We start from the raw sequence: 56862 nt of genomic DNA on the forward strand, positions 1-56862 counted from the left end.
TCTCTACCTGACCCTTGGTATTTGGCGGCTTCTGGCGGGGTCTCTCACCTTTTGCCAGAGATGCCATCCGATCTTGCGCGTTACAAAGCGATTCCGACCCCGAAAGCCTGCGACTCGGCCATCTGGTCGCCGACACTTTCGGCGTCGAGGCCGTTGTGGAGGATATCGGGCCGACCCTGCGGGCAATGGGCTGCTATGAACGCCGCGACGCCTTCATCCGCGAAATGGTCCCGGACTATGGCAAGGGCTGGGCCTCAAAGATCGTGATCGCGAACGTGCTCGAAGGCGAGGGCTACAACATCTCCTCGCTGGTGGTGCAGGACCCGCAAGACAAGCAGACGAAACTGCGGATGCCGGTGGCGGTCTATCTCGGCATCGTTGCCGCCACCAACATGAAGCAGCGCACCCGCAAGCAGCTCGAATATTATCATGCCGACCGGCTGAACTTCGCCGTGCTCGGCACACCGAACCGGCTGGAATACGACCAGGGGTTCTTCGTCAAGAACGGCGACGGCGCCGCCGACGTCAAGCCGATCGCGCATCTCTACAAGACGCAGGTCTATGCGCTAGCCGCCTATCTCGGCATTCCGGAAGAGGTCCGCAACCGGCCGCCGACCACCGACACCTACTCGCTGGCACAGACGCAGGAAGAATTCTACTTCTCCCTGCCTTACGATCGGATGGATCTGTGTCTCTACGGCCTCAACAACGGCGTGTCCGCCGAGGTGGTAGGGCAAGCGGCGGGATTGACCGCCTCACAGATCGAACGCGTCTGGGCCGACATCGCCGCCAAGCGAAAGGCAACGCGCTATCTGCACCTGCGCCCGCAGCTCGTTGGCGGCGTGGACGAAGTCGGCTCCTGACCTGATGCATATCGAGCAAAAGTGATCCGGTTTTGCGATACGACATGCATCAAAGAAAAACTTAGAGCGCCTCGCATGAACCCGATTTCATGCGAGGCGCTCTAAGCTCTTGTTTTTACGCGATTGGGGACGGAAAACCGCGCACCCTTTCCTGGAATTGCTCTAGGCGGAACGCTTCAGGTGAAGCGGCCGCCGATCAACTGGCTCCACTGCTCGCCCGCAAGCCCGTTCAGAAAGACCTGCGCGTTCTTCATGGCATCCAGAAGCTCGGGATCGCGTGAATGCACGACGGTCGAGGCGACCGGTATGAAGGCTATGCGTCTTACAAGCATGGCCTCCAGAAGTGCGGGCTGGACGCGGCCGCGCAAGCCGGAGACACCGCGCCGGGCGGCATGCTCGACCAGGCAATCGATCACCGGCCCGGCCTGGCCGGGAAGAGCGAGGACCTGCAGCACGCGGCCGATCGCGTCCGGTCGCGCGTAATAGGCGAAAGCGCCGACATTGGCGCCGTTCGGCGATGCCACCGACACGTAGACAAGCTCTCCGAAATCCGGCTTTTGCGCCGCATCGCCCAGAATATAGTTGAGCTGACCTTCCGCCCACTGCGGACGTAGCGGAGATTGGGCGCAAAGCGGCTCCAGCAGCCCCGCAAAGCTGCCGCTGTCGATCTCGGAGGTCCGAAATGCCCCCCGGCTCGATGCGTTGGCGACGACGCCGGTCCAGCGTCGTTGACTGCCCTTCATTTTGCGAAGGTAGAGCCGGTCGACGATCCGGGCGAGCGGGTTGAACATCCAGGCGAGCTTCATGTGATTGGCAAAAAGGCTGAGCATGAAGGTCGCCGGCCGCATCACGCGAACCCAGTCAAGGCTGTATTGCGGCAGCACCACGCCGCGAAGCCGCGTCCACAGTTTCACGGACGTATCATTGGCGGTTTCGCTGAAGGAGATGTCCTGCGGACCATCGAGGAAGGCCTTCAACAGGCGGGCACCGGCCATCGGATCGGTCTCGTGATCCTCGACCATCAGCGAGCTGCAGATGGCAGCGTAGAGCTGCCGGCCGTTGAATTTCATCGGCAGCGCATGAACGCCGACGAACCCGGAAACCTGGCCGGCGTCATTGACATGGACAAGCGAACGGAGCCCGCTGCCCCAGTCGGGTGCGTCCAGATAAAACCGCCTCATGTAATCGACGAGGGAGGCCGGCGCTGGCCCCCGCTTCTTGCGCAGCATGCGTTGAAACATGCCCGCGACGGCCGCAAGGTCGGCCTGATCGAGGGCGCGGACGACGCTCACGTCGGGCTCCCGGTTCCGGGAACCCGGCCACCATGTTTGCGCGCCATGGCGACACGGGGCTGGCCGTCGGCCTTCACGGCAAAGGTTGGGGTTTCGTAGGATTTCGTTCTCGATAAAAGGGTTGCTATCTGCCGATCTTGACCTTCGCCGAACTCAAACAGCAGCCATCCGCCTGGCATGAGGAAAGCTGCGGCATCCCGGACCAGCCTTTGGAGGATCGAAATACCGTAAGGGCCGCCGTCGAAAGCTTCCCGAGGTTCGTTCTCCAACAGATGCGCGCTTTCGCTTTCGAGACGGGACGACGAAATATAGGGCGGGTTGCACACGACCATGTCGGCAGCGCCGTGGAGGCCGTCACCCTCGATCGCGGCAAATAGGTCGCCTTGCCGGACCTTGATCCTGTCCTGCAGGGCGAGGCGCACAACATTGCGGCGGGCAAGCGAAACCGTGCTGTCGGTCAGGTCCGCCGCCCATGCCCGAGCCCGAGGACATTCGCTGACGATGCCCACGGCAAGATTGCCGCTGCCGCAGCACATGTCGATCAGGATCGTTTCGTGCGCCTGTTCGCCAAGAATGGCCGCGGCCGTCCGGCCAAGCAGTTCCGTTTCGGCTCGCGGCACCAGAACGTCAGGCGCGAGTTCCAGCTCAACCCGCATGAGGCGGTGCAATCTCGGCCAATTGCGATCGTTTGCACGGCCGGCAGGAAGGCTGTGATGCTGCGGCAAGGAAATTCCCTATGCTGAGGGGATGAAACGCGGGTTCCCTGTTGTTACCAACTCTGGGTAAACTGATATTAAATATCATGATTGGATTGGGAGTAACCGGCCTATGTTGGCGGCGTCCTGTCTCATCGATGGCGAATTCCTGTGCCGCCGCAAGCCGATCCATGCGCTAATTCAGAGCAACGCCTCGTACCGGTCTCCGATCTTTTCAATTTCGAAATCCGCCGCCCTGCTTTTCAGGATCGCGGCGGTTGTCGGCTGGTCGAGCATTCCGGCCATCGCCACTGCCAGGGCCGCGGCATCGCCGACCGGCACCAGGGCGCCGAAGCGGCCGTCATCAAGTATTTCGCGCGGGCCGTGCGGCGCGTCCGTGGAGACCACCGGAATCCCCGCTGCCATGGCCTCGACGAGAACATTGCCGAAGCCCTCGCTGGTCGATGATAGGACGAACAAGTCAGCTACGGCGTAGCAGGCCGCCGGATCATTGACATAGCCCGCAAACAGAACGTCTGCGCCGATACCGGATTCTTCGGCATAGGCGCGCAACTCGTCGCCCAGCGGACCCTCGCCGAAGATGACAAGCCGAGCCCGGCGGCCGGCGCGCAGCACAGCGAAGGCCCGCAGCAACGTCCAATGATCCTTAACGGGCACTAGGCGTCCGGCGGTGATGATGACGGGGCCGTCGCCCATCGCCGCGAGCTCTGCCTGCCAGGCGTAGGAGCGTTGCTGGGATGCCGCAGCCGGCGGCAGCGGGTTGTTGATGACCACGACCTTGGATTTCGGGAAGCCTCGGGCCACAAGATCGCCGCCGACGCCCTCAGAAACCGCGATGGCCCTGTCGGCACGGGCCGCAACCAGGGCCGAAAGCCAGACCGCCATTTTCGCGCCAAGGCTGCCGGAAGGCAGTGAGGCGGCGGCGTGGAAACTCGGGAAGAACCGCGCCCTGCTTCGCGCGAGGGAAAGCGCCAGCGCCACGACCAGATTGGCGAATTCCGGGGCGCTGTAGATCGCGTCGGGAGAAAGGCGGCCAAGCAGGCCCGCGCTTCGCACGATGCCTTTCAATGTCGCCCACTTGCCATAACCCTCGCCGCGAATGGGGAGGCCGAAATCGACCAGATGCACGGCAGGCGAAAGCAGGGCGGCATTGGGCCCCTGCGCGTTCCAGGTAAAAAGCGTGACGTTGTGGCCGCGCGATGCCAGCTCGTTCGCCATCAGGACGAACACACGCTCGGCGCCGCCGCCCCTGAGGCTGGCAATGTGAAAGACAATCCGCTTCGCCATTTCAGGCGCGGCTGGCAATGACATCCGGGCGGTTCGGCGGAAGCCGCATGTCGCGCACGATACCCAGGGTAATGGCGAGCAACATGCCGAGGATCATGCCGCCAATGGCCCCCAGGCCGATCATCACGACGGTGCGCGGGGGCCATGAACGGCCCTTTGGCGGCACTGCGGTGGAAATCACCTGCACATTGGTGCTGTCGATCTGTTCGCGCTCGGTTATCTGGCGTGCCCGCGACAGGAAGCTCTCATAGATAGCCGTCTTCGACGCGGCGTCACGTTCAAGCTCACGCAAGGCGACCTCGGAATCGCTATCCGAGAACACGTTGCCCTTCAAGTCATTCATCTTGGCATTGAGGGAGGCCGACGAGGTTTTGGCGGCATCGAGATTGACCTTCGCCAGGCGCAGGGTGCGCGCGTATTCGGCGCTGAGTTGCGCGCTGACCGTGTTGTACTCCGTCTTCAGCCTGACGATCGACGGATGACGGGGGCCAAAGGTCATCGACTGCGAATCGATCTGCTGGCGCAGGCCGTTGGCCGTTGCGCGCAGCGCCACAAGCGCCTCCGACGTGGCGGGACCGGAATTGGTGCCGTTTGCGCCGGCGGCAAGCAGGGCGTCGTAACTTGCCTGCGCGGCGATAACGCGCGATTGCGTCTCCACGATCTGGCCGTTGAGCTGGGTCATGGTTTGCGAGGAAACAAGCTGCCCATTGCTGGTGGCCAGATTGTGGCTGCGCCTATAGGCCTCGACCTTCTCTTCGGCCGCCTGCACATCGCTCTTGAGCTGGCCCAGCCGCCCGTCCAGCGCGGCCGCGGCACGGCTGGCGCCGGAAGCCTCGGCGCTGGCCAGCTCTTCCTGGAAAGTCTTGACGATATCCTGCGAAATCAGGATCGCCTTAGCGGGGGTTTCCGCCGATACCATCAAGGTCGTGACAAACGACTTTTCATCCGCGATGCTGCTAACCCGTTCCGCCAGGTTCTTCAGGGCGGTAAGCTTTGGATCGGGTTTGGCGCCGTCCGTCCCTGTGCGGCTACGGTCCGCGTCGAAGAACTCCGGGTCACTGGCCAGGTCAAGATCGTCTACAACACGTGAAAGCACGCTGCCCGAGGTCAAGATTCGCTCTTTGCTGCGCGCGCTGAGCAACTGTCCATCGACCTGGGCCGATTGCGGGTAAAGATCATTCGGAACAACCTGAAGATTGGCGGGATTGATGAGGATGTCCGTGGTCACGGTGTAGCGCTGCTTGCTCAGCAGAGCGTAGGCACCGCCCACGATCCCGCCGACGATTGCCAGCAGGCATACCAGAGCGAGGCCGGCGCGCAGCCAGACAAACAGACGCCCGAAATCGAGTTCGAGAAAGGTTCCGATCTTGTTGAGCGTCACCGTCGTGACGGGCTCGGCTACAGGCGGCGCCACGGGTGCAGGCGACACAGGGGCCGACGTTACAGGGGCCGACGTTACAGCGGGTGCCGCCGCATGTGCCATGATCGGCGTGGTTTGTTGCGGCTTTGGCCGGCTGGCGCGCCGCGCATTTTCGATCCGTTCATAGGGGCTAATGCCGGCGGCGGCCGCGGTTGGAGGAGGACCGGAAGCGGCGGACATCATGCTAACCCTTTAATATTCAATACGCACAGCCTGCTTTACGGAAACATCGTTAATATTTCATTTTCCAGGCGTGTCAGGCGCGTTCTTGAACAGCGATCTATCCACCGTTGGTCGGTATTCTGCCACGCCCGTCGTAGCCTGGCAAAGCGCGCAGGCGTTTCAAATGGAAGATGCAAGAGGTCGTTGCGAGGGCATCCACAAGGAGCGGGCTTTGGCGTCATGTCGCTGTTGATGCTGGTTGGCCTTGAAGGGGCGTGCCGGTCTGGCGCCCATCCGGCTTTCGATAAGCGAGCAACAAGATGACGAGCAGCATGATATCCGGCGCCTTCGAAGAGAGGGCATTGTTTGACAATGCCGCGAGAATGGACGCGGCCGCTGCGATATGGGCGGCCCGAGGCGTATTGCGCAGGAGCTTGAAAAGGAACCGGAAGAAAGCAAACGCGAAGAGCAAGGCGATCGGCAGGCCAAACAAAAGCGTAAGAACGACCGGCGTGCTTTCGATGAAGGGGAGGTTGAGCTTTTCGTTGACGATCTTCAACAACTGGTTGGGATTCATGCCAAGCAGGATGTCCCTCCATTCAACGAACTTGAATACATCGTAGATCTTGACGCGCGCGTCGTAATTTTGATCAAAGAGCGTATTGCTGAAGCGGTTCAGCAGCCCCGCCGAAAAGAGTATCGCAATCAGTATGGCGCCACCGGCCAGCGTCAGCATCAGCACCAGGAGTTTGGCCTGGCGTTGATGTCTGGGTGACAAGTCCGGCCAAGGCAGGAACACGAGCAGGAACAGGATCTCGCCGCAAGCGAGCAGCAGGGCGGTGCGCGCGCCCGAAGCGGCCGTGCCGATGAAGAGAATGAAGATGCAAAGCGCACACACCCAGATACGCCACCGCGTCAATGCAACGAAACCTATGGCGGTGGTGCAAAGCGCGCCCAGCGCCAGCGGATGGGCCGACAGTCCGATCGGCCGAAAGTCCAGCTCAACGAGGGGATAGGGCAGGAATCGATGCTGGGTGACGGCCTCGATCGTTCCGATGATGGCGCTGAGGACAATCATGCCGACGATGACATTGCCAAGCGCCCTGCGCACATGGTCACCCAGGGCAAGCATGATCATCGCCGCGGCACAAGAGACCAGATAGGAATCGATTATGAAGCCGGCCGAGCCGGCACGGCCTATCACGAAGAGATAAGGCACCAGCCACAACAGCAGCAGCGAATATAACAATGTCGCCTTGAACAGCCTGACTTCATCGCCTTCGAGCCGAATTGGCCGGGTCGTGGCGATGACGACAAGCAGCAGAAAGATCGCATAGGTCCCGATATGCAGCTTTTCGGGAAACGACCCCCCCTCCGTCGAATAGGACATCACCATATTCATCAATTGCGGAGAGATGGTCGAGCGGAGCAGGAAAGCGAAGGCCGCGAGGAGAAAGAACAGGAGTGTGAGGGCGTCTTGGCGGCTGGCCTGCGCGGTCACGAACTGTTGCTCTGTGGGGGTGACACTCACGATTATCCGACCAGCGTTGCGGCTTGCGATTGAGATGGCAGGGGACGAACGCACCCCCGGGTACATTTTCCTGCACGAACGTAAAGGAATATGGATAACCCGATCTTAACAGTGGCGATGCCCGGCATGGGCCGCCACATGTCAGCTTTGTCGAAAAGCCGGACACCGCTCATTGAAATCTCACCAAAGTGCGCCGAGAGGGAACGAATGCACGCAATGCACTTGCGCGACATGCATCGGCAGCCGGATTTACGCTATTTCGTGAAGTCGGTAACCCACACTTAATTGGCCGGTCGTATTGATGGCGATGCTTTGCACGGCGCCCGACGCGATGCCTGTGGACCGCACAATGGCATCAGGCGCCGGCGAAGCGCAGGAGATCAAGGTGAAGAAATTCTATTCGATTCAGTATCTTCGCGCCTGCGCCGCCTTGCTGGTTCTGTTCGCACACGCTTTTTCCTATCAGATTGGCGTGGACAATCTGATTATTGTGACGGCGGGCCGCCTGGGCGTCGTTCTGTTCTTTGTCATCAGCGGTTTCATAATGGTCCATATTACGGGAGATGGTCCGTTTTCCGCTGCCACCTTCCTGAAACGCCGAGCAATCCGGATCATCCCCCTTTACTGGCTTTTCACCAGCCTCGCCGCGGTTCTGGCGGCGCTCGCGCCAAGTCTCTTCCAGAAGACCGTCTTTACATGGCCCCACTATCTTCAGTCGCTCCTCTTCATTGTTCACGAAGCGCCTGGACGGGATAGCGCCAGTCCAATTCTTTCACTCGGCTGGACGCTTAATTACGAGGTATTTTTCTATATCGCTTTTGCGGTGTTCGCATTCCTGTCCGTGACCTCGCGCGTATTTGTGCTGACGGTCTTTTTCATTGCGATGTGGATAGCCGGGCTGTGGCTGGCTCCCACCAACCCTGTTATCCAGTTCTATCTCAACCCTTCTCCGGTGGCATTCGTCATCGGTATGTGGATAGGGCGGCGCTATTTGGACGGTGATTTCACTTCCGACATACGCCATGCCTGGATAATCGGCGTAATGACCGCTGCAGGCGTGGTGCTTTCATTCGTCGATGACGGTACGCCGCTCTTGGGTCAGATCAGCTTCGCGGGACAAGCAATGTGGGCGGCGGGCCTGCTTCATCTCAGCCTCATTCTGGAGCCGAAACTCAAGCACTGGAGCCTTCTCGAGCAGTTGGGCGACGCTTCCTACGCGCTTTATCTGTCGCATATCTTCGTGATCGGCGCTGTGGCGTACCTGGCCAGACGCACCGTCGGATACGAGCATCCGACAACGGTATTGTTGGTGTCGGTGGTCAGCATCGTGGCAGCCTGCCTCGTCAGTCTGGTGATTTACGAGATGATCGAGAAGCCGATTCTTCAGACCCTGAACGGCAGAAGGAAGACGAGAAACACACCGCTTCCTCATATTGCCACGGAGAACAAATAAGCAGGCCACGCAACGGGACGCTCACGGCTTTCAGCGCTTCAGTCAGCCCGCGCTGTCCACGACCTCGACATTGCCGGCGCGGTTAAGCGTATGAATGCCCGTGCGTGCCCATGCCCGACCCGCGCCGATCGGCCGGGGCGAGGCAAAACGGACATCGGACGCGTCGAGTCGCTCAAGCCGCATCAGCCCCAGACCACCGCCATAGGCCCTCGATCCGTTCTGCACCGGCAGCACCAGGGCATCGTCGTGGCGGATAAAGGCGCCGCCCGGCCGGGTGGCCGAATGATCGACGGCAATGGGATTGAGCGGATGGGCGACCCATGGCCCGCGCAGCGAGGGTGCGCAATAGACCGCCATCGTGTCCGACGCGCTGCCGTAGCCGAACCGCTCCGTTCCAACCAGCCAGAAGCGACCGTCGGATTCGAGCAGCGTCGCGTCGTTGAAATCCCTGTCCGCCATCAGCACCGTGTCGCGGACCCAGCGGTCGGGAAACTGCGCGGCGCGATAGAGCACAAGTTCGCGAGCCGAACCACTTTCGGGGATCATGAAAATCTCGCCATCGTGTGTGAACACCTGCGGATACGACAGGTGGTGCGCTTCCTCCAATACAACCCTTGGAACACCGAAAGTGCCATCGTCACCGAGCTCGGCGACGGAAATCACGCCGCGACTCGTCGCGTAGGGGAATTCCTCGACAAACAGATAATGGCGGCGGTCGGCCTCGAAGACGAACGGGTCGGCATAGAAGCGTTGGCCATCGTCCGGCAGGACTGTGAACGGTTTGCCGTCGAGTTGCCCGGTTTCGGCGATGCCTGGTCCGTCGATCACCCGATAGGCAACCTGCCAATAGAAGGCGCGTCGTCCCCGCCTGATTTTTTGCACGGCGCGATCGATCAAAGCCCTGCCAAAAAAGGGCACATAGTGTCGAACAAAACTGTCGTTCTTCAGGACCGGCACCGGGTTGTCGCTTACCGGCACAAGCTTGCCCGCAAAGAAGCGGGCGACGGTTTGCATGATCAGCGACATGGCGCCGGCGAGCAGGTCGTTGCAACTTCGAGATAGCCAGAGCCTGTCTGTCAGCATCGGTCTAGCCTGGGCCACGACAACGCCATCGAGGCGAGCGCCAAGTTCAGGCAATTGTCCGCTCGCCAACATTGCGGCAACGGCGGCTGGAAAGCTGTTGCGACCGCAAAATTCGAGCCTCAGGACTGGCGCGCCTTGCCCCGTTGCGCTGGCAGTGAGATCTATGACGAGGTCCGGAGGGCCGCGATCGATGGGCGGCAGCGGCTCGGACCGGCCCGCCAGCGAGGGACCGAAACGCCGGCTCTCGATCGCCAAGACAGTGTCCAGCCCCCGAGCGGTTGGCGCCGCCGCCGGCGCGTGGCAACTCGAGACCACGTAACCTGCCGCATCCAACCGCATAAAAAGCTCATTTTCCCAGCGCCGGGATCCGACCGCGTGGCCGATGATTAAAATATTAGTCAACCCAAGTTATTCTCGTTAAAGCAAAAAATGGCTTGCTCTGGTATCTTTCCCCACAGTTCCTGGCAAGGGTTGCCCAAGGGGGCTGCGGACTCTAGCGTTAATCATACGTTAATTTTTTTGAATACGAAGGCGGTTCAGGGCGCTATTGTTAGGCTGAAAGCACATGTCAGCCGGGCGCCCACGCTTTCGGTGACCAGGGTCGACCATGAACGCCGTTTCACATCCGAGATTGCCCTCAAGGCGAAAACTGCTGATCGTGTTCGGCACGAGGCCGGAGGCGCTCAAATGTTTTCCGGTGGCGCGCGCCGCGCTTGCCCATCCGGGCTTTACCACGGAAATATGTGTGACGGGCCAGCATCGCGAGATGGTCGATCAGGTCATTGAACTGACGGGCCTGCCGGTGCACTACGATCTCAACATCATGCAGCCAGGTCAGACGTTGTTCGACGTGACCTCGCGCGTGCTTCTCGGAATGGCGGGGGTGCTGGAGAAGGCGAAGCCGGACATCGTCATCGTCCAGGGCGACACAACCACCGCGATGACCGCGGCTCTAGCTGCCTTCTACAAGCGCATTCCGGTTGCCCATATCGAGGCGGGATTGCGCAGCCACAACATCAACTCTCCCTTTCCGGAGGAACTGAACCGTAAGATTGCCGGCAACATCGCCACCTGGCATTTTGCGCCGACCACCGAGGCGCGCGACAATCTCATCGCCGAAGGAAAGGCTGCGAACACCATCTTCGTAACCGGCAATACCGTTATCGACACGCTGCTGCATTTCTCCAGCGAGATCGATGCCGACAAGCTGATGAACGCCAAGCTCGCCGCTCGTTTCCCCTTCATCGATCCGACCAAGAAAATGATACTCGTCACCGGTCATCGCCGTGAGAATTTCGATGGCGGCATCCAGAGAATCTGCACCGCGCTGAAGGCATTGTCGGCGCGCAGGGATGTGCAGATCATCTACCCGGTCCATCCCAACCCGAATGTGCGCTCCGTGGTCGAGGCCGAAATCGGGACGGTGCCGAACATCCACCTGATCGACCCGCAGGACTATTTGCCGTTCCTGTACCTGCAGAAACAGAGCTACCTGGTGTTGACCGACAGCGGCGGCGTGCAGGAAGAGGCGCCTTCACTCGGCAAGCCGGTGCTGGTGATGCGGGAAAACACGGAGCGACCCGAAGGGATCGCCGCTGGTACTGCCCGGCTGGTCGGCACCGATATCGAAAAAATTCTGGCCAATGCCAATAGCCTGCTCGATGATGAGAGCGTCTATCGCGGCATGGCGGAGAGGCACAATCCATACGGCAATGGCCAAGCTGCGAGCCGGATCGTTGAGGAATTGCTGAATCATGGCTGAAATCAAAACCGTTTCCGTTATCGGCATGGGCTATATCGGCCTGCCGACCTGTGCCATTTTTGCCAGCCGCGGACTCGATGTCATCGGTGTCGATATCAACGAGGCGGTGGTCGCGAAGGTCAACCGCGGCGAAATCCACATCATCGAACCGGACCTGGATGGTTTGATCCAGAAAGTCGTCGCCAATGGCAAGCTCAAGGCATTCAGTACGCCTCAGCCGGCCGATGCCTATATTATCGCCGTTCCAACTCCGATCACCCCGGACCGCAAGCCGGATGTCAGCTACGTGCTTGCGGCAGCGCGAAGCATCGCTCCGGTGCTAAAACGGGACGACCTGGTGGTGCTGGAATCAACATCGCCGGTCGGTACGACGCGTGTCATGACAGCGCTGCTCGCGGAACTGCGACCCGATCTCAAATTTCCCGTCGCACATGGCGAGGAAGCTGACGTCCTGGTCGCCTACTCTCCCGAGCGCGTGCTGCCGGGAAAGGTGCTGACCGAACTGATCAACAATGATCGCTCGATCGGCGGGCTGTCCCGAAAGTCTTCGGAGCGGACAGCGGCACTCTATTCAAGCTTCGTCGCCGGCGACCTGTTCATAACCCAGGCCGAAAGCGCGGAACTGGTTAAGCTGACCGAAAATGCGTTCCGCGATGTCAATATCGCCTTCGCCAATGAGCTTGCGGCGGTGTGCCAGGATCTGTCGCTCAACGTCTGGGAGGTAATCGATCTCGCCAACCGGCATCCTCGCGTGAACATCCTGCAGCCGAGCCCGGGCGTGGGCGGCCACTGCATTGCGATCGATCCGTATTTTATCATCGACGCCGCACCGAACAATACGCGGCTGATCAGTTCGGCACGGCGCATCAATTCCGAGCGACCCTTGTCGGTGGTCAGGGACATCGAGGCATTGCTCGACCCGACCCGCAAGCAGACGATCGCCTGTCTTGGCCTCAGCTTCAAACCCAATATCGACGATATGCGCGAGAGCCCGGCTGTCGAGGTCGTTAAGCTTCTGTCCAAGATTCCCAATATCAAGATCGTCGCTGCCGAGCCCAATGCGCGTCAGTTGCCACACGAGCTCGAGGGCAGCGGCGTCATGTTCACCGATGCACTTTCCGCTATTGACCAATCCGATATCGTCGTCCTGCTGGTCGACCATCGACAATTCAATCTGATCGATCCCGAAGCGCTCAAGGACAAGAAGCTCGTCGACACACGGGGCCTGTGGACCTGGCGCAAGGCGCGCAAGCCCGACGCCCGCATCGAAGGCAAGAAATCCGAAATGGAACGCTCGCAGTCTCTCGCTCGCACCGGAGAAGCGGCATGAACTCGCATGACCCGGCATGGGCGCAACACTCTCTATTGGCATCACGCCGCCGCGAGTTTCTCGGCGCGACCATCCATGCGCTGACCATGGCCGAGACGCTGGCCATCGCAGACGAGGCGATGGCGACGCGGCGGCCGCTTCATCATGTTGTCGTGAACGTCGCCAAGCTTGTGAACATGCGCAAGAATGCCGAACTGCGCGAGGATGTCGTCGGGGCGGATATGGTCAATGTCGACGGCAAAGGCGTGCTTTGGGGCGCGCGGCTCTGCGGCGTCGAGTTGCCGGAGCGTGTGACCGGCGTCGACGTCATGATCAACCTGCTTGCGCTGTGCGCCAGGCGTGGCTATCGCCCCTACCTTCTGGGCGCTGAACAGCACATTCTCGACGCAGTTGAAAGCCGACTTGCCAGAGATCATCCGAGCCTGGCCATTGCCGGCAGGCGCAATGGGTATTTCAAGGCGGACGAAGAGGCCGCGATCGTCGAGGCCATCAACGCTTCAGGTGCCGACTGCCTGTTTGTGGCGATGCCGACGCCGAGCAAGGAGCGCTTTCTCAAGCGCTATCGCGACGTACTCGCTCCGAGTTTCGTCATGGGCGTGGGCGGCAGCTTCGACGTCTATGGTGGAAAGGTCGCCCGGGCACCGAAACTGGTTCAGGCGGCCGGCCTGGAGTGGCTGTTCCGTGTGGCACAGGAGCCGCGACGCTTGTGGCGCCGCTACTACGATACCAACACCGCCTATGCACTGCTGCTGTGGCGTGAGTTCTGGTCTCGCCGGGGACGCCGAAACGTCAATCCGTAGGCTCGCGACTTTCAGACAAGCATGCCTCATTGCGCGGGATTTATGCGATCCGGAGCCGTGCCCTTAGCTTGCCGATGAACTGCGTCACGGCCGCGGGGTGAAACAACCAGGTCAGTCCCAGGAAAGCCGCAGCGCCGGCGACACCGCCCGCCGCGAGCGGAAAGATCGCCGGCATATTGCCCAGCGCAGTGCTGGCAAGGCTGGCGGCCAGTCCGGTGCAGATAGAAATGATGGCCGAGACAGCGATGTCGCGCCAGGGAACCGGCACCGGCGTGAGCCTCTCGGCGATGACGATGCAGGCTGCAAGACCTGCCAGCGATCCGCCCGCCAACGCCAACGCCGCGCCAACCTCCGCCATGGTGGGAATCAACAGAAAAGACAGTGAAATCGTTGCCACCGAGCCGAAGGAATTGGCGATGATCAGCAACCACGGCCGCTTATGTGCGTGCACCACGACGCCATAAACGAAGCTTGTGAGATTGGCACAAAGAACGCTGAAGGCGATGATCGGAAACAGCAGACCGAAGCGACCATGATATTCCGCGGGCAGCAGGAGTCGCGTGATGTCGCCGCTGAGCGCGATAAGCGTTGCTGCGACCGGCAGGCAAAGGCGTATCATCAAGGCCATGAGTTGCGACAACAACCGCCCGGACGCCTCGGATCCCTCTTCGTCGAAGCGGCTGACCACTTCTGGAAATGCGCCCATGTTGATTGCGTTGGCGACCATATCGATCGGCTGCCGAGCCAATGCGTAGGCGGCTGCGAAGACAGCCACCGCGCCGGCATCGTAGTAGAGCTTGAGGAAGACGCGTTCAGCGCTGTTGAGACCGAAACCGACCAGCGCCATGATGACGAGGGGCACGCCGAGGGCAAAAAACTCCTTGTGGGTGAAGCGCGGCGGGCCGCCAATAACGCGCCCGGATGCCACCACGCACGCCACGATGCCGGCAATCAGCACGGCGAGGCTCGAGCCGAGCGATACCGTCAGAAACGAGCGTTGGAAGATAAGGATGGCGGCGATCGGCAAGGCGAGTTGCAGCAGGCCGCGCAGATATTCAAGCATCGAATAGAGGGAATGACGCTGCTGCATTTGCAGCACCGTCAACGCGAACCGGCTGATGGAGCCGGCAATCAGATAGCTGCAGACGGCGATTGCAAATTCGATCCAGCGCTCCGGCACGATCACCGCCGAGGCGATCACGGATATGATCAGGGCCAGCACCGTGGTGACAAGCAATACCTGTCCGGCAAGCATCAGGCTGCCACGGCTGACGTCGCCTTTTCCGCCAAGCCGCAGCAAGGCTATGCGCAGCCAGTTGGTAACGGCAACATCCGTCATTTCGCCCACGGTGACCACCAGGGTCAGCAGGCCATACTCGGTCTGGTCGATCAGCCGCGTCATGACGACCAGCAGGAGCAGAGCGGAAACCCGCGTCAGCAGAATAGCTGGGCCATAGATGAGTGTGGAACGGAGCAGCAAAGGGTTGTTCCCGGAAAATTTGCCGTCGATTAATCGTTGACCGACGGGAATTCCAGCATGATGACGGCAAAGGGTGAACGGATACAGTTTGAACCAAAAGATTTGTCGTAAATCTTTTTTGGAACCTTTGCTTTACGGTCACCCGGCATCCGCAATCCAAATGGTGTCATGTTGCAGCGTCTCGCCCACAATAGAAAAATACATGTCCTGGTCGCAACGCCCTCGGGCGTTTCGGGACAAGGCGGCATCGACCGGATCATGGGGGCGCTGAAGCAGGAGTTCGAACGGCAAGAGATCGCCGACATCGATCTGCGCTTTCTTTCCAGCCGTGGCCCGGGACATGTCGGGCTTTCGATCTTCTACATGCTTGGTTTTTGCGCGCGGATGCTTGCGGCCCGCCTCGACAGACGCGCCGACGTCATTCACATCAATATATCGGTCTCCGGCAGCACCTATCGCAAGATGATGATCGCCGCCTGCGCCAGGCTGTTGTCGATACCATATGTCCTTCATCTGCATGGGGCGCAGTATCAGACATTCTGGAAAGATGATCATAGTTTCATGAGCCGCCGTATCAGGGCTCTGTTCGAGCATGCCGGCCGGGTGATTGTCCTGGGGGGGCTTTGGCGCGATTTCGTCGCCAGCCGGGCACCGGCGAACGGCGGCAATATTGTCATCGTTCCCAACGCCACGGCAGTTCCTTCCCTGGCGCATGTCGGCGGAGGCGATCACGTGCACATCCTGTTCCTCGGCCGCATCGGCGAGCGAAAGGGCGTGCCGCAGTTGGGCGAGGCGCTGGAGCGGATGAAACATCTCAGGGGTTGGCGTGCCACGATCGCCGGCGATGGTGAGGTCGAGCCGGCACGAGCGAGGTCGGTCGCTCTAGGGATTGCCGACCGTATTGCTTTTCCGGGCTGGGTGGGACCTGACGAGGTCGCATCACTGATCGCTTCGGCCGATATTCTGGTGCTCCCCTCGTTCGCCGAAAATCTGCCAATGTCGGTGATCGAAGGCATGGCGGCCGGCCTGGCTGTCGTGGCCACCCCGGTTGGCGCGGTCGAGGACATCATCACCCACGAACAATCCGGTCTGTTGGTGCCGCCCGGCGATGTGGCGGCGTTGACCGAGGCGTTAACTCGGCTGGTCGAGGATACGGCGCTGCGCGCGCGGCTTGGCGCCGCCGCCATGGCGGTGCACCGGGAAAGGCTTGAGCTTGCACCGTTTGTCGACGCGATCTGCGATGTCTGGAGATCGGTCGCGTCCGAGGCGCGATCGGTCAAGCGCTGACGCTGTCCTTCATTGTCGTCACTGCGGCGGGCCAAGCGCGAATTCGCGGTGGAATATCTCCAGGTTCAAAAGCGCCCATATCAGTTTTTCGTGGTCCGCGGCGCGCTCGGCGTGCTCCGTGACAATCTGGTCCAGCTTCTTGGCGCTCAAATAGCTACGGATGACCGAATGGGACGAACACAGATGGTCTCGTACATAATCGCTCATCGACCCGCGGAACCATTCGGCGACGGGCACCTTGAAGCCGATCTTTGGCCGGTTGAGGGCCTCGTCGGGAACCATGCCGGCCATGCAGTCGCGCAGGATCTGTTTGCTGCCCAGGAGACCGAGCCTGTAACGATCGGGCAGCTGGCTGACGAAGGAAACCAGATCGCGATCAAGGAATGGCATTCGCCCCTCGATTGAACCGGCCATCATCGTCCGGTCGCCCCGTTCCAAGAGGTTGTCGGGCAACCACGATGTCTGATCAAAAAACAACACACGGCGCAGATGGGATTCCGTCACACTCGAAGAGAACGGGAAATCGTTGCGGTCATGGCCGCAAGTGGCCAACCCACCGAGGAGCGAATCGCGTTCCCGCGCCGTCATGGCTCCAAACCAGGAGATCATCCGGGTTGCAAAGTCCCGTTCACCCGCGCTTCGGGCAAATATGTCGAACTTGGCCGATGCGCCGGGCAATGCGCGCATCAAAGGGGCGAGGAGATTGTTGTGAAGCGACGCTGGAACAAGTGACCGGTAGACACCCGCCAGAGACTCTGCGCGATGTTTGGGGTAGCCGCCGAGAATCTCGTCCGCCCCTTCGCCCGTAAGCACCATCTTGACGTCCCGCGAGGCTCGAACCGACATCAGGTAAATTGGAATGTCCGTACTTTGTGAAACAGGTGCCCCCCGATGGCGGACCATCTTAGGCAGATGATTCATCAGGTCATCCGCCTGGATGACGATTTCGCAATGATCGGTCTTGAAATGATCGGCGACGCGCCGGGCGAATGGAAGCTCGCTGTAAGCCTGTTCGCTGAAACCGACCGAAAACGTACGAATCGGGTTGTCGCTGTGCCTGGTCATCAGGGCAACGATTGCCGACGAGTCGAGCCCCCCGGATAGAAAGGCGCCAAACGGCGCATCACTGCGCATCCTGATCTCGACAGAACGGTCGAGCAATTCCAGAAATCGTCGCTTGGCGGTTCCTGGATCGATATCCGCTGTCAGATCGGTCTGATCCGGGGGCGCATAATAGCGCGTTTCCGTTACTTCCCCTTGCGACCACACAGCGTAGCTTCCCGGGTTGAGCTTGCGGATCTGTTTGAAAAGCGTCCGCGGTCCAGGCACGTAACGCCAGGTCAGATACTCGCGCACTCCATCCAGATCGAGTTGCTGGCCATCTGGCTGCGCAGACAACAACGCGCTGATCTCCGAGGCAAACGACAGCAAATTTCTGCCTTGCATGAGGTAAAGGGGTTTTTTTCCAAAGGGGTCGCGAGCGAGGATCAATTCGCGCCGTTGAGCGTCCCACAGCGCAAAAGCGAACATCCCGCTCAATCGGTCGAACATGGCCAGGCGCCACTGGTCATAAGCCCTGAGCAGCACTTCCGTGTCGGAGCGTGTGCGAAAACGGTGGCCGAGACCGATCAACTCCTCACGCAGCTCGATGTAGTTGTATATTTCGCCGTTGAAAATAATCCGGAGCCGTCCGTCCTCGGTCTGCATCGGCTGATTTGAATCGGCGTTTAAGTCAATAATCGCCAGGCGGCGATGCACCAATGCCAACTGGTCCTCGCCTGTATTCAGGTCCAGGAGTTCGATGCCTTCGGCATCGGGACCACGATGCTGCAAGGCATTCGACATCCCGACGGCCCGATCTTGTGGCTTCTCGACCCTGCGCCCAATCCAGCCGGCAATTCCGCACATTCTTTCCCTTGGCCCTCTTTCCCTTGTTTGCGTATGATCGAGGACACCAATCTACAGCGAATATATTAAATAGCTGCTCGGTGGAGTGATTTTAAAACTGAGCCTGATTTGGTTCGATCAGGCCCTCTCGGCTGCAACTGGAGACGACAGTCCTTGGGTTTCCACGCGATTGATCGCCAGCAACCAGGCAGACCGCTCGAACCGATCCTGACCCGATGACGAGTTATCGCAGGCCCAGTGCCCGCAACATCTCCCGGTCCGGGATCGCAGGCCCCTTGGGTTGGATAACACTCATTCCGTAAGGATTGGAGAATTCCCAGGCCGACCACGGCATCGCGAAACGTTCCGCCTCTCTGCGCACTGCCATGAGATAGCGCAGGCGATCAGCATCGAAAGCTCCCATGCGGCCATCCGCAGACATCAGGATAACGCCGAATTCGCCCACGAACAGGCGTCGGCTCGCTATGCCATGGGCTTCAGCCCAGTCGACCGCCTGACGGAAACCCGCTTCGAGCTGGCTCTGCCCCCAATTCTGCTCAAAGTATCGGGCGATCGTTTCACGCGCCGAGGCCATGTTCATCACCTCTTCGATCTGGCTCAAGCCGGCGGCGTCCATCTGCGCCTTGAGGGTTTCGGCGACCACTTCGGGCGTGCTGGCGTCGGCAGGCCAGGGAAGGCCGGAGGAGAAAGCGTTCTTGTCATCGGCCCGCTGGTGCGTGAAGCTGTGCGGATCATACATGTGGAAGCTGTAATAGACGTTGGGGTCGTCGAAGTTGGGGTCCAGGTTGACCAGTCCGGCGATGCTCCCGCCGCAGGCGCCGGTCGCGACGATGGTGAGTTCGCTGCTGACGGCGCGAATATCGCGAACCGTGCCTGCCATGATCCGCTGCCAGTCATCGCTGCCGCTTGAATCGCAAGGGTAGTAGGCGGGCTCGTTATAGGGCTCGAGGGCGACCTTGTCGGCGCCAATTTTGATCAGCATGGCAGCCACCGCCACTACCATTTTGCGATAGCGGGCAACACCCTCGCTGTCGGCCCTGCCATAGATCATTTCCATGCTGTAAGCCGGAACCTGGCTGACGCCATGCAGATCGAAAACCACCTTGAGCCCGCTTGAAACGACCCGCTGCACCGCAGCGGCAAGCATGTCCAGCGCCTGTTGTCGTTTGGCGCCCTCGCTGGCAAGCAGAGGGCCAGGGTCGACACTCAGCCGGACAAAGTCGAAGCCCATGGATCGAATGCGATCAAACTGGTCGCCGTCCGGCCAATCGGTGAGCGGCCTGCCGCCCGCAAGCCATTCCTTCTCGCTGCGATAGGGCGGCCATTTGTAGGAACCATCTTTCTCCACCGGCGACCAGTTGAGCCATTCATGGACGCCGACGCCGCGCTCAAGCGGGATCGGCGCCGCCTCGGCTGACATAGCCATGCCAAGCGCGCACGCTATGACGTAGACAACTTTTCTCATCGCAAAACTCCGCGTCATGGCCGAAGATATTAACCGCGGGAACGGAAAAGAGGATGCCGCCACACGCTTTTTCGACGGGATGGTGTATGAGGATCAAAATCTTGGCGGAGCGCGGATGAGGGTCGGGTGGTATTTCAACCGATTGCGCAGCATGGAGTTGGCCGAGATATTGCATCGGTTGGACGAGCAGCGCCGGAGGACCGTTTCGCGCCGCCGCGACAACGGCTGGCAGCGCTATGCGTCGCCGCAGTTGCACCCGGTGCTGCACGGATTGCGGAATGCTGTGCCGGCCGCTGCGACACCAGCCCAGCGGCAAGCTATCGAGGCGGCTGCGCAAAACACTCTTCGAGGCCAGTTTTCAGCACTTGGGCAGACCTGGCCACAGCGAGACCCCTATACTCTCTTTCCACCCGAGCTCTGGCGCCTTGATCCGGTGACCGGCCGGCTTTGGCCGGGCCCCAAGACCCATACTTTCGATATCGATTTTCGCCATGCCACCGGCCGTGGCGATGTAAAATATGTTTGGGAAATCAACCGGCTGCAGCAACTGCCGCCACTGGCTGCCCATCTGCTTCTCACCGGCGATGATCAATCCCGTGCGGCCATCGAGGCGGCGATCGAGAGCTGGCATTTCGCCAACCCACCATTTCGGGGCGTTGGCTGGGCCTCGGGCATCGAGGTCGCGCTACGAGCCATCAGCCTGATTGTCACGCTCGACCTCGTCGGCGACCGGCTTGGCGCGGCGACGCGAGAAAAAGTCGGTGAAATACTGGCGGCAAGCGCCTATTGGCTGCCGCGGTTTCCCTCCCGTTTTTCGTCCGCCAACAACCATCTCGTCGCGGAACTGGCTGGCGAATATCTGATCGGTCTGGCTTTCGGGGCCGAGGTGGCTCGCGAGTCGCTCCTGGCTGAGGTGCTCAAACAGATCCTGGCCGATGGCGCCGGGGCCGAGCAGACCCCGACCTACGCCGCCTTCAGTGCCGAGCTTTTCCTGCTGTGCGCTGCGGCGGCGCGCCAGGCCGGACTGCCTTTTCCCCAGCCCGTCGAAGCGCGTTTGGCCGCTTTCGCCAATTTCGCAGGCTGGCTCCCGCCGAAAGCCAGCGGCTTCGGCGACAATGATGAAGGCCGCGTGATCACGGTGGGGGGCGAAACCGATTATGTCGGATCGGTCGCGGCCGCCATCAATGGTTTTCTACGGATGCCGGGCAGCGCACCGGAGCCTGGCGATTTTCGCGCGCTTTTCTTCGGCGCGCCACCGCGGCCGGCGCCGGTGCCGGATGGATTGCATACGTTCACGCAAGGCGGGCTCTCCGTCTGGCGCGGCGAGATGAATGGTCGCAACGTCCATCTGACATACGACCACGGCCCGCTGGGCTACCTTTCGATAGCGGCGCACGGTCATGCCGACGCGCTGTCGCTCACCCTGTGCATTGACGGCGATCCGGTGCTGGTCGACCCCGGCACATGGCTCTATGGTTCGGGGGGAGGCTGGCGCGACTGGTTCCGCTCGACGCCGGCGCACAACACGCTGAACCTAGAGGGTAAAAGCCAAAGCATCATCTCCGGGGCGTTCAACTGGTCGCACAAGGCGGTTGCGACATTGGTGGAGAGCGAGCCGGGGCCGCACTGGAGGCTGTGTGCCCGACATGACGGGTACAAAGGCCGCTTCGGCGTTGTGCATCAACGCGCCGTGACACGCGATGGCGACGGCATCCTCGTGACCGACCAACTGCTCGGCGGCAGCCGCGTCGCTGAGATCGTCTTCCAACTCGCCGCCGACCTCCACGCCAACAGGGATGGAAACATTGTCACGGTATTGCGCGGCGCTGAACCTTTGATGACTATCCACTTTCCAGACGCAGCGATCCACATCCGTTCCGGCGGCGACACACCGGGCCAGGGCGGCTGGGTTTCGCCGCGTTTTGGTGCAAGGCAGCCAGCCGAACGCCTCGCATGGCGTGGCCAAGTAGGCGAAAAGGGAGTAGTCATCCGGCTCGCGCCAAGTCCGCCGCAGACCCGATAACGGGCAGGTTGCAGGCGCAGCGTTCGACATTAATTACGTTCAGATATTTAGCGGTTTTGACACCGTTGATCTGCTAATTTGGCCATGATTGTTCTGCCAGTCGCATCCCGATACACAGTTGCGGGCAGCATATGATGGGCCTGGCAATATGTGCTTCGCGACGAGCCGGATCGCCATTTCACCACCTAGGAGCCACTGCATCGATGTTTTCGGAATTCGCCAGAGTGATCGTGGAAAAACTCTCACACATCAATCTGCTGACACTCGGTCTCCTGTTGCTCACGGCGCTGGGGAGCGCGGTGGTCGCCTACTGGCGAACGGTCGAACAGAAATCCTTCCGGGACTTTTTCGACTTCGCCTTTCCCGCGGAAGTCATCATGCACCCATCCGCGCGAGCGGACGCATTGTTCTGGATCACGAAAAGGCTGGTGATGCCCTTCCTGCTCATTCCCGCCGGTGTCACCTTCGTTGCCGCCACGGGATATGCAACAAACCAGGCAGTCGGCTGGCTCTTCAGCATCTCGCAACCGCTGATACCCGGCCCCGCCGGTCCAGTGACGATCATCCTCTTCACCGTAACCATGCTCGTTGCTTACGATATCTCCTACTACCTCTATCACGTTGCCCAGCACCGTTTTCCGTTCCTGTGGGAATTGCACAAGGTGCATCATTCGGCCGAAGTGATGGTTGGGATCACCAAGGACCGGGTTCACCCCCTGGACGATTTGATGAACCGGATCTGGGACGGCGTCATACCGGGGATCAGTTTCGGCTTGTGGAGCCTGATTGCGCTTAATCCGGCCGAGATCGCCATATTTGGCATCAACGTCTATGTCATTCGCAACATTCTCATGATGGACTTTGTTCGCCACACGCATCTGAAGATTTCCTTCGGCCGATTGAACGGCGTCATCTTGTGTCCGCACTGGCACCAGGTGCATCACAGCGTCGACCCTCGCCACTACGACAAGAATTTCGGGCTGCTTTTTTCATTCTGGGATCGCATATTCGGAACGCAGTTCATCCCGGATCCGGACGAAGACCTCAAGTTTGGACTGATAGATCGCGACGTACGCGACTATCAGTCGCTTTTCGGACTTTACGTGCTGCCGCTCAAGAAAATGGCAAACCATATCATGCGACTTTTTCAAAAGCGCATCGATGTCGCGCGGCCGCAGGACCGTCTCCAACCATGAACAAAATGGCTTCGATTGACGCTGTTGGTGCGGAGCGACTGGAAATCGTCAGTTCGACGGATCGCCTGGCCGCCATCGAAGCCGAATGGGTAGACCTATGGCATCGTACCCATGCACTGATCTTTCAGAGCCATGCCTGGGTTTCGGCATGGTGGAGCACCGTGCGTGACCGCGACCGGCGCTCGCTGCGGATCGGCCTGGTATGGAGCGATGACAGGCTGGTCGCTGTCATTCCCCTGGCGATCGGCAGACGAAAAGGACTTCGGCTCCTCGAATGGGCCGCCAATAGCTATACGGACTATGGTGATATTCTTGTCGCGCCGGAATGCTCCCTATCGGCCCTCCAGAACCTCTGGAACCGGATCTGTTCGGCAGGTGGCTTCGATCTTGCTTTTATCAATCGTCTGTCTCCGGATGCGGCAGCCCGCAGGATTTTTACACCGGCCTCTTCCAGCGGCGTCAAGCTTCGCGCCAATCACCGGGAGGAAGTCAGTTATCGCGTCGCTGGACAGTGGGCCAGCAGAGCAGCGTGGCTGGCGGACCAGCCGAAAAAGATGCGCCAGAACTATCGGCGCGGCATCAAGATACTGGAAGAAACAGGCGAAGTGAAATTCCGCCTCCTGTCGGCCGACGAGCCGCTGCAGCCATTGCTGGAGCGACTATCGGCGCTGAAGCGCAGATGGCTGGAAAAGCACACGCGTGAATCCGACCTTTTCGAAGAGGGCGAGCCGGCTCTTGCCGCTCTGGTCGACGCGCTGTCACGCGCCGGTGTGCTGCGCATTTTCGTACTTGAATGCAATGGTGCGATGGTCGCGGTTTCCATCAACATCGTCCAGCACAACGTCATGATGGCATTCGTTACCACCTACGACCCTGATTTTAGCCGAGCGTCGCCGGGTGCGGTCCTGATTACGGAGTATATACAGTGGTCGTTTGATCACGGCTTGGGATTGGTCGATTTCCTCTGTGGCGGAGAGGCCTTCAAACATAGGTTTGCAACACAGGCCGTTACCCTCCAATCCGTTCTTGGGGCACGCACTGTGCAGGGCGCGCTCGCTTCTCTCGCTGATCGTATCTGTCAGACGATCCGCGTACGCTCACGCGGATTGGCGTCGGCGAATCCAGAGCGCCCGCCCGATGAGACTGCTTAATTTAGCTGGATAACTCGGGCATAAGCCGCCGAGCGTTGAGGGCTTGGCGTGCCACATGGGCGCGCCATTCGAAAATCCGCGTCGATTACGCCTCGGAGTCGGGACCGAATGGGGTCCTCAGGTGGAGACTTCAGCCAATTCTCGCAAATCACGTTTCTCGAGGCGCAGTTTGTTGTCTGCGAAGCGTCGCAACAGGTTCGTTGGCGTCACAAGGGTAGCAGGCTAGGTCCTGAAATCATTGAAGATTTTTCGGACAGGGCGCTACCATAGGTCCGCGTTTCCACTATGATTTCAACACCTTAGGTAGGCTGGTAGCGGGAGAGGGACTTGAACCCCCGACCCCAGGATTATGATTCCCGTGCTCTAACCAACTGAGCTACCCCGCCAGGGCGGCGAAAGGCCCGAAATCGCCTTAAATCGAAAGGCATTTCGAGGCGTTCGCCAAGGTCGCGCGGATATAAGGTTGGGAGGGCGAGCCTGTCAAGCATCGATGCGCGAGGGGCGCCGGCATATTGTCGCCGGTAAAAGCTTTGCCGGGCTGGCATCTCCGGTAAGCCACCGGGGTTGAGTTCGACGGGGCACGCCGCTATGTCTCGGCCAAGAAATTAGAGTTTGAAGCTGATGAAGCCGCGCATTGCAGTCCTCGGTTGCGGATACTGGGGCAGCAACCACATCCGCACCCTCAAGGCGCTCGGCGCGCTGCATGCGGTTTCCGATGCCAATCGGGCGCGGGCCGAAGGCTTTGCCAGCGAGCAGGACTGCCTGGCGATCGAGCCCGACCAGCTGTTCGTGCGTGACGATATCGACGCCATCGTCATGGCGCTGCCGCCGCAATTCCATGCCGATCTTGCCGTGCGCGCCGCTGAGGCCGGCAAGGACGTGCTGGTGGAAAAGCCGATTGCGTTGACCGTGCCCGACGCCGAGCGCGCCGTGCAAGCAGCCAAGGACAATGGCCGCGTATTCATGGTCGGCCATGTCTTGCGCTTCCATCCCGCCTTCGAGACGCTGAAGGCGCTGATCGACAATGGCGAGCTCGGCGAGGTCCGCTACATCCACTCGCACCGGCTCGGCCTCGGCAAATTCCACACCGAGAACGACGCACTGTGGGATCTGGCGCCGCACGATTTGTCGATGATCCTGGCCATCACCGGCACCGAGCCGATCGAGGTCAGGGGCGAGGGGGCGGCACTCCTCGACAATCTCAGCGATTTCGCGCATCTGCACATGCGTTTTCCCAACGGGCTGCGCAGCCATCTCTTCACCTCGCGGCTCAATCCCTACCGCGAGCGGCGGCTGACCGTGGTCGGCACCAAGGCAATGGCGGTGTTCGACGATGTCGAGCCCTGGGAGCGCAAGCTGGCCGTCTACCGCCACGCGGTGTGGCAGGACAGCGGCCAGTGGGCCTTCACCACCAACGAGCCGTCCTATGTCGCGGTCGGCCAGGGGATGCCGCTGACGCGCGAGCTCGAGCACTTTATCCAGTGTATCGAGACGCGGGCCGAGCCGCGCACCAGCGGCGAGGAAGCCATCAGGGTGCTGCGCATCCTGACGGCGGGTACAGTCACGCACACAAAGTCCTGAGACCGTTTCGAAACTCTGCTTTTAAGGCAGATCGAAACTAAAACTGTCTCAGAGAGAGTAGTGTTTACTCTGCGGGAATCTGCGCCGGCCTGGCTGCGAGCCGGCTGAGCATGGCTTCGGCCTCGGCGCCGCGCTCGGAGCGCTCGATGAAGCCGCCGCCGAAGACGCGGGCTTCGTTGCCGTCGTCGGAATAGAGCACGCAGGCCTGTCCGGGCGCGATGCCGGACTCGCCGTCGACCAGTTCGACAAAGGTGCTGCCGGCGCGGTGATGCAGCACGGCCGGGCGCGGCGGCCGCGTCGAGCGGACCTTGGCGAACAGCTCCATGCCGGCGGCCGGAATGTCGGACAGCGCGCGATCGCCCAGCCAGTTCATGTTGCGCAGATAGATCTTGTGGGTCTCCAGCGCCTCGCGCGGGCCGACGATGACACGGGCCCGGTCGGCGTCGAGATGGACGACGTAAAGCGGCTCGCCCGAGGCGATGCCGATGCCGCGGCGCTGGCCGATCGTATAGCGCAGGATGCCGTCATGGCGACCGAGCACGCGGCCGTCGATATGGACGATGTCGCCTGGGTTGGCGGCAGCTGGCTTCAGCTTGGCGATGATGTCGGAATATTTGCCCTGCGGCACGAAGCAGATGTCCTGACTGTCCTGCTTGGCGGCAACGGTCAGCCCCATTTCTTCGGCGATGGCCCGCACCGCAGGCTTGGACAGCCCACCCAGCGGAAAGCGCAGATAGTCGATCTGCGCCTGCGTGGTGGCAAACAGGAAATAGCTCTGGTCGCGGTCGGCATCGACGGGCCGGAATAGCGCGCGGTGGGCGCCATTGGCCCCGGAGCGGATATAGTGGCCGGTGGCGAGCGCATCGGCGCCAAGGTCCTTGGCGGTGGCCAAAAGGTCGGCGAACTTCACCGTCTGATTGCAAGAGACGCACGGAATGGGCGTTTCGCCGGCGACGTAGCTTTCGGCAAACGGGTCGATGACCGCCTTACGGAAGCGCTCCTCATAGTCGAGCACGTAATGCGGAATGCCCAGTGTCTCGGAAACGCGGCGGGCATCGTCAATGTCCTGGCCGGCGCAGCACGACCCGGCCCGGTGCGTTGCGGCGCCATGGTCGTAGAGCTGCAGCGTGACGCCGACGACATCATAGCCTTCGCGCTTCAAAAGGCCGGCAACGACAGACGAATCCACACCGCCCGACATGGCGACGACGATGCGGGTGTTTTGCGGGCTGGCGGGAAGGTCGAGGCTGTTCATGGTTCTTTCGTTCTGCGCGGCGCTTCAATGGCAGTGGCGCGAATATAGGTCAACCACACCAGCGGCGCCAGCTTTGCGGCGGTGCCGATTTTGCGGGAAAATTGCGCGCCTGCCCGCCGTTGCCTCAAATGCCGACGAAAAGACTAACGCGGCGTTCATGATCCTTACCTACTCATTAGGGTTCGCTTAGGCAATTTTTAAAGCTGTGGCGGTAATGTGGTGGGGATTGGGTCTTTGAGTTTTTAGTAGAGAGTACGATGACCGATCTTGTTAGACCGCGAGTCAAATATGTTATTGGGCCTGACGGCAGCCCTCTTACGATTGCCGATCTTCCGCCGACGAATACACGTCGCTGGGTTATCCGGCGCAAGGCGGAAGTGGTTGCTGCGGTGCGCGGCGGGCTTTTGAGCCTCGACGAGGCATGCCAGCGCTACAAGCTGACCACCGAGGAATTCCTGTCCTGGCAAGCGTCGATCGACGAATACGGCCTTGCCGGGCTGCGCACGACGCGCATCCAGCAATACCGGCACTAGAGCCAGGACCACAATAGAAAAGGGCGCGGTAACCGCGCCCTTTTGCCTGTCGGCAATGCCTGCTTCAGACCGTCAGCACCACCTTGCCGATCGGCCTGGTGGCGAGAAAAGCGTGCGCGGCGCCCGCCTGTTCGAGCGGAAAGCTCTTTGCCACATGGACCGCAAGCTTTCCCGCATCGACCAGTTTGCCAAGTTCGACGAGGCCTTCACGGTCGGGCACGACGGACATGCGCTCGACGCGGATCCCACGCGCAGCAGCCTTGGCTCGGGTGGTGTCGTGGACATTGAGCAGCGACACCAGGACCCCACCGTCCTTCAGGACTGTCAGCGATTGGTCGGCATGGTCGCCGCCCATCGGCTCCAGCACCAGGTCGACGTCGCTGACCTCGGCGGTGAAATCTCGCTTGGTGTAGTCGACCACTTCATCGGCGCCGAGCGAGCGGACGAAATCGAGTTTCTTCGGGCTGGCGGTGGCGATGACATAAGCGCCGTGCGCCTTGGCGATCTGCACCGCCAGATGCCCGACGCCGCCGGCCGCAGCATGGATCAACACGCGCTGGCCGCGCTTCAGGCCGCCATGGCGGACAAGGCCTTCCCAGGCGGTCAGACCGGCCAGCGGCAGCGCGCCGGCATGATTGTGGTCAATGCCTTGCGGCTTCGGTGCGATTTCATCGGCCGGGGTGACAGCGAGCTCCGCATAGGCCGCGGCCTGCTTGGGAAAATGCGGCATGCCGAACACGGCGTCACCGACCTTGAGGCCGCCATCGACGCCTGGGCCTACCGCCTCGACCGTGCCTGAAATATCCCAGCCCAAAGTGAAGGGTGGTTCGCCCAGCAAAGGATAGTAACCGGCGCGCACCGAGCAATCGACCGGATTGATGCCGGCGGCATGCACGCGCACGAGCACTTCGCCTGACTTGGGCGAGGGCGCGGGGCGATCGGCGATGACGAGGACGTCGGGCCCGCCGACGGAATTCTGGATAACGGCACGCATGGGAGGCTCCTGCTGGGGTTTTCTGAGCCGCTATCATTTCGATAGTAACATTCCCTTGTCCAGTATGTACCTTTTCCATATATAGGCACCTCATGGATAGTGATAATGATTGCGGCTCCGGCTATGACGCCTTCCAGCGGACGTGTCCTTCGCACGCCGTGCTCGAGATGCTGGCCAGCAAATGGGTCTATCTGACGGTTTGTGCGCTGCGCCGTGGCCGGATGCGCAATGGGGAACTGGCGCGTAAGCTCGAAGGCATCACACCCAAAATGCTGACGCAGACCCTGCGCGTCCTCGAGCGCGACGGGCTGGTGCGGCGCGAAATCTTTCCGGTGATCCCGCCGCGGGTCGAATATGAATTGACCGAACTTGGCCAGAACCTGGCGGGGCTGCTCACCCAGATACGCTCCTGGTCGGAAGAGCATGTGCCTGACATCAAGCAAGCGCGGGCGAGGGCGGCGGCGAACCAGGACGGGGATTTGACACGGGCCTGAAGCTGCGGCCGCCTTGCGGCCAGGTCAGCAGCGCCGGAGCCTTTTGGCGCGCTACACGCAAAGCAAAGCGCGGCGTCAGGCGGCGCCGGTCGGGTTAAAACCCTGCCGTCAGCCGATCATGGCGCTGCGACCGCCGAGTTCCGCGTCGCGGATCTTGGTGTCGCGCGATTCCAGCATCTCGGCCTTGGAAAGCTCCGCTTCAGCTTCGCCGAGTAATGATTCGGCAGCGCTTCGCTGCTGGGCGAGGTCGCTTTGAGAGTTTCTGAGGTTATCACGGCGCAGACGCGCCGCCTTGGCGAAGGTCGGATAGGCAAAATGATTGATGTCGGTGATGCCGGCCTTCTTCTCCTCGGCGGTGATCTGAAGCTCCAGTTCAACGGCCATGCGCTCGAACTCGGCGATCATCATGTCGAGCTGCAGCAGCTGCCGCCGCTTCTCATTCACCTGAAATTGCTTCAGCCGAACGAGGTTTTCACGTGACTTCATGATTCGGTACTCCCGGAAACGCACACCTGCACATATCGTCCAATCCGCCCGCCAGGGCCTGGCGCCGCCCGTATCCACCGGCATTCCCCGAACTATGGGAAACAAATCCCTAAAGTTTTTTGCCGGCGGTAACCATTCGTTTACGCGCATTGTTAATCATAAGGGCGAGGACTTAAGGCCGGGTAAAAATTCCGGCTCCCGATACGGAAGCCGGCCAGCGAGTCCCTTGAGTCACTTAGTCCGACTTATTAATGTGTTGCATTAGCGATTTGGTTCTGTGATTCATCATTAGATTCAAGAGGGTGTAGAAAGGGGTTAAAAAATCTGGTACCGTCCTTGGTGCGGAATTAGGTTTTGTTAACCATTCGATGGCAGCCTCTGTTCAGGCAATCACTGCTCCGGTCCCGGATGGGTCGTGACATGGTCCGGCGGCAGAAAAGGGGAATGAAATGCGCGTTCTGCTGATAGAAGACGACAGTGCAACCGCTCAGAGCATCGAGCTGATGCTCAAATCTGAAAGTTTTAATGTTTACACGACCGACCTCGGCGAAGAAGGTGTCGATCTCGGTAAACTTTATGATTACGATATCATTCTTCTCGACCTCAACCTTCCCGATATGTCCGGCTACGAAGTCTTGCGGACACTTCGCCTGTCCAAGGTGAAGACGCCGATCCTGATCCTGTCCGGCATGGCCGGTATAGAGGACAAGGTGCGCGGCCTGGGCTTCGGCGCCGACGACTATATGACCAAGCCGTTCCACAAGGACGAACTGGTCGCCCGCATTCATGCCATCGTGCGCCGTTCCAAGGGCCATGCCCAGTCGGTCATCACCACCGGCGACCTGGTGGTCAATCTCGACGCCAAGACCGTCGAAGTCGGCGGCCAGCGCGTGCATCTGACCGGCAAGGAATACCAGATGCTGGAGTTGCTCTCGCTGCGCAAGGGCACCACGCTGACCAAGGAAATGTTCCTCAACCACCTTTATGGCGGCATGGACGAACCGGAACTGAAGATCATCGACGTTTTCATTTGCAAGCTGCGCAAGAAGCTCGACGCAGCATCCGGTGGCCAGAACTACATCGAGACGGTCTGGGGTCGCGGCTATGTGCTGCGCGAGCCGGAAGACATCCGCGTCAGCGCCTGAGCGAACATCATCCAATTGAATCAATGCAAAAAACCCGGCTCAGGCCGGGTTTTTTGCTGTCCTTTTTTGCCGAAAACGAGCCGAATCAGGCGGCAACCTTCAAGGTACGAAAACGTTCGAGCAGTTGCGGCCGGTTGAACGGCTTCAACAGATAACCCTGGGCGCCGGCGCGCTTTGCCTTCATGATCGAGGCAACATCGACCTCGACCAGCGAGATCAGAATCTGCGGTTTGATCGTGCTCTCCATGGCGCGAACCTGGCGAATGACGTCGACCGCTTGCATGTCCGGCAGGGCGCCGTCGACGACAATCACATCAGGCATCTCGGCAGCGCACATCTCAACAGCATCAAGTCCAGTTGCCGCTTCGATCACCACCATGTCGGAGCCGCCAAGAATCCGTTTTGCAACCTTTCTGATGACGCTCGAATCGTCGACAAACATGCAGCGCTTCATTTCCGGGTCCTCTTTGCCATGGGGCGAACCGGCGGCATCCGGGTATCGGGATGCACACTAGGCCGATCTGGTAAAGAAGCAGAAAAGCCGTTAGGTAAAGTTTTTACAAACATGTCGTCTGCAGCCCCATTCGGCAGGGGCATTGCCGGCAATGAAACTTTCCTGTTCTGAATTGCCGCAAATATCAGCGGGAAAAGATACTTGATTGTTCTTGATGCTCGGACGTCCTGCCGAACGGCTTCGCTCAAGCCGCGGACAGCACGATCTCTTCGGCGGTCGCATGAATCGAGATCGTCATGTTGGCCTCACGCGCCAGCAGCAGCGTGTAGTAGGGCTGGACGGTATGGGCGTCGATAGGCTCCTCGGGCTTGTTGCCGGAATGGAGCTCGAGGAATTTCGGCGGCACGCGCAGCATTGGGCCGCTTGCGGCAAGCGCAAAGCGCGGCTCGGTGTCGAGGTTTTCCAGCGTGACCACCAATCTGCCACCGCGCGGGATGGCGGCATTGGCGACGAGCAGCAAATTGAGCAGCAGCTTGACCTTGTTCTTGGGCAGCAGGGCGCGAACCCCGTTCCAGATCAATTCCGGCTTCTCGTTCTTCAGGAAGGCGATGGCGACGGACTCGGCATCGCCGGTGTCGATCATCATGCCCGCCGAACCGGCGGCACCGAAGGCGATGCGGGCGAATTGCAGGCGGGCCGAAGCGTTTCTGGCGCTCTGCCGGATCAGTTTCATGGCGTCTTCGTCGGCGCCGCCCTCGTCCAGGAGTTCAAGGCCGTTGTTGATGGCGCCGACCGGCGAAATGATGTCGTGGCAGACTCGGCTGCACAACAAGGCTGCGAGATCGGGTGCGGAGAGAGAGAAAAGCTCAGCCATCGGCGAAAAATCCCTGCTAAAATTCACATCCTGGTGGCCGCGCGGCCGACAGCCACGCTCACCACCCGAATCACGCTCTCTCCCCCAGGCATTCTGAATACACAGCGCCCGAGCGTGCAGCAACAATCCACAATTCTTGTGAGAAAAACGGCATCTTTGCACAGGATGGGAGCCCGTGCAGACAGTCAGAAACAGCCTTCGAACCGCCATGTTCATGTGGGAGGTTAATGGTTGAAAAAGGATTACGGCATAGTTTGCCCGTAACAGTCATCCTTAACGGTCGCCTAAAGAGCCGGACGGGGTGCGAGGCGTCGGCGAAAGTGCTCCCTGACGGAGATTGGAAGCATGGTTTCCCGATTCTACGACCGGACGTTTGTCCGCGTCTTCTTCATGGCGATTGCCCTGATGGGCGCTCTCGCATTCTCAACCTCTGCGTCGCGGGCACAGGAATACACCGCTCAGGAGATCGTCGATTCCGGTCACAAGTTCTTCGGCGCGACGTCGGGCGGTCTCGCAACCGTCGTCGAGAAGATTTTTGCCTCCTACGGCCTGCCCAATGGCTATCTGCTCGGCGAAGAGGGATCCGGCGCGCTGATCGGGGGCCTGACCTATGGCGAAGGTACGCTCTACACCAAGAATGCCGGCGACCATAAGGTGTTCTGGCAAGGGCCTTCGCTCGGTTGGGATTTCGGCGGCGAGGGATCGCGGGTGATGATGCTCGTCTATAACCTCGACGACGTCAGCAATCTCTACAATCGGTTCGGCGGCGTTGCCGGTTCGGCCTATGTCGTGGCCGGCGTCGGCTTCAACGTGCTGCAGAACAACAGGGTGCTGCTGGTGCCGATCCGCACCGGCGTCGGCGCGCGGCTTGGCGTCAATCTCGGCTATCTGAAGCTGACGCAGAGGCCGACCTGGAATCCCTTCTGAGCGATTCCGACCACACTTCGACCCGATCAACAGATTCTGACCCGGTGCAGCTGCGGCAAACCCTTGCCGCAGCGCTGGATTTGCGTCATGCGAACATGGCAAAGTCCAGACTTGGCGGTTGCCGGATAGCGGCCCGCCCGTAACGGGTAGTCACCTTGGTTCAGTCGATCCTGTTCTTCGCCCTCGGCTTTCTGTGCGCAGGCTTTCTGGCGCTGCTGGTCGCGCCGGCCATCTGGCGGCGGGCGGTTGTGCTGACACGCAAGCGTGTCGAGGCGTCGGTGCCGCGAACGCTGGCCGAGATCCAGGCCGATAAGGACAGCTTGCGGGCCGAGTTCGCCATGACGACGCGCCGGCTCGAAATCAGCATCAAGACGCTGCGTGAGCAGGCGAATGAGCAACTCGTCGAAATCAATCGCTGCCGCGAGGCGCTGAAGGGCCTGGCGGTCGAGCGCAAGGACAAGAAGCAGGCGCTTTCGGAGCTCGGGGAAAAAAACGAATTGCTCCTGCATCGCGAGCGGCAGATACAACAGCTGTCTGACAGGCTTGCACAAACAGAGCGCACGATGGAAAAGCGCGCGCTCGAGCTGGAAAAGCTCGAGCATATGTACGACGACGCGTCCTTCTCCTCCAGCAATCGTCAGATCGAACTGGTGGCTCGCGAATCCGAGCTGGAAAAACTTGCCAACGACATTTCAGTGCTGCGCGGCCAGCGCAAGGAGGCCGACAGGCGCCATCAGGAAGTCGTCACCGAGGCCAAGGCCACGCGCGATGCCTTGAAGGCCGAAAAGAAAAGAACCGCCGACCTCGACAGAAAGCTCGAGCGCCTGCTCGCCACGCTTGCCGATCGCGAGGACAAGCTCGATCGCCGCGAAAAGGAACTGGCCCGGCTTCGCGAACGGGTGAAGGGCGAGGCTGCGGGAGGCGCCGCGGCTGCTGGCCTGGTTGGTGCGCAAGACAGTGCCCGCGCCAGGAACGAGGACATGGACAAGACGCTCGCCAAGCTCGAAGGCGACCGAGAGCGGCTCGAAGCCAGGCTGACGACGCTGGCCCGCGAAAACAAGCGGATGAAGGCGGAGCTTGGCGGTTCTGGATCCGCGAAGCCCGGGAATGGCCCCGGCAATGGCAATGATGCCGGTTCTGCCTTGCGCGAACAGATGAACAATCTGGCGGCTGAGGTCGTCCATTTGACGGCCAAGCTCGAAGGACCTGATTCACCGATCGCCAAGGCGCTGGCGGCGCCGCAGGAAACGCGGTCAGGAACCACCAGCCTGGCCGATCGCGTGCGGGCGTTGCAGAAGGCAGATTTGCCGAGCTGAGTTTCAAGCCCCGGCTTGGAATTGCCTGACTACGCCTATCAGGGCGAAAATGGTGCAGCGCAATGGCTGACGCGGCAGCAACATTCAGGCTGTCGAACCCTCCCGACATCGCGATCCGCACCGTCCGCAGGCGGGCAAGCAGCCTCTCCGGGAGGCCCTCGCCTTCGGTGCCGAGATAGAGCGCCAGTCGTTTCGGTCGCGCGGCATCGCGAATGTCAGCCTCACCACGCGGCGACAAAGCGACCTGGCCGAAGCCCAACTCGCCGAGCTTCGCGATGAAAGCTTCAGTGTCGCCGAAGGACGCAAAGGGCACCTTCAACGCGGCGCCGACGGAGACGCGGATCGCCTTGCGATACAGTGGGTCGCAACAGGTGGCGTCGACGAAGACGGCATCGGCGCCGAAGGCGGCGGCATTGCGGAAGATCGATCCGATATTGTCATGGTTGGCGATGCCGATGAGAACGACGATCAACGCTTCGGCAGGCAAGGTGTCGAGCAAGGCCTCGGCGGGCTGTGGCGTGCCCTTGCTGCCGATCGCCAATATACCGCGATGCATGTGGAAGCCGGCGATCCTGTCCATGACGGCGCTTGCCGCAACGTAGACCGGCAGGTCGGCATGGGCCTTGCGCAGGATGTCGTCGAGCCCGGCCAGCCGGTTTTCGAGGACTAGGACCGACTCCGCAGCAAAGCGTCCGGCTGACAGCAGGACGTCCAGCACCACCTTGCCTTCGGCAACGAACCGGCCATGGCGGCCGGTGAGATCGCGCTCGCGGATGTCGAGATAGGCGGCGACCCGCGGATCGCGCGCGTCGTCGATCTGGATCGGATCCATCAATACCTCGGCCGGCGAAAAATCGTCAGCGACGTAAGGAGCGATCGGAGCCGCCAGTCAGGCCCTGCAGGTCAAGTCCCGGCGCGGCGCAGACGCGTTGCCATTTGGGACAAGTCGCCTATCCCGAAAATGCCGTCCAGCATGCGCAACAGTTCGCGCACGGCTTCGGACTTGCAGGAATAGTAGATCATCTGCCGGTCGCGGCGGGTCTCGACAAGATCGAGCGCCCTGAGCTTGGCCAGATGTTGCGACAAAGCAGACTGGCTGAGCATCACCTTTTCGGCGATGGCGCCGACCGACATTTCACCGTCGGCCAGATAGCTCATGATCAAGAGCCGCTTTTCGTTGCCCATAAGGGTCAGAAATGTCGCCGCCGATTCGGCATTGGCGATTAGTTTGGTCGAGACCATCGATGCCCCATGTTTTCCTGCTCATCCAAACGCTATGGGGGCAAATAGCGTTGGCTGCTATAATTCAGCTATGGATCACGCTGCTGATTCAGCGTCACCTGAATCGTAGATCATTTCGCCCAAATCTCAAGACGTGCTTTTGATTCATGACGATTATCCTTGCGTAGCTGGCGCACGACCGGCTTTGGCCATGTCGACCAGAACCGGCCGCAGGTCGCGCGCGGTCTTCAATGGCTGCGGAAAATAGACCCTGCAAACGGTGTCGCCCGATGCCAGGTCCATGCCATCGGCATCGAAGCCGGTCATGGTCCAACCATCACCTTCAACCCTGGCGAAATGATGGGCATAGACGGCGATGGCGTCGAGATGGTCGGCATTCATGTGGTCGAGAGCGGATTGTTCGCTGGCGGCCAGCTCATCGACGATCAACCCCTCGGTGATGAGATCGGCACGGTCGAGCAGGTAGGCCTTACCGAAGCCGCCATTCAGGCTGGCGCGCTCCGGCTCGAGGCGAAAGATCGAGAAATCGCCGAGCCCGGCATAGAGCTTTGCCTTGGGATTGCGGTTGAGATAGCGCCGCTCGGCGCGGGCATGCGCGCTCGACCCGCGTTCCAGCGGCTGCGCCCGGCAGACCAGCGTTATCCTGGGATGCGCCAGCGGATCGCCCTTGCCGGGTTCGCCGACAAGCAGCGAGCAGCGCGGCTCGGCAAGGATGGCGCCGGTATGGGCTGACAGCGCCGAGACAAGGATCAGAGGCGTGCCATCGATGTCGGTGGCGACTCCGACCCTGGAGGCCAGCGGTGCGCCGGTCGAAGGCTCGATCACCGCGAGGGCGCCGAAACGGGCGCTGCGGATCAGCGTTGCGGCCAGCCTGATCGCCTCGGCGTCCGTCGCGCGAATGACGTCCTTCTTCGGCTGGTCCAAAATGCCCACCAGGTAAGTTGATTTTCTAAATCCAGTTATTGGCCAATCATGCCGGCTTTGACAAGCGCTTTGATCTCGGCTGTCGAAAAGCCGAAGCGCGCCAGCACGGTCTGAGGTCGCTGATCGTCATCTTCAGGCATGCCGGCAAGCGCCGGCTGCGAGGTCGAGAAGCGTGGCGCGGGTGCGGGCCGCTCGAGCGCACCGGCTTTCACAAATGCGTGACGCGCCCGGTTGTGCGGATGATCCCTGGCTTCGGCCAGCGACAGAACCGGCGCCACGCAGGCATCGCTTGCGGCAAACAGCGCGTCCCAGCCGTCGCGTGTCTTCTGCCGGAACCGGTCGGCAATGGCCGCGCGCATGTCCGGCCACAACGCCTTGTCGTATTGGCCGCGGACAAAATCCTCGCCGAGCGGCAGCAGCCTTGCGAATGCGGCGAAGAAGCGCGGCTCAAGGCAGCCGACCGCAACGTGGCGTGCGTCCGCCGTCTCATAGGTGTCGTAGAAGGGCGCACCGGAATCGAGCAGGTTGGCGCCGCGCCGGTCGCTCCACAGACCTGCCGACATGAAGGCGTGTATGGGGGCCGCCAGCATCGAAGCGCCCTCGACCATCGCCGCGTCGATCACCTGGCCTTTGCCGGAGCGCGAGCGCTCGAACAGCGCTGCAAGCACCCCGGCGATCAGCATCATGGCGCCGCCGCCATTGTCGGCGATCAGATTCAGCGGCGGCACCGGCCGGCCTTCCTCCCGACCGATGGCATGCAACACACCGGAATAGGCGAGGTAGGTGATGTCGTGGCCGGCGCGACCTGCGAGCGGCCCGTCCTGGCCGAAGCCGGTCATGCGGCCGTAAATCAGCGCCGGATTGCGCGCCAATGCAGCATCCGGGCCGAGACCAAGCCTCTCCATCACACCGGGGCGAAAGCCTTCGACAAACAGATCGGCCTTTTCGGCAAGGCGCAGCAGCAGTTCCGTTCCTTTGGCCTGCTTGAGGTCGACGCGCAGGATGGAGCGGCCGTGACGGTCGAGATTGTACGCATCGGAGAGCGGCAGCAGGGGTTGGTCCGAACCGGTGCGCTCGATGCGCAGCACCTCGGCGCCCATCTCCGACAGCATCAGCCCGGCCAGAGGCACCGGGCCGAGCCCAGCCATCTCGATGACTTTCAGGCCGGCCAGCGGACCGGTCTTCACTGCGCCGGCCGCCATGGCCGTCTATTTCGGCGCCATGCGGATTGCCCCATCGAGGCGGATGGTTTCGCCGTTCAGCATCTGGTTTTCGACGATATGCAGGGCGAGCGCGGCATATTCGGACGGCTCGCCGAGGCGGGACGGGAAGGGCACGGCCGCGCCGAGCGAATCCTGCACCCTCCTGCGGCATGCCGGCCATCATTGGCGTCTTGAAGATGCCGGGCGCGATGGTGCAGACGCGAATGCCGGAGCGCGCCAGGTCGCGGGCAACCGGCAGCGTCATGCCGACGACGCCGCCCTTGGATGCGGCATAGGCGGCCTGGCCGATCTGGCCATCATAAGCGGCCACCGACGCGGTGTTGACGATGACGCCGCGCTCGCCGCCCTGCAGCGGTTCGAGTTTGGCGGCACGGTCGGCGACGAGGCGGATCATGTTGAAGGTGCCGATCAAATTGATCTCGATCACCTTGCGGTACTGGTCGAGCGGATGTGGACCATCCTTGCCGATCGTCTTCACGCCGATGGCAATGCCCGCGCAATTGACCAGGATGCGCGCTGGCCCAAGTCTCTTTTCCACCTCGGCGACCGCGGCCGCACCGCTGTCGGCGCTGCTCACATCGCACTGGATGGCGGCGCCGCCAATGTCGCCCGCCACCTTCGATGCCCGGTCGATGCCGATATCGAAAATGGCGACGCGCGCGCCCTTGTCGGCCAGCGCGCGGGCGGTTGCCTCGCCGAGGCCGGAGCCGCCGCCGGTTACGATCGCAATCTGGCCGTTCGGGTTCATGCTGCATGCTCCGTGCTGTTCCGGGTCATGCTACGGAGGTCGCCGCCATGGTGCAACCTGACCAATGGGGATCCATCGCGACCGGTGCCGCGACCGATCCTGGAGCTCAGGCCATCACTGGTGCCTGCTCCGCGATCCTGGCAAGGCTGGCATGGCCGACCTCGCCGGAGAGCCGCGCCACGGCACCGGGCACGATCTCGTGCGACAGCAGCCGGTCGAGGTCGACCGGGCGCGGCATGGAGATCTGGCCGCGGGGGATCTTTCTGAAGCCGAGCGGGCCGTAATAAGGCTCGTCGCCGACAAGGATCACCGCCGGCGCGCCGGCCTTGGCGGCCGCCTCCAGCGCGATCGCCACGAGCCGGCGGCCGATACCGAGATTCTTGAAGGCGGGCCGCACGGCGAGCGGCCCGAGCATCAGCGCGCGTCCGGCGCCGGCGGCGATGCGGGTCATGCGCACCGAAGCAATGACAATGTCGCCATCCATGGCGACAAAGGATAGCGAGCGCTCGTGGCCGCCGGTCTCGCGGATCTTGTAGGCGGCCAGCACGAAACGGCCGGGGCCAAAGGCTTCGTCGTTGATGGCTTCGATTTCGGGATCATGCGCCGGAGTTTCCGGCAGGTATTTCACGTCGGCAAGGCTCATGGTCTTCGCGGTCCGATAAAGAGGAAAGGTTGCTGCAAGCGGCAGCGTTCGCCAGTCAGCGCTTTCTAAGCGCGGGCGCCCTTTCGTCGTCGGTCAAACCGGATCAAGCCAAGATCGAACATGCGGAGTGTCCGCTAGCATCAATTTCCGGCGGCTGCAATCGGCTGTTTTCATCCGGCGTTTCATACGAGTGACGCTCTGTTCAGCAGATGACGGCTTCGGCATTGCCGCCTTGCGACTACATTGGCCAAGGCACGCAAGGAGATTTCGTATGGGATTGCTGGTCGAAGGCAAATGGCAGGACCGTCCGGCCAATGTCGATAGCAGCGGCAGGTTCATCCGCGCCGAGACGCAGTGGCGTGACTGGATCACGCGCGACGGCGCGCCGGCGCAAGGTCGTACGCGCGGCTTCAAGGCCGAGCCCGGACGCTACCATCTTTATGTCTCGCTCGCCTGTCCGTGGGCGCACCGCACGCTGATCTTTCGCGCGCTGAAGAAGCTAGAAGACATCATCCCGGTTTCAGTCGTGCATCATTTCCTCGGTGCTGAGGGCTGGACGTTTTTGGCCGAGGATGGCGCCACCGGCGACACGCTCTACGGCCTCGACTTCCTGCACCAAATCTACACCAAGGCCGATCCAGCCTATTCGGGCCGGGTTTCGGTGCCGGTGCTGTGGGACAAGAAGGAAGAGACCATCGTCTCCAACGAATCCGCCGAAATCATCCGCATGCTCAATTCGGCCTTCGACGAGTGGGGCGATGCCGCTCTCGATTCCTATCCGCCAAGCCTGCGCGGCGAGATCGACAAGGTCAATGCGCTGGTCTTTCCCGCCGTCAACAACGGCGTCTACCGCGCCGGCTTCGCCACCACGCAAGCGGCCTATGAAGAGGCGTTCGGCGAGCTGTTCGCGGCGCTCGACACGCTGGAGGGCCGACTGTCAAAACAGCGCTATCTCACTGGCGAGCGTGTCACCGAGGCCGATTGGCGGCTGTTCACCACGCTGGTGCGTTTCGACCCGGTCTATGTCGGCCATTTCAAATGCAATCTGCGCCGCATCGCCGACTATCCGAACCTTTCGAACTATCTGCGCGACCTCTACCAGGTGCCCGGTATCGCCGGCACGGTGAACCTGCACCACATCAAAATGCACTATTACGGCAGCCACGAGAGCATCAACCCGACGCGCATCGTGCCGGTCGGGCCTGGGCTCGACTATGGCGCGCCGCACGACCGGGCGCGGTTCAGGCAGGCGGCGTGAGCATCGGATTGACAGCCTACCAGTACGGCGATACCGGCTCGCCTTCAAAAACCTCGGCAAGCCGCCGCAGCGTCGCCGGCGTCGTGCCATGCGGCAAGCGGTCGAGCGGAAAGAAGCCTGCTTCGGCGATCTCGTGGTCCGGCAGTTTCGGCGCGGTCTGGTTGAAGGTTTCGATGAGATAGAGGCCGACATGGTCGCGGCGGCTGGAGCGGCGGTTGAAATGCATCGATTTCAGCACCGGCTGGGCTGTCAGCGCGATGTTGCCTTCCTCGGCCAGTTCGCGCACCAGCGCCTCACCGAGCGTCTCGCCGACTTCGACGCCCCCGCCCGGCAATTGCCAGCCGGGAACGTAGGTGTGGCGGATGAGGAAGACAGTGTTCGAGGCGCGATCGTGGATCAGGCCGCGCACGCCCAGCGTCATCGGCCGCCGCAGAAGGAAATAGAGATGGAACAGCCTTGCCCTGAGGCCTGCCCAGCCGGTCTGGCGAAACGCCTGCTCCGGGTCCGATATAGCCATGACTAGCGAAACCGTGGATGGGCAGGAAACAGTGAGTGGAAAGCGGGGAGCGCGTCGCCTATGAAGGAAGGATGTTCAGGCTCGCGCATATTTCCGATGTCCATCTGGGGCCGCTTCCCGGTGTAACCTATCGCGAACTCGCGTCCAAGCGCGTCGTCGGCTACGTCAACTGGCAGCGCAACCGCCGCCGCCATATGCACGATGCCGTCATCGACACCATCGTCGCCGACATGAAGGCGAGCACACCCGACCACCTCACCGTTACCGGCGATCTGGTCAATCTGGCGCTCGACGGCGAGATCGAGATGGCCAAGCACTGGCTTGAGACGCTGGGTTCGCCGGAGGATGTCTCGGTGGTGCCGGGCAACCACGACGCCTATGTGCCGGGCGCCTTCGACAAGGTCTGCCGCTCCTGGGCGGCGTGGATGAGCGGCGACGGCGTGACTGCGCCGATCGACCGCAACGCTTTTCCCTATCTGCGCGTACGCGGCAATGTCGCGCTGATCGGCGTTTCGACGGCGCGCGCTACGGCGCCGTTCATGGCCAATGGCTTCTTCCTCGAAGGTCAGGCGCAAAGGCTGGCGACAGTGCTCGACGCAACGAACAAACGCGGCCTGTTGCGGGTGATCATGATCCATCATCCGCCGGTGCGCGGCGCCGTCGCCCAGCAAAAGCGCCTGTTCGGCATCTCCCGCTTCCACAAGACCGTTCATAGGCATGGCGCCGAACTCGTGCTGCACGGCCATTCGCATCTGCCGTCGCTGTTCTTCATCGGCGGGCGCGGCGCCAGGATTCCGGTCGTCGGCGTCGCCGCCGCCGGGCAGTCGCCAGGCAGCAAGAACCCGGCGGCACAGTACAATCTGCTCGATATTGACGGGGAGAAGGGCAATTGGCTGATTCGCCTGACGCGGCGCGGCCTGACCGGGCCGGCCTTGCCGCCATCGGACCTGCAGGTCATTGAACTCGGCGCGCAGACACCGAGGCCTCCAGATCGTTGATCAGAAGCTGATCTTCATCGCCATCAGGCGATCCCAAAACAGCGCGGCCGCCACCGCCAGGCCAACAAGCGCGCCGGCGGCGACCAAGCCGAGACCGGAAAGGAACGTCGACCAGCCCCTGCGGGGCACGGCTGCTTGCAAGGGCGGCTCAGCTTCCGGCACGGCGGCGCGTTTCAGGTCGGCGACGGCCGGCTCGACACCGCCCTCCATCATGCGCTGGCGCTCGACGATACGCTCCGCCACATAGCGCGTGACCTGATCGGCGACCGGTTTCATATCGGTCGATTCGGCGAGCACGACGCGGCCGATGCGGGTATCCCTGAGAAAGCGGTAGGTGCGGCGGTCGCGCCCCATGGCGACATGGCTGACGGCGTCGATCCACAGGCGGGGCTGCAGGCCGGAGGAGATGACGAAGTCGAAATTGTCCATGTCGGCGGGCACGTCGGCAAAGACCGGGGCGAGCTCGGCGGCGAGCAGATCAAGCCGCATCCGGTGCGCCTCGCGCATGTCGACCACGACATCGTCGCGATCGGCGAAGGCATTTTTCACATCGCGAACGGCGTCGGACAGTTTGCGGGAGGTGTCGATGGGGGTGATGTTTTCGCCAGTGTCCTTCATCGGCGTCGCCTCGCTGATATGGTTAATTGCGAGTTAACACAGGCGGCGGCAAAATGCACTGGCGAGATGCGGGGCGCAAGTAAGTTAGCTCGCCGCGGCCTCGAATGTCGGACGCAGGCGCCTGCCGCGGCGTGCCATGTTTCGGCGCACGGCCTGGGCGACCACATCAGGTACTTCCTCGACCAGCATATGGCCGGCATCGAGCACGTGATGAATATGAAAATGCGCCGGCAGACAATCAGCCTGGGTAAAGGGCAGCACCGGATCGTCCGTTCCCCAAACCACCATCACCGGCATGTCGAGGGTGTCCAGCTGTTCGCGGGGTATGACCCCCTGCCGCTCGTTCCTGGTCATGACGGCCGATATCTCAATCAGCTTGCGCAACTGGCCGGGGCGACGGCGTAGGTCCGCCAGGACGCCAACGATGCGTTCGGGCGGCGGGCTTCGCGGTCCCGACATGGCGGCAAGGCAGGCGCGGATTTCCCGTCTGTCGGCGGCCGCGGCGTAGCGGCGCAACAGCGGTCCGTTGATCTCGGGGCCAACACCGCCCGGCGCCAGAAGCGTCAGCGAGCCTATCCTTTCAGGCTCGGCAAGCGCCATCAGGGAGGCGACCGCGCCGCCCATCGAATGACCGGCGACATGCACCCTTGCTATCCCGCGTGCGGCGATATCGGCGAGAACCGCTCGCGCCGCTGTTTTGGCCGGGCCGCTGCCAGGAAATTCGAGAGACAGTCCGTGTCCCGGAAGATCGTAGGCCAAGGTCCTGACTTCGGGCCCTAGCGACGCGGTCACCTCGCGCCAGATATCATGGCAACCACCGAAGCCATGCAGCAGGACGACCGTCTTCGGCCCGGCGCCCCGCTCGGCAACATAGAGGGATGAGACCATGAAAATGTGCGATTATTGCAAGACTGGAGAGGAAATTCGAATCGAGGCTGGATTGCTCCCAGTCCAGACCGATGGCCAGTAAAGTTTTCGCGATCCGGAAAGACTAGCTGGCGTTGCCCAGGCCCGCGGCGCGCAGCGCCTCAACCAGCCGGTCGGTCAGATCGGCGGGATATTTGCGCTCGGCGAAGGCCGCGCGCGGATCGGCGGCGAATTTCGGGAATTTGGTGGTCAGCTCATCCAGAAGCTTGGCTGCCAGCTGTTCGCGGCCGGCAGCCTTGGCGCCGATCAGCCGCGCCGCCAGATAGTGCGATTTCATCGCCGTCGTGCGCAGCGACTCGCTGGCTATCGCGGCCTTGTTCATGTCGCCCAGCATGAATTGCCCGGCGAAAAGCCCAAAATCCCACCATGTCGGATGGCCGCTGAACGTCTCAACGGCATGGGTCAGGATGGGTGTTCCCTCGGCATATTTGCCGGCAAAGATCAGGCCATAGCCGTAAGCGGCAGCCATGCCGAGGTCGTAGGGGTTGAGCTCATAGGCCTTGCGCATCCAGCGGATCGATTCCTCGGTGTTGCCGAGGCGCGAGTTGAGGTAGCCGTAGGCGCGGTGCGCATAAGGGCTGGTCGGTCCCATCTGGATGGCGCGATGGGCGAAAGACATTGCCTGTTCGACCGTCGCGCCAGGCGGATAGGCGTAATGATCGGTGGCGGCCTCAAGGGTCAGGGAGGCCAGTTCCGAATAGACCAAGGACGATTTCGCACCCTGGCCGGCGAGCTTGTCCAGGCAGCGATAGGCAGCCTCGTGCGTCCTGGTGCTCTGGTCGAGATAGTATCTGTCGTTGAGGATCAGGCAGCTCGTCAGCCCGGTCTGAATGCCGTTCTGTTCGATGTAGCTGTAGAGCGGGCCGGAGGCGGGAATGGTCGAGCTGAGGATGGCGGCGATACGATCCTCGACGGTGCCAGGTGCGCTGTCGGCGGCCGTCAGACTGCGGGACAAAAGCACGCGGCCGGTCGCCACGCTCTGCAGTTCGAGCGTCACGTCACCTGCCATTGGTCCCGGCAGGACATCGAAAACGAAGCTGGTCGGGTCGGTGCTTGGGTCGCGCTTGCTGTCGGCGTCGCGGCCGATGAAGTCGATGGTGTCGAAACCGGCAAGGCCGGCGCGCAGCGAAGCGGCGACGCGGCCGGCCTCGGGGCCGGTGGCCTTCACGGCGATGTAGACGAGGGGCAGGGCCTCCATCGACGGCGATGCGATGCTGCTCGTTACGCCAGCGGTCTCGACCACCGAGGTCGGATCACTGCTGGCAAGCAATGCGCCGCTGCCCTGGCGCAGGATGAGCACGCCCAGCATGAGGATGACCAGCGTCATGGCGACCCAGAAGAACTGGAGATGGCGCGCCAGCGAAGGCCCAGGTTCTGTAACCCCCGCGGCCGTCGCGCCAGCGGGAACGGCGTCAAGAGCCGTCTGGTCGGGCGATCCGGGCAAGCCGGCTACCGCCGCCGCAAGCGGCTCCTGCCCAACCGGCAGGCGTATGGCGTTGAGCTCATAGGACGGCACGTAGCCGCCGCGCGGAATGGCAATGCGAACCGGTTCGGCTACGCCTTCATTGGCGAAATAATGCTGGAGAAGTTCGCGCAGCCGGCCTGCCTGCACCCGGACAACGGCGTCGGTCGACGAATCGAAATCGCCGTCCTTGCCGAAGACGTCCATGGCGATGGAGAAACCCTTGAGCCTGTCGGCTTCGCCGGCCTGCTCGCGCTCAACAAGATAGCGCAGCAACTTGCGCGCGCGCTCGGAACGTCCGAACGTTTCGCTGGCGAGCAGTCGCTCCAGTGTCTCGCGCACTGCGGGGGCGGCAGGCGTGGCATGCTGCAAGTGTCGATCCTCTCGAAGTCGGCACAGGTTGAGGCGCAATCATATAGAGCCTGCACTTCCATACAAGCATGCTTATGTTATGCGATCGCGTAACACACCGGATAGTTGCCGGTGGTTGACACAAAAAACCGGAATTTCCCTCGGCAAATGGGGGATTTCCGGGCGCCGCGGACATTCGGCGCCCGGGAAATATCAGCCGGCCTTGCGGCCGATTATCCGGTTGGCGGCCGAAACAACGGCTTCCAGCGAGGCGGCGACGATGTTGGTGTTGATGCCGGCGCCGAACAGCTTGCTGCCGGGATATTCCATCTCGACATAGGAAATCGCCGAGGCGTTCGAGCCGCGCTGGAGCGAATGTTCGGAATAATCAAGCACCGACATGTCGACGCCAACATGACGCGACAGCGCATCGACGAAGCCGTCGATCGGGCCGGTGCCGGAGCCGGCGATTGTCGTCTCCTTGCCGTTGTCGAGGATCACCGCCTCGACCACGCGCCGGCCCTTTTTCTCGGTATCGGGATAGGTGTGATGGTCGAGGAACTTCAGTCGTGCGCCGGGCTGGTCGACATAGGTTTCGATAAAGCGGTCATGGATGCGTTTTGCCGGCACTTCCTTGCCTTCGGCGTCGGTGATCGCCTGGATCTCCTGGCTGAACTCGATCTGCAGGTTGCGCGGCAGATTGAGGCCGTAATCGGCCTGCAGTACATAGGCGATGCCGCCTTTGCCCGACTGCGAGTTGATGCGGATGATCGCCTCGTAGCTGCGTCCGACATCGGCCGGATCGATCGGCAGATAGGGCACTTCCCAGACCGGCGTGTTGGCCTTCTTCAAGGCCTTCATGCCCTTGTTGATGGCGTCCTGGTGCGAGCCGGAAAAGGCGGTGTAGACGAGTTCGCCGACATAGGGATGGCGCTCGGAGATCTTCAGCTGGTTGGAATATTCGTAGACGTCCTTCATCCGGTTGATGTCGGAGCAATCCAGATGGGGATCGACGCCTTGCGTGTACATGTTGAGCGCCAGCGTCACGATGTCGACATTTCCGGTGCGCTCGCCATTGCCGAACAGCGTGCCTTCGACGCGGTCCGCACCCGCCATCAGGCCGAGCTCGGTGGTGGCGATGCCGGTGCCGCGATCGTTGTGGGGGTGCAGCGAGATCAGCAGGTTCTCGCGGTCGTCCAGGTTGCGGCACATCCATTCGATCCGGTCGGCATAGATGTTGGGCGTCGACATCTCGACCGTCGACGGCAGGTTGATGATCAGTCTGTTGTCGGCTGTCGGCTTCACGATCTCGGTGACGGCGTTGCATATCTCCAGCGCGACTTCGAGCTCGGTGCCGGTAAAGCTTTCGGGCGAATATTCGAAGCGATAACCGCCGCCGGCCTTGGCCGCCATGTCGGTGATCATCTTGGCCGCGTCGGTGGCGATGCGCTTGATACCGCCGACATCCTTCTCGAAGACGACGCGACGCTGCAACTCGCTGGTCGAATTGTAGAAATGCACGATCGGGTTGGTGGCGCCCTTCAGAGATTCGAAGGTGCGGGTGATGAGTTCGGGACGGCACTGCACCAGCACCTGTAGCGAAACATCAGCCGGCACATTGCCTTCCTCGATGCACCAGCGGGCGAAATCGAAATCGGTCTGCGAGGCCGAGGGGAAACCTATCTCAATCTCCTTGAAACCCATGTCGAGCAGCAGGGCGAACATGCGCGCCTTGCGCTCATGACCCATCGGATCGATCAGCGCCTGGTTGCCGTCGCGCAAATCGACCGAGCACCAGACCGGTGCCTTGTCGATGACCTTGTTGGGCCAGGTGCGGTCGGTGAGACCGACCGTCCGGTAGGGCTGGTATTTTCGGGCCGCGCCCGGCATGTGGCCGGCCGCGCGTTTTACGCTTTCGGCTTCGCCGGCGCGGATGTCTTCTCGTGCGTTCATCGTCTTGTTCTCCCGGCGGCTCGCGGATCGGTCTTCGGACGGATTCCAAGGCGAGCAGCGCCTTATCAGATTTTCGTTCGCTTGATGTGAATTGCCAATTTCTGAACTGGCCAAGGAGCGTGCGCGTAAGCGGCGGTTCGACCGCCGGGCGCTCCTTCAGCGAACCCGGCGATCGCCGATAAGGCCGAGAAGAAGCAGGGTCGATGCCAGCGCGCGCACGGTCTCGCCGGCAAAGCCGGTCGGACGGGAAGCGACGGAGGAGACGCGCGTGTTCATGGCGGGGTTCATACAGGAGCCGCCATGGACAGGCAAGTGGGCTGCCATTCCACCACTCGCGAGCACTCTTCCCCATGCGCGGCAAATGCGCCAGACTTGCGTGTAGCCGGGGCCGCAATGCTTCGCCGTCGGAGGGGTCATCCGTGAATTTTGTTTTCTTCTCGCCGCATTTTCCCGCCAACGGCGCCGATTTCTGCGACCGGCTGAAAAAGGCCGGCGCTACGGTGCTGGGCATTGGCGATGCGCCTTATGAGGCGCTGGACGGCAAGCTGAAGGCGGCCCTGTCGGAATATTACCGCATCGCCGACATGGAGGACTACGATCCGGTGTTCCGGGCGATGGGTCATTTCATCCACAAATGGGGCCGGATCGAGCGCTTCGAGTCCCTCAACGAGCATTGGCTGGAGCTGGAGGCCAATATCCGCACCGACTTCAACATCTACGGCACCAAGCTCGATTTCGTGAAGAATTTGAAGCGCAAGAGCCGCATGCGTGCATTCTTCCGCAAGAGCGGCGTCGACACCATCGCCCAGCGCAAATGCTCCGACCGGGCCGGCGCCATGACCTTCATCCGCCGCGTCGGCTATCCCGTGGTGGTGAAGCCCGATTCCGGGTCCGGCGCCTCGAACACCTTCAAGATTTCCAACGCCAGGGAGCTTGACCAGTTTTTCAGAGACAAGCCCGAGGACGTGACCTTCGTCATGGAGCAGTTCATCGAGGGGCTGGTGGTGACCTTCGATGGGCTGGTCAACCGTGACGGCGAGGTGGTGCTGGCGGCCAGCCACCGCTACGACCAGAGCATCATGGAAGTGGTCAACAAGGATCGCCACATGAGCTACACCTGCTTTCCCAAGGTCCGACCGGCGATCGAAGAGGCCGGCCGCAAAATCCTCAAGGCGTTCGACGTGCGCGAGCGCTTCTTCCACATCGAGCTGTTCGAAACCAAGGACGACCGCGTCATCGCGCTTGAGGTCAACATGCGGCCGCCCGGCGCCTGGATGACCGATGCGATCAACTACACGTTCGACATCGACGTCTACGCGGCCTGGGCGGACATGGTGGTGAAGGATGCCACCGGTGGTCCTTATGAGGGCAAGTATTTCACCGCTTATGCCAGCCGCAAGCAGCACCTCCACTATTTGCACAGCCATGAGGACGTGCTAGCCGCGCATCGCGACAAGATCGTCCATCATCAGCCGATAGAAAAGGTTTTCAGCCGCGCCATGGGAAATTACGCCTACCAGATGCGCTCGAAGGACGAAGCAGCACTGCGCGCGGCTGTCGCCTACATCCACGCGGAAAAGGCTTAGACGCGATGGACATCTCTTATCACAAGGGTTTCTCCGGCAATCTCGGCCGCGACATGGAATACAAGCGCTACGGCCATGCCGGCCGGCCGGTGGTGGTGTTCCCGACGTCGCAGGGGCGGTTCTATCAGTTCGAGGATTCCGGCGGGGTAGGAGCGCTGGCCGAATTCATCGACACCGGCCGCATCCAGCTGTTCGCGGTCGACGGCGTGGATTCGGAATCGTTCTTCAACAAGCATGCCGGCGCCGCCCACCGCATCGGTCGCCACGAGGCTTACTTCCGATATGTGCGCGAGGAGGCGCTGCCGGAGTTTCTGGCGACCGCCGAGCAAGCCAATGGCGGGCGCAAATTAAAGCCGCTGTTCACCGGCTGTTCGATGGGCGGTTATCATTCCACGAACTTCGTCTTTCGCTTTCCCGAACTCGCCAGCGGCGTCATCGCGCTGTCGGGCGTCTATTCGGCGGGCGACTTCTTCGGCAAGGCGCTGGAAGGTGATATCTTCTACAATTCACCGCTCGACTATCTGCCCGGCATCGTAGACCCAAAACTGCTTGCCCGGCTGAAGGCGCTGAGGATGATCTTCTGCTGCGGGCAGGGCGCCTGGGAAGAGCGGATGCTGGTCGAGACCCGCAGGCTGGAACAGATCCTGCGCGACAAATCCATTCCCGCCTGGGTCGACTATTGGGGCGGCGATGTCAGTCATGACTGGCCATGGTGGCACAAGCAGCTGGTCTATTTCTTCGGCCGCTGGCTGGATGATGATCTGATGCACCGGCTCGATTGATGACCACACCCGAACCTATCCGCCGCTTTATCGAGGCCACCAATGCGGGTGATAGCGAAGCCGTTCTCCACACGTTCACAGCCGACGCGTCCCTGACCGACTGGGGGCGGTCCTTCCAAGGCCGCCAGCAGATCGCGCGCTGGAACCAGTCGGATAATATCGGCGTGAAGTCCAATCTTCGCATTGTCCGCATCGCCGAGGTCGAGGGCAGCTACCGCGTCCGCATTGCCGTGAAAGGCAATGGCTTCAACGGCGAGGGTGACATGACCTTCGTGCTCGACGGCCACCGCATAGCGAGCCTCGTCATCTCCTGACGCGGCTCAGCTACCCTTCCTGGCAAACCGGCAGAGCAATGGTCTCGTGTTCCACCGCCCATCCACGGCGCAAGCCGAGAAAGACGACAAGGGCGGTGACGATGGTGATTGCCGCCAGCACGATCAGCAGCCTGTCGAACGCGATCTCATAGGCCTGGACCAGGACCGTGGCTCCGGCACCCGGCAAGCGGGCTGCCGCTTCGCCGATGTTGCCGGTCACCAGCAGCTGCGCGGCGGCGGTTGCATCCAGGGAAGACGCCGTTCCCTGAGCCGCCAGTTGGGCTGCCGTGAAACCCGACAGGACTGCCATGACGATCGCCAGCGCCACGCCTTCGCAAGCGACGCGGGTGGTGTTGAAGATGCCGACCGCCATGCCGGCACGCTCTTTCGGCACGACGCCGACGGCAAGTCCGTCCATCAGCCCCCAGGGCAAGGCGATGCCGACGCCGATGAGGATCAGCGGCGCCACCAGCGCTGCGACGACAGGCGGTATCAGGCTCAGCCAGACAAGGCCGCCGGCGGCCACAAGCAGGCCGACACCGCAGATCGTTGCCGGAGCGATCCAGCGCGCTACCTGGCCGGCGAGCAGTGGCAGGATCAACAGCGGTCCCGACAGGCAGATCATCAACTGCCCCGCCTTGATCTCGCTCATCCCCTCGATGCCGATGAAGCGGATCGGCAACAGCACCAGCAGGACGACGAAGCCATAGGCGGGAGCGGCCGCCAGGAACTGGACGCCGACGAAGCGGGGAAAGCGGAACAGCGAGAGATCGAGCATCGGCCGGCGCACGCGCCGCTCGACGACGACGAAAGCGGCAAAGCAAAGGGCGGCCGCCACGAGAAGCGCGATCACCAGGGGATCGGTCCAGCCGCTCTGCGGCGCTTGCAGCACGCCGTAGGTCAGCGATGCCAGCGCGATCGTAAAGGTGCCGGCTCCCGCCCAGTCGAGGCCGGTCGCATCCGGATCGCGCGATTCCCTGATGGTGCGCAGGCCGAGCAAAGCGGCTGCAATCGCGAGCACTGCCACCAAGACGAAGATCGATCGCCAGCCGAAAGCATCTATGAGCAGGCCCGACGCGATCGGCCCAAAAGCGAGGCCGATGCCGAAACTGGTGCCGAGGAAGGAGAAGGCGCGCAGCCGCAATGGCCCATCGAATTCCTGGGCAAGAGCGGAGGCGCCGCCGGCAAAGGCGGCGGCACTGCCGAGCCCTTGCGCAGCCCTGAGCACATCGAACCAGACGATATCAGGAGCAAACATCGATCCCAGCGATGCCAGCACATAGGTGGCGAGGCCAACAAGGAAGAGCCGCTTGCGGCCATGATTGTCGGCCAGCGCGCCTGATGCCATCAAGGTGGCGGCGAAGGTCAGCATGAAGGCGTTGGTCACCCAGTTGAGCGCGATCGGGCTGCCGCCGAGGTCGGCCGCAATGCGGGAAAGCGCGACGGCCGGGCCGGTGAAGGTCAAGGGCATTGTCATGGCGGCAAGGCATACCGACAACAGGACAAGCCATGGCGCGACCGCGCCGTTTGTGGTTTTCGGGGTCATAATTTTCCTATCTGAACCAGGATCCGCCGGCCTGCCGCAAGCTTGGTGCGCCGGTCGTAACGGGAAGATAGGCTCGCGACACTTCGAGAAAAATAGTGTTAAATCTCCAGATATACCGGACTGAAACGCTCGAATGGAGAGATGCGATGGAACGCCTCAATGGGCTCCTGGCCTTTGCCCGCACGGCTGAGTTCGGCAGCTTCATCGCTGCGGGCCGCACGCTCGGAATCTCGGCATCGGCCGTCGGCAAGAGCGTCGCCAGGCTCGAGCAGGATCTCGGCGTAAGGTTGCTTCAGCGCAGCACGCGCCGCATCGGCCTGACCGAAGAGGGCAAGCTGTTCAACGAGCGGGTGCGGCGCATCCTCGACGACATCGACGATGCCGAGGCGATGCTGTCGCGGAGCCGCGAAACACCGCATGGGCGGCTGCGCGTTTCGACGCCGATCGTGACCTATCATTTGCTGTTCCCGGTGCTGTCGGAGTTCATGGCGCGCTATCCCGAAATCGAACTCGACATCGACTTTAACGACCGCATCGTCGACCTCATCGACGAAGGCGTCGACATCGCGATCCGCAGCGGCGACCTGCCGGATTCGCGCCTGGTGGCGCGGCCGCTTGCACCCTTCCGGCTGCTGTTGTGTGCGGCACCCTCCTATATCGAGCAGCACGGCAACCCGAGCCGCCCGGACGATCTCGTGAACCATTACGGCATCCGCTTCCGCTTTCCCAACAGCGGCAAGCTGCAAGGCTGGCCGTTCATCGGCGGCAGCGCCGAGCCGCAGGTCCGCTCGATGCTGACCTGCAACAACACGGAGGCGCTGAAGGGCGCCACGATGGCCGGGCTCGGCATCAGCTCGATGCCCGATTTCCTGGTCCGCGAGGCGCTGCGTGACGGCCAGCTACGCACGGTGCTGGACGACCATGTCGACGGCCGCGGCCAGTTCCGGTTGTTGTGGCCGTCCAATCGTCATTTGTCGCCGAAGGTTCGCGCCTTCGTCGATTTCCTTCCCGACCGGCTTGCCGCGACGCTGAGCGGCTCTTGAATTAGTCCTTCGCGGCCGACGGCGATAACGAAGACAGCGAGGAATAGCTCTGCTTCTCAGTAGGTGGCGCGGCCGCCGGACAGGTCGAAGGTCGCGCCGGTGGTGAAGGAATTTTCGTCCGATAGCATGAAGGCGATCATCGCAGCCGCCTCTTCGACTTCGACGAACCGGCCTCGCGGCACCTTGCCCAGCATGTAGGCGACCTGGGCCTCAGTGAGCTGTTCGAGGATGCGGGTGCGGGCGGGCGATGGGGTCAGCGCGTTGACGGCGATGTCGTGGCCGGCCAGTTCCTTACCGAGCGATTTTGTCAGCGCGAGCACGCCGGCCTTGGCGGCGGAATAGGCGGCGGCATTCGGATTGCCTTCCTTGCCTGCGACCGAGGCGATGTTGACGATGCGGCCGTAGCTGCGCGCGATCATGCCGGGCACCAGGCGCTTGCAGCAGTAGAAGACGCCGTTGAGGTCGATGTCGATTATCTGGCGCCAGGCGGCAGGATCATAATCCGCCACCGTCGCTGCCGGTCCGGCGATGCCGGCATTGTTTACCAGCAGATCGACCGGACCAAGCGAGCGCTCGGTTTCGGTCGCGGCGCTGTCGACGGCCTCCATCAGCGATTGATCGCACAGCAAACCCTCGACCCGGCCGAGCGGGGCGAGTTCGGAAACGGCCTTCGCCATGGCGGTCTCGTCCACATCCCAGATGGCGACGCTGGCGCCCGATGACAGCAGTCGCCGGGCGACAGCAAGGCCGATGCCTTGCGCGCCGCCGGTCACCACGGCGACCCGGCCTGAGAGATCGACGGCATTCACACGACGTTTCATGGGCACTTTTCCTCTTCCCTGGATATTTGAATCTCAGTCCCTGACGGCTCTCGCCATCAGCCGCGCTATGCTCGGCCCGGCGATGAGCACGACCAGGAAGCGGGCCGACTGCAAGGCCATGACGAAGGATATGTCGACGTTCTGGGCGGCGGCGGCAATGATGGCGACGCTGTCCATGCCGCCGGGGCTGGTCGCGAGATAGGCGGTCAGCGGATCGATACCAAGGACGTGGCTGATCAGCCAGGCTAGCCCGCCGCAAAAGGCGATCAGCACGACGATAGAGCCGACGATCTGCGGCAGCGCCCGTGTCGCATGACGCAGGATCGCCCGGGTAAAATTCAGCCCTATCGACCAGCCGACCATCGCATAGGAGAGCGCCAGCAGCCATGGCGGCAATTGCATCGCCACGCCGAAGCCGAGATGGACGATGGTGCCGATGATGAAGGTGCCGAGGAAGAAGGGTGACGGCAGCCGGCACAACCGGCCGAGCAGGCCGCCGACCAGCGCCACGCCGAGCGTGGCGGCAAAGGCTGCCGGTTCGATCGGCGGGAACCAGACGATGGCTGGTACCTCGATGCCCGAAGTGTCGACCCACATCTTGGCGACGAGTGCTGCCGTCATCGAGACGAAGATGACGCGCAGATACTGCATGAAGGCGACGAGGCGCTGATCGGCGCCGAAGGCACCGGCCATCAGCACCATGGCAGTGGCAGCACCCGGCGACGAGCCCCAGACCGCGGTGGTGCCGGGCAGGATGCGCCAGCGGCTGATCAACCAGCCAAGCAGGCTGGACGCCGCAAGGGTCGCCAGCACCACGACAAGGACCAGCGGCCATTCCTTGTAGAACACCGAAAAAATGTCGGTGGAGATCGACGCCGCGACCAGACAGCCGACCAAGGCCTGGGCGGCGGCGAACAGCGGCCGCGGCACGCGCACCGTGGCGCCATTGGTGCCGGCAAGGATCGCCGCCAGCATCGGGCCGATCAGCAGCGCCGCCGGCAGTGCGGCGTATTCCAGCGCGCCGGCGAACAGCAGCGAGACGATCAGCAGCACCACCCACTGCCGAACCGGACGCATGCGCGCCATGCGTTCGACGGCCGGTTGGTCTGGCGAAGAGTCCATGTTTGGGTCTTAGACCTGGAAGAGAAAAATGCGAACGCTGTCTCGGACGAAATTCACGACCCCGACCCCGCGTTGGGATGTCACTCGTTCTTGATGGCGGGCAGGCCGAAACCGCCGGCCGGATGGGTCTCGACCTGGAATTCGAAGCCGGCGATGATCGGCCGGGCCTTGGCGATCGCTGCCTGGACCTCCGGCAGCTGCAGCGAAGCCTTGTGGCTTGCGGCGTCGGTCCACACTTCGGTCACCCAGATCGCGTCGGCATCGGCCGGGTCGCGGGCGATGACATAACTCAGGCAACCCGGCATGGCGCCGGTCGAGGCGAGCAGCACATCCATGATCGCGTCGCGCTGGCCGCGCGCCGCCCGCATCTTTCCGATCAATCCGTACATTGCCTCTCCCCTTTCTTCCAACCTCAGCAAACGTGCGCACGACATGCATGGTTGCGAGACGCAGTATGCAATTGCCGGCTCACGGCATCAACTGGCCACCGTTCACCTCGATCACCTGGCCGGTGATGTAACCACTCAGGAGATCGGAGGACAGGAAGAGATAGGCGCCGACGCAGTCTTCGGCCGTGCCGGCACGCCCTTGAGGAATGGTGGCGACCATGCCCTTCATCTGCTCGTCGGTGGAATAGCGCTCATGGAAGGGTGTCGCGATGGTGCCCGGCGCCACCGCGTTGACGCGGATGCCGAAGCCGATCAGTTCCTTGGCCATGCCGCGCGTCACATTGGAGACAAAGGCCTTGGCCGAACCGTACAGCCCGGCGCCGCCGCCAGCGCCATTGCGCGCCGCGATCGACGAGGTGTTGACGATGAAGCCGCCCTGCTTCTTCAGCCATGGCATCGCCTTGCGCGAGGCCGTCAGCACCGAGCGGGCGTTGAGGTCCATCACCGCGTCGTAGTGCGCCTCGGTCTGCTCAGCATAGGGCACGCGGCCGAGCATGCCGCCGGCATTGTTGACCAGCCCGTCGAGCCGGCCGAATGTTTCGGCGCTCTCCTCGACTACCCGCTCGACATCGGCTGCCTGTGAGAAGTCGCCCTGTGTCAGGAACACCTCACCGCCGCTGTCGCGGATGGTTTTGGCCAGCGTTTCTGCGGCCTTCCGGCTCGAATTGTAGTGCAGCGCGACCCGGCATTTCTGGGCGGCGTAGGCCAGTGCAAGGGCGGCACCGATGCCGGTCGAAGCGCCGGTGACCAGCACCGCCTTGCCGGCAAGATCGGGGATGACGAGGGTGGTCGCGGTCATGAGCACTTTCCTTCGGGCTGTTTGGCCACCCTTCGTAGGCTCTCATGGCCTTCACGTTCAAGCCCGTGGCGGCTCAGGGCCGGAGATAGGCGTAGCCCTGGCGCTGCAGTTCGGCGAGCTTGACGACGCCGCCCTTGTCGGCGGCGTGGAAGCCCTCGAGCAGGTCGGCAAGCGTGATCTCCATGCCTTGCATGGTGTTGCCGCAGGCATGCGGCTCAAGGCCCTGCTGGACAAGGCCGGCAAAGCGTCCCGAGATCGCCGCCGATATGCCTTTCGACTTGAAGCCGGCGAGGGCCGGACCATGCACGACCAACACGATGTCGACATTGCCGCCGGTGCCGTCATAGTGGTTCTTGATGTTGCCGAGCACGAAGTTGACCTTATCGAGGTCGCTGAGGTGATAGGCGACCTTCGGTCTGTCTTCAGCGGCGGCGGCCCGGCTCAGCCCGAACAGGCCGGCGGCACCGGCAAGGCTGGCCCGGAACATGTCGCGTCGACGCATGGCATCCTCTCGGCTTGGCGCTCCCCGCAAATTGCGTGGCTGCGGCCATGATACTAGCATAAATTCACGTTACGTCCTGTCGATGCGAGGAGGGGGTCACATGGCGTTCAGGAAGTGGAAGGTTGTTGCCAGCGCTGGATTTGGCGCCGTGCTGCTCGGCGCGCTTGCGGGTTCGGCCGCGGCCGACGATGTGCTTAAATTACCCGAACTCAGCCCGAATGGCGCCGATGCCTGTTTCGGCCGCGTCTATGATGCGGCGCACCTCAAGGCGCACCCAAAGCAGAAGGTGGCGCGGATCTTCTTCCTCTATGGCCATGATCCGGTGAGCCATCCGAACGAGGAGCCGATGGCAAACGCCGACACCTCCTACAACGGTTTTCTCACCACCATGGTGCGCGGCGCCAAGGCGCCGCAATGGGCCGGCGGCTGGTGCAATCACGAGTCCGAGGACGGCAAGTCAGGTCCGATCCGCTGCGGCATGGACTGCGACCGCACCATGGCGTCGCTGAAGCTCGATGACAAAGGCCGCCTGATCCTCACCGACGTCTCGTCCGATCTCTATCTCGACGCCGGATCGGAAGACGAACTGGGCGAAGCCGAATATGACCGGCAGGCTCTGGGCTCGGAGGACAACAATTTCCGCCTCGACCCGATGCCGGCCGCAACCTGCCAGGCTGAATTCGCCAAGATCGACCCGATCGAGCCGGCGCTTGGGGCTCCCTTGCGCGAGCGACTGAAGCCGGACCAACCCTTCTGCTTCGGGCGA

The 56862-nt window shown here is 61.8% G+C and carries 50 protein-coding genes, 1 tRNA gene and 3 pseudogenes (1 of these 54 only partly in view); 22 read left to right on the top strand and 32 right to left on the bottom strand.

The features are described 5' to 3' along the window. Positions 1-83: 83 nt before the first annotated feature. A pseudogene (gene nadE, locus NKI10_RS00005) lies at positions 84-863 on the top strand (NAD(+) synthase); the annotation flags it as partial. 176 nt (positions 864-1039) lie between these two features. Here the strand turns inward: nadE and NKI10_RS00010 are convergent. From NKI10_RS00010 to NKI10_RS00030, 5 genes are all read right to left on the bottom strand, one after another. Continuing rightward, a complete protein-coding gene (locus tag NKI10_RS00010; RefSeq protein WP_352857869.1) occupies positions 1040-2155 on the bottom strand; it encodes a hypothetical protein in 1116 nt (371 codons plus the stop codon). Next, positions 2152-2880, bottom strand: a complete 729-nt coding sequence (locus tag NKI10_RS00015; protein ID WP_502897516.1) for a N5-glutamine methyltransferase family protein — start codon at positions 2878-2880, stop codon at positions 2152-2154. The genes NKI10_RS00010 and NKI10_RS00015 overlap by 4 nt, the downstream gene beginning before the upstream one ends. Positions 2881-3051: 171 nt before the next feature. Continuing rightward, the gene (locus NKI10_RS00020; protein WP_352857875.1) at positions 3052-4182 is read right to left on the bottom strand and encodes a glycosyltransferase; all 1131 of its coding nucleotides are present in this window, start codon (positions 4180-4182) and stop codon (positions 3052-3054) included. Further along, positions 4160-5758, bottom strand: a complete 1599-nt coding sequence (locus NKI10_RS00025) for a GumC family protein (protein WP_352857878.1) — start codon at positions 5756-5758, stop codon at positions 4160-4162. The genes NKI10_RS00020 and NKI10_RS00025 overlap by 23 nt, the downstream gene beginning before the upstream one ends. A 220-nt stretch (positions 5759-5978) precedes the next feature. After that, a complete protein-coding gene (locus tag NKI10_RS00030; protein WP_352857881.1) occupies positions 5979-7241 on the bottom strand; it encodes a VpsF family polysaccharide biosynthesis protein in 1263 nt (420 codons plus the stop codon). Between the two features lie 379 nt (positions 7242-7620). Between NKI10_RS00030 and NKI10_RS00035 the strand changes: the two genes are divergently transcribed. Then, positions 7621-8724, top strand: coding sequence for an acyltransferase family protein (locus NKI10_RS00035; protein WP_352857884.1), 1104 nt, complete (start codon positions 7621-7623; stop codon positions 8722-8724). 42 nt (positions 8725-8766) lie between these two features. Here NKI10_RS00035 and NKI10_RS00040 read toward each other — a convergent pair whose 3' ends face one another. After that, positions 8767-9807 carry a glucosamine inositolphosphorylceramide transferase family protein gene (locus NKI10_RS00040; protein ID WP_352857887.1) on the bottom strand — a complete coding sequence of 347 codons (1041 nt, stop codon included), beginning with the start codon at positions 9805-9807 and terminating at the stop codon, positions 8767-8769. A 607-nt stretch (positions 9808-10414) separates the two neighbouring features. On the opposite strand from NKI10_RS00040, the gene wecB reads away from it, so the two are divergent. From wecB to NKI10_RS00055, 3 genes are read left to right on the top strand one after another with little or no spacing between them, the layout of a single operon-like run. Beyond that, entirely contained in the window at positions 10415-11569 is a 1155-nt protein-coding gene (gene wecB / locus NKI10_RS00045; RefSeq protein WP_023733406.1) for a non-hydrolyzing UDP-N-acetylglucosamine 2-epimerase, read from the top strand. After that, on the top strand, positions 11562-12899 hold the full coding sequence (gene wecC, locus NKI10_RS00050; RefSeq protein WP_023686301.1) for a UDP-N-acetyl-D-mannosamine dehydrogenase: 1338 nt from the start codon (positions 11562-11564) through the stop codon (positions 12897-12899). The genes wecB and wecC overlap by 8 nt, the downstream gene beginning before the upstream one ends. Further along, positions 12896-13699: a WecB/TagA/CpsF family glycosyltransferase gene (locus NKI10_RS00055; protein ID WP_031195422.1), complete on the top strand. Its 804-nt coding sequence runs from the start codon at positions 12896-12898 to the stop codon at positions 13697-13699. The genes wecC and NKI10_RS00055 overlap by 4 nt, the downstream gene beginning before the upstream one ends. Positions 13700-13739: 40 nt before the next feature. Here the strand turns inward: NKI10_RS00055 and NKI10_RS00060 are convergent, their stop codons facing one another. Beyond that, the gene (locus NKI10_RS00060; RefSeq protein WP_023804770.1) at positions 13740-15179 is read right to left on the bottom strand and encodes a lipopolysaccharide biosynthesis protein; all 1440 of its coding nucleotides are present in this window, start codon (positions 15177-15179) and stop codon (positions 13740-13742) included. 168 nt (positions 15180-15347) lie between these two features. On the opposite strand from NKI10_RS00060, the gene NKI10_RS00065 reads away from it, so the two are divergent. Beyond that, positions 15348-16466: a glycosyltransferase family 4 protein gene (locus NKI10_RS00065; RefSeq protein ID WP_023671802.1), complete on the top strand. Its 1119-nt coding sequence runs from the start codon at positions 15348-15350 to the stop codon at positions 16464-16466. Positions 16467-16484: 18 nt separating this feature from the next. On the opposite strand, the gene asnB is transcribed toward NKI10_RS00065, so the two are convergent. Together asnB and NKI10_RS00075 are read right to left on the bottom strand one after the other, a co-directional pair. Beyond that, positions 16485-18374 (bottom strand): asparagine synthase (glutamine-hydrolyzing), encoded by a 1890-nt coding sequence (gene asnB / locus NKI10_RS00070; RefSeq protein ID WP_352857892.1) that lies wholly within the window; start codon positions 18372-18374, stop codon positions 16485-16487. A gap of 223 nt (positions 18375-18597) precedes the next feature. Beyond that, positions 18598-19839: a glycoside hydrolase family 5 protein gene (locus NKI10_RS00075; RefSeq protein WP_352857895.1), complete on the bottom strand. Its 1242-nt coding sequence runs from the start codon at positions 19837-19839 to the stop codon at positions 18598-18600. Positions 19840-19855: 16 nt separating this feature from the next. Between NKI10_RS00075 and NKI10_RS00080 the strand changes: the two genes are divergently transcribed. The 3 genes from NKI10_RS00080 to NKI10_RS00090 all read left to right on the top strand — a co-directional run bounded on the left by NKI10_RS00080 (position 19856) and on the right by NKI10_RS00090 (position 24209). Next, the gene (locus NKI10_RS00080) at positions 19856-21862 is read left to right on the top strand and encodes a heparinase II/III family protein (protein ID WP_352857898.1); all 2007 of its coding nucleotides are present in this window, start codon (positions 19856-19858) and stop codon (positions 21860-21862) included. Positions 21863-22065: 203 nt separating this feature from the next. Next, positions 22066-23058 (top strand): sterol desaturase family protein, encoded by a 993-nt coding sequence (locus tag NKI10_RS00085; RefSeq protein WP_352857901.1) that lies wholly within the window; start codon positions 22066-22068, stop codon positions 23056-23058. Further along, on the top strand, positions 23055-24209 hold the full coding sequence (locus NKI10_RS00090; RefSeq protein ID WP_352857904.1) for a GNAT family N-acetyltransferase: 1155 nt from the start codon (positions 23055-23057) through the stop codon (positions 24207-24209). Before NKI10_RS00085 ends, NKI10_RS00090 begins: the two co-directional genes overlap by 4 nt. A 309-nt stretch (positions 24210-24518) precedes the next feature. Here the strand turns inward: NKI10_RS00090 and NKI10_RS00095 are convergent. Then, positions 24519-24595: transfer RNA gene (locus tag NKI10_RS00095), tRNA-Met, on the bottom strand. A gap of 235 nt (positions 24596-24830) precedes the next feature. On the opposite strand from NKI10_RS00095, the gene NKI10_RS00100 reads away from it, so the two are divergent. Next, positions 24831-25790 carry a Gfo/Idh/MocA family protein gene (locus tag NKI10_RS00100; protein ID WP_023683623.1) on the top strand — a complete coding sequence of 320 codons (960 nt, stop codon included), beginning with the start codon at positions 24831-24833 and terminating at the stop codon, positions 25788-25790. 64 nt (positions 25791-25854) lie between these two features. On the opposite strand, the gene mnmA is transcribed toward NKI10_RS00100, so the two are convergent. Further along, positions 25855-27045 (bottom strand): tRNA 2-thiouridine(34) synthase MnmA, encoded by a 1191-nt coding sequence (mnmA, locus tag NKI10_RS00105; protein WP_023683624.1) that lies wholly within the window; start codon positions 27043-27045, stop codon positions 25855-25857. Positions 27046-27302: 257 nt separating this feature from the next. Here mnmA and sciP point away from each other — a divergent pair, with 257 nt between their 5' ends. Beyond that, complete coding sequence (gene sciP / locus NKI10_RS00110) at positions 27303-27578, top strand: CtrA inhibitor SciP (RefSeq protein WP_013529904.1); 276 nt, start codon at positions 27303-27305, stop codon at positions 27576-27578. Between the two features lie 64 nt (positions 27579-27642). Here the strand turns inward: sciP and NKI10_RS00115 are convergent, their stop codons facing one another. Next, a complete protein-coding gene (locus NKI10_RS00115) occupies positions 27643-28572 on the bottom strand; it encodes an NADP-dependent oxidoreductase (protein WP_352857907.1) in 930 nt (309 codons plus the stop codon). 92 nt (positions 28573-28664) lie between these two features. Between NKI10_RS00115 and NKI10_RS00120 the strand changes: the two genes are divergently transcribed. Further along, complete coding sequence (locus NKI10_RS00120) at positions 28665-29066, top strand: winged helix-turn-helix transcriptional regulator (RefSeq protein WP_023669944.1); 402 nt, start codon at positions 28665-28667, stop codon at positions 29064-29066. Between the two features lie 108 nt (positions 29067-29174). On the opposite strand, the gene NKI10_RS00125 is transcribed toward NKI10_RS00120, so the two are convergent. Then, a complete protein-coding gene (locus NKI10_RS00125; protein ID WP_023669945.1) occupies positions 29175-29552 on the bottom strand; it encodes a flagellar export protein FliJ in 378 nt (125 codons plus the stop codon). Between the two features lie 449 nt (positions 29553-30001). Here NKI10_RS00125 and ctrA point away from each other — a divergent pair, with 449 nt between their 5' ends. Continuing rightward, positions 30002-30697, top strand: a complete 696-nt coding sequence (ctrA, locus tag NKI10_RS00130; RefSeq protein WP_006203583.1) for a response regulator transcription factor CtrA — start codon at positions 30002-30004, stop codon at positions 30695-30697. An 85-nt stretch (positions 30698-30782) separates the two neighbouring features. Here ctrA and NKI10_RS00135 read toward each other — a convergent pair whose 3' ends face one another. Further along, positions 30783-31151, bottom strand: coding sequence for a response regulator transcription factor (locus tag NKI10_RS00135; RefSeq protein ID WP_023669946.1), 369 nt, complete (start codon positions 31149-31151; stop codon positions 30783-30785). A 244-nt stretch (positions 31152-31395) separates the two neighbouring features. After that, positions 31396-32025 (bottom strand): histidine phosphotransferase ChpT, encoded by a 630-nt coding sequence (gene chpT, locus NKI10_RS00140; protein WP_023669947.1) that lies wholly within the window; start codon positions 32023-32025, stop codon positions 31396-31398. A 390-nt stretch (positions 32026-32415) separates the two neighbouring features. Here chpT and NKI10_RS00145 point away from each other — a divergent pair, with 390 nt between their 5' ends. Both NKI10_RS00145 and NKI10_RS00150 read left to right on the top strand, forming a co-directional pair. After that, positions 32416-32952 carry a DUF1134 domain-containing protein gene (locus tag NKI10_RS00145; RefSeq protein WP_245259859.1) on the top strand — a complete coding sequence of 179 codons (537 nt, stop codon included), beginning with the start codon at positions 32416-32418 and terminating at the stop codon, positions 32950-32952. 155 nt (positions 32953-33107) lie between these two features. Beyond that, positions 33108-34268, top strand: coding sequence for a coiled-coil domain-containing protein (locus NKI10_RS00150; protein WP_352857910.1), 1161 nt, complete (start codon positions 33108-33110; stop codon positions 34266-34268). Between the two features lie 46 nt (positions 34269-34314). Here the strand turns inward: NKI10_RS00150 and NKI10_RS00155 are convergent. The 6 genes and pseudogenes from NKI10_RS00155 to NKI10_RS00180 form a co-directional block, all read right to left on the bottom strand. Continuing rightward, positions 34315-35100, bottom strand: a pseudogene (locus NKI10_RS00155) (TrmH family RNA methyltransferase); the annotation flags it as partial. 71 nt (positions 35101-35171) lie between these two features. After that, positions 35172-35510, bottom strand: coding sequence for an ArsR/SmtB family transcription factor (locus NKI10_RS00160; protein ID WP_023669951.1), 339 nt, complete (start codon positions 35508-35510; stop codon positions 35172-35174). 153 nt (positions 35511-35663) lie between these two features. Further along, the gene (locus NKI10_RS00165) at positions 35664-36434 is read right to left on the bottom strand and encodes a HugZ family pyridoxamine 5'-phosphate oxidase (RefSeq protein WP_352857913.1); all 771 of its coding nucleotides are present in this window, start codon (positions 36432-36434) and stop codon (positions 35664-35666) included. 35 nt (positions 36435-36469) lie between these two features. Beyond that, the gene (locus NKI10_RS00170) at positions 36470-37636 is read right to left on the bottom strand and encodes a CaiB/BaiF CoA transferase family protein (RefSeq protein WP_352521379.1); all 1167 of its coding nucleotides are present in this window, start codon (positions 37634-37636) and stop codon (positions 36470-36472) included. 6 nt (positions 37637-37642) lie between these two features. After that, positions 37643-38405, bottom strand: a pseudogene (locus NKI10_RS00175) (3-hydroxyacyl-CoA dehydrogenase). Positions 38406-38511: 106 nt separating this feature from the next. After that, the gene (locus NKI10_RS00180; RefSeq protein ID WP_023669955.1) at positions 38512-39048 is read right to left on the bottom strand and encodes a GNAT family N-acetyltransferase; all 537 of its coding nucleotides are present in this window, start codon (positions 39046-39048) and stop codon (positions 38512-38514) included. A 271-nt stretch (positions 39049-39319) separates the two neighbouring features. On the opposite strand from NKI10_RS00180, the gene NKI10_RS00185 reads away from it, so the two are divergent. Then, positions 39320-40306, top strand: coding sequence for a glutathione S-transferase family protein (locus tag NKI10_RS00185; protein WP_352857916.1), 987 nt, complete (start codon positions 39320-39322; stop codon positions 40304-40306). Positions 40307-40322: 16 nt separating this feature from the next. Here NKI10_RS00185 and NKI10_RS00190 read toward each other — a convergent pair whose 3' ends face one another. After that, the gene (locus NKI10_RS00190; RefSeq protein ID WP_031195394.1) at positions 40323-40823 is read right to left on the bottom strand and encodes an NUDIX domain-containing protein; all 501 of its coding nucleotides are present in this window, start codon (positions 40821-40823) and stop codon (positions 40323-40325) included. 71 nt (positions 40824-40894) lie between these two features. Between NKI10_RS00190 and NKI10_RS00195 the strand changes: the two genes are divergently transcribed. After that, complete coding sequence (locus NKI10_RS00195) at positions 40895-41821, top strand: metallophosphoesterase family protein (protein WP_023683636.1); 927 nt, start codon at positions 40895-40897, stop codon at positions 41819-41821. On the opposite strand, the gene NKI10_RS00200 is transcribed toward NKI10_RS00195, so the two are convergent. From NKI10_RS00200 to leuA, 4 genes are all read right to left on the bottom strand, one after another. After that, positions 41822-42439 carry a hypothetical protein gene (locus NKI10_RS00200; RefSeq protein ID WP_023817388.1) on the bottom strand — a complete coding sequence of 206 codons (618 nt, stop codon included), beginning with the start codon at positions 42437-42439 and terminating at the stop codon, positions 41822-41824. It abuts the gene before it with no gap. Between the two features lie 84 nt (positions 42440-42523). After that, the gene (locus NKI10_RS00205) at positions 42524-43327 is read right to left on the bottom strand and encodes an alpha/beta fold hydrolase (protein ID WP_352857919.1); all 804 of its coding nucleotides are present in this window, start codon (positions 43325-43327) and stop codon (positions 42524-42526) included. A 103-nt stretch (positions 43328-43430) separates the two neighbouring features. Further along, positions 43431-45200, bottom strand: coding sequence for a tetratricopeptide repeat protein (locus tag NKI10_RS00210; RefSeq protein ID WP_352857922.1), 1770 nt, complete (start codon positions 45198-45200; stop codon positions 43431-43433). Positions 45201-45392: 192 nt separating this feature from the next. Next, positions 45393-47069, bottom strand: a complete 1677-nt coding sequence (gene leuA / locus NKI10_RS00215) for a 2-isopropylmalate synthase (protein WP_352858631.1) — start codon at positions 47067-47069, stop codon at positions 45393-45395. A gap of 482 nt (positions 47070-47551) precedes the next feature. On the opposite strand from leuA, the gene NKI10_RS00220 reads away from it, so the two are divergent. Genes NKI10_RS00220 through NKI10_RS00230 form a run of 3 tightly spaced genes read left to right on the top strand, consistent with a single transcriptional unit; the run spans position 47552 to position 49814 of the window. Then, positions 47552-48718, top strand: coding sequence for an ATP-grasp domain-containing protein (locus tag NKI10_RS00220; protein WP_023695839.1), 1167 nt, complete (start codon positions 47552-47554; stop codon positions 48716-48718). A gap of 5 nt (positions 48719-48723) precedes the next feature. Further along, on the top strand, positions 48724-49500 hold the full coding sequence (locus NKI10_RS00225) for an esterase family protein (RefSeq protein WP_023695838.1): 777 nt from the start codon (positions 48724-48726) through the stop codon (positions 49498-49500). Next, positions 49500-49814 (top strand): nuclear transport factor 2 family protein, encoded by a 315-nt coding sequence (locus NKI10_RS00230; RefSeq protein WP_031192978.1) that lies wholly within the window; start codon positions 49500-49502, stop codon positions 49812-49814. Before NKI10_RS00225 ends, NKI10_RS00230 begins: the two co-directional genes overlap by 1 nt. A 10-nt stretch (positions 49815-49824) precedes the next feature. Here NKI10_RS00230 and NKI10_RS00235 read toward each other — a convergent pair whose 3' ends face one another. Next, on the bottom strand, positions 49825-51360 hold the full coding sequence (locus tag NKI10_RS00235) for an MFS transporter (RefSeq protein WP_023695837.1): 1536 nt from the start codon (positions 51358-51360) through the stop codon (positions 49825-49827). A gap of 146 nt (positions 51361-51506) precedes the next feature. Here NKI10_RS00235 and NKI10_RS00240 point away from each other — a divergent pair, with 146 nt between their 5' ends. Further along, positions 51507-52403, top strand: a complete 897-nt coding sequence (locus tag NKI10_RS00240; protein WP_023695836.1) for a LysR family transcriptional regulator — start codon at positions 51507-51509, stop codon at positions 52401-52403. A 56-nt stretch (positions 52404-52459) separates the two neighbouring features. On the opposite strand, the gene NKI10_RS00245 is transcribed toward NKI10_RS00240, so the two are convergent. From NKI10_RS00245 to NKI10_RS00265, 5 genes are all read right to left on the bottom strand, one after another. Next, positions 52460-53212 carry an SDR family NAD(P)-dependent oxidoreductase gene (locus NKI10_RS00245; protein WP_023669968.1) on the bottom strand — a complete coding sequence of 251 codons (753 nt, stop codon included), beginning with the start codon at positions 53210-53212 and terminating at the stop codon, positions 52460-52462. A gap of 45 nt (positions 53213-53257) precedes the next feature. After that, positions 53258-54346, bottom strand: coding sequence for an AbrB family transcriptional regulator (locus NKI10_RS00250; protein ID WP_023751272.1), 1089 nt, complete (start codon positions 54344-54346; stop codon positions 53258-53260). Positions 54347-54426: 80 nt separating this feature from the next. Continuing rightward, positions 54427-54735: a putative quinol monooxygenase gene (locus tag NKI10_RS00255; RefSeq protein WP_023691624.1), complete on the bottom strand. Its 309-nt coding sequence runs from the start codon at positions 54733-54735 to the stop codon at positions 54427-54429. A gap of 79 nt (positions 54736-54814) precedes the next feature. Next, positions 54815-55594, bottom strand: a complete 780-nt coding sequence (locus tag NKI10_RS00260; protein ID WP_352857927.1) for an SDR family NAD(P)-dependent oxidoreductase — start codon at positions 55592-55594, stop codon at positions 54815-54817. A 73-nt stretch (positions 55595-55667) separates the two neighbouring features. Then, a complete protein-coding gene (locus NKI10_RS00265) occupies positions 55668-56096 on the bottom strand; it encodes a DsrE family protein (RefSeq protein ID WP_352857931.1) in 429 nt (142 codons plus the stop codon). A 100-nt stretch (positions 56097-56196) separates the two neighbouring features. On the opposite strand from NKI10_RS00265, the gene NKI10_RS00270 reads away from it, so the two are divergent. Then, positions 56197-56862, top strand: the 5' portion of a protein-coding gene (locus NKI10_RS00270; RefSeq protein ID WP_352857934.1) for a hypothetical protein. The gene runs 432 nt beyond the window's last position; the window shows 666 of its 1098 coding nt (coding positions 1-666); its start codon is at positions 56197-56199; its stop codon lies beyond the right edge, outside the window.

The sequence above is a fragment of the Mesorhizobium sp. M0802 genome, from assembly GCF_040320115.1.
Taxonomy (GTDB): Bacteria; Pseudomonadota; Alphaproteobacteria; order Rhizobiales; family Rhizobiaceae; genus Mesorhizobium.

Coding starts and splice junctions, on each gene's coding strand:
- NKI10_RS00020 (WP_352857875.1), bottom strand. CDS start 4,182: ATGTCATTGCCAGCCGCGCCTGAAATGGCGAAGCGGATTGTCTTTCAC.
- NKI10_RS00025 (WP_352857878.1), bottom strand. CDS start 5,758: ATGTCCGCCGCTTCCGGTCCTCCTCCAACCGCGGCCGCCGCCGGCATT.
- NKI10_RS00035 (WP_352857884.1), top strand. CDS start 7,621: ATGGCATCAGGCGCCGGCGAAGCGCAGGAGATCAAGGTGAAGAAATTC.
- NKI10_RS00040 (WP_352857887.1), bottom strand. CDS start 9,807: ATGCTGACAGACAGGCTCTGGCTATCTCGAAGTTGCAACGACCTGCTC.
- wecB (WP_023733406.1), top strand. CDS start 10,415: ATGAACGCCGTTTCACATCCGAGATTGCCCTCAAGGCGAAAACTGCTG.
- wecC (WP_023686301.1), top strand. CDS start 11,562: ATGGCTGAAATCAAAACCGTTTCCGTTATCGGCATGGGCTATATCGGC.
- NKI10_RS00055 (WP_031195422.1), top strand. CDS start 12,896: ATGAACTCGCATGACCCGGCATGGGCGCAACACTCTCTATTGGCATCA.
- NKI10_RS00065 (WP_023671802.1), top strand. CDS start 15,348: ATGTTGCAGCGTCTCGCCCACAATAGAAAAATACATGTCCTGGTCGCA.
- asnB (WP_352857892.1), bottom strand. CDS start 18,374: ATGTGCGGAATTGCCGGCTGGATTGGGCGCAGGGTCGAGAAGCCACAA.
- NKI10_RS00075 (WP_352857895.1), bottom strand. CDS start 19,839: ATGAGAAAAGTTGTCTACGTCATAGCGTGCGCGCTTGGCATGGCTATG.
- NKI10_RS00080 (WP_352857898.1), top strand. CDS start 19,856: ATGGCCGAAGATATTAACCGCGGGAACGGAAAAGAGGATGCCGCCACA.
- NKI10_RS00085 (WP_352857901.1), top strand. CDS start 22,066: ATGTTTTCGGAATTCGCCAGAGTGATCGTGGAAAAACTCTCACACATC.
- NKI10_RS00090 (WP_352857904.1), top strand. CDS start 23,055: ATGAACAAAATGGCTTCGATTGACGCTGTTGGTGCGGAGCGACTGGAA.
- NKI10_RS00100 (WP_023683623.1), top strand. CDS start 24,831: ATGAAGCCGCGCATTGCAGTCCTCGGTTGCGGATACTGGGGCAGCAAC.
- mnmA (WP_023683624.1), bottom strand. CDS start 27,045: ATGAACAGCCTCGACCTTCCCGCCAGCCCGCAAAACACCCGCATCGTC.
- sciP (WP_013529904.1), top strand. CDS start 27,303: ATGACCGATCTTGTTAGACCGCGAGTCAAATATGTTATTGGGCCTGAC.
- NKI10_RS00115 (WP_352857907.1), bottom strand. CDS start 28,572: ATGCGTGCCGTTATCCAGAATTCCGTCGGCGGGCCCGACGTCCTCGTC.
- NKI10_RS00120 (WP_023669944.1), top strand. CDS start 28,665: ATGGATAGTGATAATGATTGCGGCTCCGGCTATGACGCCTTCCAGCGG.
- NKI10_RS00125 (WP_023669945.1), bottom strand. CDS start 29,552: ATGAAGTCACGTGAAAACCTCGTTCGGCTGAAGCAATTTCAGGTGAAT.
- ctrA (WP_006203583.1), top strand. CDS start 30,002: ATGCGCGTTCTGCTGATAGAAGACGACAGTGCAACCGCTCAGAGCATC.
- NKI10_RS00135 (WP_023669946.1), bottom strand. CDS start 31,151: ATGAAGCGCTGCATGTTTGTCGACGATTCGAGCGTCATCAGAAAGGTT.
- chpT (WP_023669947.1), bottom strand. CDS start 32,025: ATGGCTGAGCTTTTCTCTCTCTCCGCACCCGATCTCGCAGCCTTGTTG.
- NKI10_RS00145 (WP_245259859.1), top strand. CDS start 32,416: ATGGCGATTGCCCTGATGGGCGCTCTCGCATTCTCAACCTCTGCGTCG.
- NKI10_RS00160 (WP_023669951.1), bottom strand. CDS start 35,510: ATGGTCTCGACCAAACTAATCGCCAATGCCGAATCGGCGGCGACATTT.
- NKI10_RS00170 (WP_352521379.1), bottom strand. CDS start 37,636: ATGGCGGCCGGCGCAGTGAAGACCGGTCCGCTGGCCGGCCTGAAAGTC.
- NKI10_RS00180 (WP_023669955.1), bottom strand. CDS start 39,048: ATGAGCCTTGCCGACGTGAAATACCTGCCGGAAACTCCGGCGCATGAT.
- NKI10_RS00185 (WP_352857916.1), top strand. CDS start 39,320: ATGGGATTGCTGGTCGAAGGCAAATGGCAGGACCGTCCGGCCAATGTC.
- NKI10_RS00190 (WP_031195394.1), bottom strand. CDS start 40,823: ATGGCTATATCGGACCCGGAGCAGGCGTTTCGCCAGACCGGCTGGGCA.
- NKI10_RS00195 (WP_023683636.1), top strand. CDS start 40,895: ATGTTCAGGCTCGCGCATATTTCCGATGTCCATCTGGGGCCGCTTCCC.
- NKI10_RS00200 (WP_023817388.1), bottom strand. CDS start 42,439: ATGAAGGACACTGGCGAAAACATCACCCCCATCGACACCTCCCGCAAA.
- NKI10_RS00205 (WP_352857919.1), bottom strand. CDS start 43,327: ATGGTCTCATCCCTCTATGTTGCCGAGCGGGGCGCCGGGCCGAAGACG.
- leuA (WP_352858631.1), bottom strand. CDS start 47,069: ATGCCGGGCGCGGCCCGAAAATACCAGCCCTACCGGACGGTCGGTCTC.
- NKI10_RS00225 (WP_023695838.1), top strand. CDS start 48,724: ATGGACATCTCTTATCACAAGGGTTTCTCCGGCAATCTCGGCCGCGAC.
- NKI10_RS00230 (WP_031192978.1), top strand. CDS start 49,500: ATGACCACACCCGAACCTATCCGCCGCTTTATCGAGGCCACCAATGCG.
- NKI10_RS00235 (WP_023695837.1), bottom strand. CDS start 51,360: ATGACCCCGAAAACCACAAACGGCGCGGTCGCGCCATGGCTTGTCCTG.
- NKI10_RS00240 (WP_023695836.1), top strand. CDS start 51,507: ATGGAACGCCTCAATGGGCTCCTGGCCTTTGCCCGCACGGCTGAGTTC.
- NKI10_RS00250 (WP_023751272.1), bottom strand. CDS start 54,346: ATGGACTCTTCGCCAGACCAACCGGCCGTCGAACGCATGGCGCGCATG.
- NKI10_RS00255 (WP_023691624.1), bottom strand. CDS start 54,735: ATGTACGGATTGATCGGAAAGATGCGGGCGGCGCGCGGCCAGCGCGAC.
- NKI10_RS00260 (WP_352857927.1), bottom strand. CDS start 55,594: ATGACCGCGACCACCCTCGTCATCCCCGATCTTGCCGGCAAGGCGGTG.
- NKI10_RS00265 (WP_352857931.1), bottom strand. CDS start 56,096: ATGCGTCGACGCGACATGTTCCGGGCCAGCCTTGCCGGTGCCGCCGGC.